The organism is Paludisphaera rhizosphaerae (assembly GCF_011065895.1).
Lineage (GTDB): Bacteria > Planctomycetota > Planctomycetia > Isosphaerales > Isosphaeraceae > Paludisphaera > Paludisphaera rhizosphaerae.
The window spans coordinates 1-57,671 of the sequence record NZ_JAALCR010000029.1 but is presented as its reverse complement, the minus strand read 5'-3'; the positions used below and the strand labels follow the sequence as shown (position 1 = coordinate 57,671).

Sequence of the window (57,671 nt, the reverse complement as noted above, 5' to 3'; positions counted from 1 at the left end):
TCCATTCTCCTGTGTCCCATCGTGCAGCCACAAGTCTCGCGTGGTCTGGCTGCGGCAGACCGATGCGGTGGGAGGGCGGACAGTCCCCGTTGAGACGGCAAGATCAACGGCGACTCAGATGCTGTCGTCATTCGTCGGCAGACTTGATTTCAACCAGGTTGTCGAAGAAGGTCGCGCCGCCTCCCATGTCGGTGAGGGCGGAGGAAGTTGTGTTGTTGGCGTTGGAGCCGCTCGGCGAGAGTTTGTTCCAGTAGATGCCAGCGGCGACGGCCACGCCGGGTCGGACGGAGCCGGTGAGAGCCGCACGGGCGCGGAAGGAGCCTCGGTCGTTGAAGACTTCCACCCAGGAGCCTTCCCGGATGTCCCGAGCCTGGGCGTCGTCGGCGGATAATTCGACGGTCGGGTCGCCAGCGTGGTCGCGGTGACGCTGCGAGTTGGCGAAGGTCGAGTTGAGGAACTGGGGGCGGGGCGGGCTCAGGAGCTGGATCGGGTACCGGGCGGCGAGATCGAGACGGGATTGCGGATCTTCGAGCGGTGGGATGTACGTCGGCAGCGGGTCGAAGCCGTCGCGGGCCATCTGCTCGGAGTAAAGCTCGCACTTGCCGGAGGGCGTCGGGAAGACGCCGTCGGCGAAGGGGGCGTAGGGTGTCGGGAGGTCCAGGCGGACGGAACCTTCCTCCTTGAGTCGTTCGAGTGTGATCCCTCGAAGCGTCGGGCCTTCGCCGAGCGCCTCGCGGATGAGCGTGTCGTCGTCGGGGAAGAGTTCGGGCTCAAAGCCCATCCGCTCGGCCAGGGCGCGGAAGACGTCGGCGTTGGACCGGCATTCGCCGAGGGGCTCGATCGATCGAGGGTTGTACATGACCTCGTGATGACCGTACGAGCCCATCAGGTCGACGTGCTCCAGTTGCGAGGTCGCCGGCAGGACGATGTCGGCGTAGTCGACCGTGTCCGTCGCGAACAATTCATGGACGACCACGAAAAGGTCGTCGCGGGCCAGGCCTTGCAGCACCTTCGCCTGGTTGGGGGCGACGGCGGCCGGGTTTGAGTTGTAGACGTAGAGAGCGCGGACCGGCGGGCCGGGAAGCTCTCCCAGGAGCGCCTCGCCGAGCTGGTTCATGTTGATGGTGCGCGTCCCGGAAGGGGAGAGATCGGGCCGGGTGAGACGCATCATGTCGAAGTCGTAGGCGCCGCTGGTGGAGAGCATCGCACCGCCGCCGGCATGCCGCCACGATCCGATCACGGCCGGCAGACAGGCGATCGTCCGCACGGCCATCCCGCCTCCGCGGTGGCGCTGCATGCCGTAGTTCAAGCGGATCAACGACGGCTGCTCCTTCGACAGCCGATGTGCGAAGGCCTCGATCGTCGCGACGTCGACGGCGGTGATCGCGGCGACTCGTTCGGGCGGATAATCGTTCAGCACACGGTCGCGGAGCAGGGGAGCGCCGACGGTCGCCCGCGCCAGGTACTCTTCATCGGCGAGGCCGTCACGCCAGATCACGTGCATCAGGCCCAATGCGAGGGCGGCGTCGGTTCCGGGACGGGGCTGAATGTGCCAGTCGGACTTCCTGGCGGTCGGGCTGAGGTAGGGATCGACGGTGACGATCGTTGCGCCGTTTTTCTTGCGGGCCTCGATCATCAGGCTCCAGAGGTGAGAGTTTGTGTTGACGGTATTTGAACCCCAGTTGACCAGGAATTTGCACCCAGGGACGGCCAGCGGATCGGCGCTCAGGCGGCCCCGGCCGACGGTGTACTCGTAGCCGACCGTCCCGGCCGAGGCGCAGATGGTTCTATCAAGCTTCGACGTCCCCAGCCGGTGGAAGAACCTCCGGTCGAGGCTGCTGGCCTGGATTTTCCCCATCGTGCCGTAATAGCTGTACGGGAGGATCGCCTGGGGGCCGTCGGCCGAGTCGGCGATCGCGCGGAAGCGCCCCGCGATGCTGTCGATCGCTTCGTCCCAGGCGATCGGCTCAAAACGCCCTTCGCCTTTTCGGCCGACTCGAATCAATGGTTGCATGAGTCGATCGTTGCTGTAGACTCGATCGAGATACCGGGCCATCTTGCGGCAGAGGAAGCCTCGCGTAAACGAATGGAGCGGGTCGCCCTTCAACTCCGTCGCGACGCCATCGCGAACGGTGACGAGCATGCTGCACGTATCCGGGCAGTCGAGAGGACAGACGTTTTTCCGGATCGTGGAGGAGGGGTCGGGCGACAAGCGTGGACTCCTGTTGGCGAATCGGATGTCGATGTTCGATCTTATACGAGACTGGAAGGTCGAGGTCGGACGATCCACGCCGCGAACTCCCGGTTCTCAGGTTTTCCGATTTTGACGGTCGGCGGAAGAATGCCGATTGGGTCGGCGAAAACGAAAAATGTGATCAACAAGAACTTTGACAGATAATCGGGGGAGGATAGGCTAAGATTACGATTGTCTAAGGTTATCCCTGCCGATTTTTCGATATCTTTATATCTCTGCGTTCTTTGGCCAGACTAAAAACCCTCCGTGGAGCGTGTCATGTCCGAGGAGGCTGTGAATTCAACCGGCGGCGATCCGTTGCACTCGGTTGCTGATGCCCTTGATGCCGCGGTTCAGGCTGCTAAAGATGGCGTTGGCGATGCAGCGGAGGCCGCGTCGAGGGCGGTCCCTGCGATCGGCGGGATGCTCTCCGGGTTGACCTACAAGGCGTGTTACGGCGTTTCCTACGGCGTCGTCTTCCCCACGATGCTGGTCGTCAATCTCGTTCCCAAGGAGAACGCCGCCGTTCATGGGCTGATCGACGGGGCCCGGGCGGCGATGGATCTCATTGAGGAGATGAAGGCCAAGAACGCGGCGGCGCCCGAAAGCGGCGCGTCGGAATCACCGTCGTCCTGACGCGGGCGACTTCGCCCTTCGATTGCAAACGCCCTTCCGAATCGTCGTCGTCGGCTCCCTCTCCCCCGACGCCGGACTACTCCGATCACCGACGCTCGAGGCCCACAATCGATGAGCAGCCTGGATCTGGCCGTCACGTTCCCAACCGGGGGCGTGGTACGGCTCTCGAGTCGGACCCTTTTCGGCGATCCCGACGGCTCTCTTTGCCGGCGGTTTCTCGATCGGGTGATGCAAGCTCCGGAAGTCACCGAGGTCGCCTTCATTCCCGGCGACTCCCCCGCCGCCGAGGTTCGCTTCTGCCCGAAGTCCTGGACCGTTCAGGCGGTCGTCGCCCGGATCTCGGCCGCCCTTCGGCGGGCTGATCCCGAGGCTCCTGCGCAGTCAGCCCCGCCTCAGCGCCTGGTTTCCCACGCGCGGGACGGCTCGATTCGCCACGTCCGGGTCGATGCTCCGGCGACGACGGCTGCTCCGGCGAGCGGCTCCTGGGAGATCCAGGTTGATCGTCCGGGTCGAATCCGCCTCCGCAACCGAGTGCTCTATCGCAAGAACGACCTCTGCCAGGCGATCGAGCGCGAGCTGATGAGCATCCTGGGGATCGAGAAGTACTCCACGGGCTCGATCCGGTGCTTCGTCCAGGTCGACTACGACCCGGCCCAGCTCACCCGCGATCAGGTGATCGAGATCGTCTCGACCGCGCTCGACAACGCCGAGCATCCCGAGAAGCTGGACAAGCTGGACCTCCACCTGCCGCTCTGCACGGCCTCGGTCCCCTTCGCGGCCGTGGCCCAGTTCGCCTTCCCGCCGCTCCTCCCGGTGGCGGCCGGGTTGTTCGCTTACACCTCGATCCCGACGTTCAAGGAGGCGAAGAGCGTCCTCTTCGAGGAGAAGCGGCTAGGGGTGGACGTCCTGGACGCGATCGTCGTGGTCGGCTGTTTGGGAACGATGTCGATCTTCCCCGGGGCGGTCCTCTGCTGGTGCCTCAGCTTCGGCAGGGTGCTGGTCAAACGGACGCAGGACGACTCGAAGAAGATGCTGCTCAACGCCTTCGGCAAGCAGCCGAGATACGCCTGGATGATCCGCGACGGCGTCGAGGTCCAGGTCTCGGTCGACAAGCTCCAGCAGGGCGATACGATCGTCGTCAACACCGGCGAGGTGGTCCCCGTCGACGGCCACGTCGTCGAGGGGATGGCGATGATCGACCAGCACGCGCTGACGGGCGAGTCGACGCCCGCCGAGAAAGGGGTCGGCGACCGGGTCTTCGCCTCGACGATCATGGTCGCGGGCAAGGTCTTCGTGTCGGTCGAGACCTCGGGGAGCGAGACGGCCTCGGCGAAGATCTCGCAGATCCTCAACGACACGGCCGGCTACAAGCTCTCCTCCCAGCACAAGGGCGAACGGCTGGCCGACAAGGCGGTGATCCCAACGCTCGCCATCGGGTCGGTGGGGATGGCCGCGATGGGCCCCGCCGGCGCGGTGGCCGTCCTCAACAGCGACTTCGGCACGGGCATCCGGATGGCGGCCCCGCTGGCGATGCTCAGCTCGCTGACCTTGTGCGCCAACAAGGGGATCCTCGTCAAGGACGGCCGGGCCCTCGAGTTGATGAACGAGGTCGACACGGTCCTCTTCGACAAGACCGGCACGCTGACCCGCGAACGCCCGGAGGTCGGCCGAGTCATTGCCTCGAAGGGCTTCGACGCCGATCAGATCCTGGGATACGCGGCCGCGGCTGAGAAGAAGTTCCACCATCCGATCGCCCTGGCCATCCTGCACAAGGCCAAGGAGGTCGGCCTCTCCCTGCCGGAGACGGACGAGACCCAGTACAAGGTGGGCTACGGGATCACGGTCCACATCGACGGTCGGACGGTCCGCGTGGGCTCGAAACGGTTCCTGGAGACCGAGGGGATCGAGCTGACCCCCGAAGTCAAGCAGGCCCTCGACGAGGCCCATCGCGAGGGTTATACCATGGTCATGGTCGGCGTCGACGACCATCTCGGCGGGGCGATCGAGTTGCAGGCTTCCGTCCGGCCCGAGGTCAAGTCGATCATCGCCGGTCTGCGAGAGCGCGGGATCAAGCACATCGCGATCATCTCCGGCGACCACGAGGCTCCGACGAAAAAACTGGCCGAGTCGCTGGGGATGGACCGCTACTTCGCTCAGGTGCTCCCCGCCGACAAGGCCGACTACGTCGAGAGGCTGCAGAAGGAAGGGAAGAAGGTCTGCTTCGTGGGCGACGGCATCAACGATTCGATCGCCCTGAAGAAGGCCAACGTGTCGATCTCGCTGCGGGGGGCTTCGTCGATCGCCACCGACACGGCCCACATCGTCTTCCTGGAGGAGGGCCTCGCGAAACTCTGCGACCTCCGCGACGTGGCCCGCGACCTGGACCGGAACGTCAAGCGGAGCTGGTCGATGATCCTGGCGCCGAACATAGCCTGCATCGCGGGCGTGTTCACGATGGGCTTCGGGATCATGGCCTCCGTCGTCACCAACAACGTCGCCGCCCTGGCCGCGCTGGCCAACGGCGTGATGCCCCTGCGGAAAGCGGCCAAGATCGAGGCCGAGCGCCGGTATCGGCTGGAGTTGACCCACAGCCATGCGATGGAAAGAAACGCTGTACACAAGGCGTCTTCAGCGGCCGCTTGACGAGGCGGCTCGCTCCGCGATCAGCGGGGAGTACGAGCGTCGTCGCGGCGAGATCCCGATGCCGACCGAGTTCCAGTGGCATCCCCACCTGCCTCAGTTCACGATCAAGGCCCCTCTCCTGGCCTTCGTCGTGAACTTCGGCCGTGAGGAGATGCAGGTCGTGGCCGAGTTGTCGCTGGCCGCCAAGGCCATGGCGACCCAGCGGCATCGGGCCAAAGCCGTAGGCTTCATCGACTCGATCGTGACGGACCTCGGGCTCTGAAGAGACGGCTCCCGGGAGACCTCGCATGCCTCGAAAAGCTGCCCATTCCAAGACGCATGAGGCCCCGGCGTCTTCGCTCAACCTCCGGACCGCGACGCCCGCCGCGGCGATCGACCCGACGATCAAGAGGTTCGATATGTTCCTCATCGACACCGGCTGGAATCGGCCGGTGTCGGAGATCGTGCGCAAGCATCTGCCGGTCCTCTACGAATTCCAGCGCCAGGACTCCCTCTACATCCTGACCCCCGACCAGTCGGTGGAGGTGCTCCGGCGCGAGCCGACCCTGATCGGTCACGACCCGACGCTGCTGGTTTACGACCTTCTGGCCGGCGGGCAGGGGGGGGCCGGACGTTTCCGAGGCTTCCGGATCCACCTGGGCAAGTTCCGCAGCGGCGAGCACGCGATGGCGCGTCTGCAGGAGTTCCTCCGGTTCGTGAACATGAATCGAACGGCCGAACGGCTCGACAAGGCTGTTCGCGGAGAGCTGCACCGCGAGGGCTTCTCCGGCGCCGTGAAGATCCTGCGCGAGGCGTCGGCCGCCTCGATCGAGCTCGTCTGATCCGACCTGAAGTGAAAGGGAGCTGCACCGTGGACGAAGAGATCCCACTGCTTCCCGCCGTCGTCGGCCTCCTGATCGCGGGGTGGCTCGGCTTCGAGCTGTCTCGCGAACGCAGCCGCCTGCGCGAGGTTTTCAACGTGTTCGACAAGGAAGAGAGCAAGATCGCGCAGGTCCTGGAAGGAATGGTCGCCAGCGGCGAGCTCAAGCCTTACTCGCCCCCTTCCTGAGCGAGGCCCGATGCCCCACGCACATCAGGCGAGCCGAGCCGGCGACGCCCCCCAGATCCTCCTGGCGGGGGACGAGGTGGAGATTCGCGCGCCGAGGACCCTGGGACCGAGGGCCGACGCCTCGGTTCGACGGCTCCTGGAGCGAGTCCTCACCCTCGCGGAAGTCGCCTCGATCCGCATCGACCGCGCTGCGGGGGTCGCATACGTTCGACCTCAACGCTCGGCGGATCGTCGAGACGTGCTGACCAGACTCTCCGGGGCGTTGCGCTCCGAGCCCTCGAACCGTCCGAGGCTGCCGAGGGCCTGGGCGTCCTCGTGTACGATCCATCGCAACGACGGCCGGGCATCCACTTGCGAGGTACTGATCGACCAGCCGGGGTTGCTCCGCCTGAGGCACCCGAGGCTCAAGGAGGACCGACTGGCGGCGCGCGAATGCCAGCGCCGGGTCGCCGCCGAGCCGGGCGTGAAGCACGTTTGCGTCGAGGGAAGGACGGGGACGCTCAACGTCCGAGGCGGCGCGAAGGTGGAGCGAATGATCGAGGTCGTCGAGGAGTCGCTGGACGCCGCCGGCTGGTGGGACCGCGAATCGCCGCCGCCGCCTCGCGCTTCGTTCGCGCTGTCGAATGCGAATCTGGCCGTCGGCGCTGCGGCGGACCTCGCCGCGCCCGGACTTGGCGTCGTCTGCGCGACGATCCTGGTCGGGGGGAACCTGAAGACGTTCCGCCAGGCGGTCGTGCAGGTCCAGGAACGCAGGGCCGGCCTCCCCGTGCTCTACACGGTCATCGTCGGGGGGACGCTCGCGACCGGTAATTTCCTGGCCTCGGCGCTCATGGCCTGGTCGTTCAAATACTGGCAGGATCGGCTGCGGGTCGATCTCTCGGCTGGGCGTCGGCGGCTGCTGGCGGAATGTCTGCCGATGCCTTCCGTCGTCCAGGTGGACCGCGGGTCGGGAACGGCGTTCGAGTCTCCGGACCGCCTCCTCCCAGGAGACCTTGTCCGACTCGGCCCCGGCGACGCAGTGCCCGCCGACGGTCGAGTGGCGAGCGGTCGCGGGCTCGTCGATCAGTGCGCCGTCCGAGGCCTGCGAGGAGCCTCGCGGGTCGACGCCGGCGACGAACTGCTGGCGGGGGGACGCGTCTTGCATGGGACGCTGGCCCTGGAGGTCTCCCGGCCGTCGGCCGATGCTCGGGCGGCGGCCGTGGGCCGAGCGCTGGTCGGGGCGACGAACTTCGCGCCGGACAGGGCCACCCCGCGCGACGCCGAGGCGTTCGCAGAGCGCGCCGTGGGGCCGACCATCGTGGCGGCCGGGGTGGGCCTGATGTCGGGCGGACTCGACGTCGCGACGGCCGTCCTCCGACCCGACTACGCGACCGGACCGGGCATGGTGGGCCCGCTGGAGTCGTTGCGCAACGCGGCGGCCTGCGCGAGGATCGGCGTGGTCGTCCGGTCGCCCGATGCTTTCGGCCGGCTGGCTGGAATCGACCGCCTGGTTCTCGACGACTTCCCGGAACTGCACCGTCCAGGCGTCCGCGTGGCCTCGGTCCAGTCGGAGCTTCCCCAGGAACTCGTCCTTCGATATGCCGCCGCCGCGTTCCGGCACATGGCCGACGACCGCTCGACGGCCCTGGAGGACGCCTGTCGGAGCAGGGGGGGCTTCCTGCTCGACCTGGCTCCGCTCGGCTTCGACGACGGCGTGACGGTTGCGCATGGCAAGCACCGGGTCGTCGTCCGCGACCAGGGCGAACCCGGCGTTGGTCGCCTGACCGTCGAAATCGACGGTCGCGACGCGGGCTCGATTGCCTTCGAGCGATCGGACGCGCCTGCGGCGGCCGGTGCGGTCGCCCGGCTGCGTCGGCGATTGAGAATTCCCGTCGCCTTCATTTCGTCCCGACCCACCGCCGAGGCAGAGCGAATGGGCCGGGCGCTCGGCGTCGACGCGACGCTGGGAGGGCTGACTTCCGCCGACAAGGCCAGGCTCATGCAGGACCTCCGGACGCGAGGTCGACCGATGTTCGTCGGCGATTGCACGGCCGAGGAAACCGCCGCGCGATCCGCCTTCGCCGCCGTTTGCATCAGCGGCGAGGTCGCATCGGACCACAGCCCCGCGTCGGCCGTTCTGATGCGGCCCGAACTCGGGCTCCTGGCCGAAGCGCTTTCGACCGCTCGGTCCCAGGAGGAAGCGGGTCGATCGGCCCGGCGTTTCGTTCTGGTTCCCGGCGTGATGTGCGTCGCCGGGGCGATGTTCTTCGGGGTGACCTCGCTGGCCGTGGTCGTGGTGAACAACCTGGGGACGCTGCAACTGTACCGCCGCGCGGCGGGATCGACCGGGGAGGTGATCGCGTGAGGACGAATCCGACCGAGAAGGCTTCCAACGCTCCAACTCCCGCAACGGGGACGACGCCCTCGCGGATCGCCGAACTGCCGAAGGAGGCGGGCGTCATGCTCGTCTCGGTCGGGGCGATCGGTTTCATCCTGCCGGCGATGGCGGGGCTCCCCGCGCTCGTCGCGGGTGGGATGGTCCTCTGGCCCAGGACGTTCGGCAGGGTCGAAACCTGGGCGGCCCGCCGTTTCCCTACCGCGTACCGCGAGGGGATGCGCCAGATCGGCCGTTACCTCGACGACCTGGAGCGGCGATTCCCCGACTCGACCCGCGCCTGACGCGGCCAACGGAAAGGCGAGCGAATGAGCACGGCCCCGCCCGCGACCGGCGTGAGTTCTGGTGACGAGGATTCCGCCGAAAACCAGGCATTCGAGGCCCAGCAGTTGCAAAGGATCGAGGGGCTTCCGAAGGAGGTCGGCGTTCTCCTGATCGTGGCTGGGATCGGCGGGATCCTGCTCCCCGGCCCGGTCGGCTCGCCTTTCCTGATCCTTGGCGGTCTGGTCCTCTGGCCCTCGGCCTTTCGCCGCGTCGAGGACGGCTTCGTGAAGCGCTTTCCCCGGTTGCATCGTCAGAGCGTGCGGCAAGTCGCCCGATTCCTGGACGACCTCGACCGCCGTTATCCCCTTGAGAAGTGACTGCGTCGAACCGAACCTTTCGTCGAAAGGAGCCCGCGCATGGAATTGATTCTCGCCTCCCCGCTCGCCGGGGTCGTGGTCGGCCTGAGCTTCGCCCTGGCCTTGATGGCTCTGGTCGCGGCGTTAGCCCTCTTCGCCGGCCTCTATTACTCGGGGCCAAGGTTCGTGGTCAAATGGCTGTCGAGAAGGGCCCTTCGAGTTCTCTGATCGGGCCGGCCTCTGGGCGGCCGGACCTCTCCCGGCCCGCCGTGCATCCCCCTCCAGGAACTGCTTCCGGAGACGAAGGATCGTCGCATGCGGCTCGACTTTCTCCTGGCGTTCGTCCCGGCGGCCCTGGCGCTGTATGCGGTCGGGGCTCATCCCATCCTGGTCTTCGGCTGCTCGGCCCTGGCGCTCATCCCGCTCTCTCGATTGAGCCAGGATTCGACCGACTCCCTCGCCTCCGACCTGGGTTCAACCTGGGGCGGCCTGCTGAGCGCCTCGCTCGGCAACGCCCCGGAGATCATCATCGGCGCCTCGGCCCTGCGGCGCGGGCTCGTCGACGTGGTGAAATCATCGTTGGTGGGGTCGATCCTGGGCAACCTGCTGCTGGCCCTGGGGCTCTCGATGTTCCTCGGCGGGCTCCGGAACGGGACGCAGCGGTTCAACCGCCGTGTGGCGGGGACTGGCTCGGCGCTCCTGACGCTGACGGCGGCCGGCCTCATCATCCCGGCCGTGTTCAACCATACTTCGACCTCCTTCAGCCGGGCGATCAGCGTCGAGGTCGCGGGCGTCCTGTTCTTGATCTACCTGGCGAGCCTGGTCTTCACGGTCGTCTCCAGCCGTCCCGCCGCCGGTAAGCAGGCGGTCGAAGCCCAGGTCGTCGAGCTGACCGACCAACCCAAGCAGGAGAGCCGCTGGAGCCGCGGCAAGGCGCTGGCGATTCTCGCTGGGTCGACGATCGTTCTCGCCGTCGTCAGCGAGATCCTCACGGACGCGATCGAGCCCGCTTCGGCGGCACTGGGACTGACGCCCGTTTTCTCCGGAGTCTTCCTTCTCGCGTTGGCGGGCAACGTTTCGGAAACCTCCTGCGCCGTGGGGTTCGCCCGGATGGGGAAGATGGATCTTTCCCTGGGGGTGACGGTCGGGTCGAGCATCCAGGTGGCCCTGCTGGTCGCGCCGGTGCTGGTGTTCTACGGGGCCTTCCTCGGCAAGCCGATGGATCTCGTCTTCGGGCGGTTCGAGGTCGTCGCCGTCTTCCTCGCCGTTCTCGTCACCCGGCCCTTGATCGACGACGGCGAGTCCAGTTGGCTCGACGGGCTCATGCTGATCGGCGTCTATGCCATGCTCGGCATCGGCTTCTTCTACCTGACGGAGACCCCGTCGCCGGGCTTCTGACGGGCTGATTTTGACGACTGTGTCAAGTTTGCCGTTTGTGGAGTCGATAACGATCTCGTGGGGCTGCGCGGACGGTCCCCCTCCGGGTTGGGAGGCGTCAGCGGGGAGACGACTTGAGCGAGCCGACGAGCGTATCCGAGGTCCGTGGCGGGCGGGGCCTCGCCGGCGTTCTTCGTCCGGCCGCCTGGGTATGGCTCGTCTGCACCCTGCTTTCCGGTCTGGACGGTTGCGCGGCTCTCGATTCCAGCGTGAGGACCGTCCGGGGTCAGGATCCGGAGCCCTCGTCGGGGGTACCGGCCGCGGACTCGTCCACCGTCACCGCGGACGACGACATCAGCCCGGCGCTTCGCAATCGCCTGATCGACACGGCGGCGCCTGGGGAGGAGCCGAAGTACGAATACCCCGACGCTCACATCGATCCGATCGACTACTACCGCGAGCGTTACGGCGTTTCACGACCCGACGCCGATCGGTTCGTCCTTCCCAGCCTGGTCAATCTGATCTTCGAGGACCGCTGGCTGCTCGACGACGAGGACCCTCACAGGGCCCTCGACAACGAGATCCGCCATCGGCTCAAGATCAACATTCGCGACCCAGACCCGGACACCGCGAACTTCCCCAATTCGCCGTACACGATCCCCAAGGGGCGAGTCTACATCGAGAACTCCCCTTTGGGCCTCTACAGCAAGAGCCGCAGCGGATTGCAGCCGGGCATTTACCAGTGGGAAGCGCTCCTTCGATACGGCCTGACCGATAATCTGGAGCTGCGGATCTTCTCCAACGGACTGTCCTATCAGTCGGCCCTGGGCGCCCACCCGGCCGCCTTCGGATACTCGCCCCTGGCCTTTGACTTCAAGGCGAACTTCTGGGAGGAGAACACCCGATATCACCTCCCCGCGATGGGGCTTGAGGTCTATCTCCAGACCGAACTCGGCTCGACTCCGTTCAACAACGGCACCCAGCCCTCGATCAACGTCCTCTTCGAGAAAAGCCTGCCGTACGAGATCGGCCTCGAGTACAACGTCGGCGTGACCGGCGTTGAGAACAACGCCAACCAGATCGCCTACCAACTCAGCTTTCAGTGGGCCTTCGAGCGCGAGGTCGTCGAGGACTTCAAGGTCTTCTTCCATGGCTTCTACAACGCCTCGGCGCTGCCCCGGCTGCTCCAGTTCCAGGGCGTTGGGACGGTCGGCAATTCCGTGCCGCAGGTGACCGTCCTGGGAGGCGGGGGCCTGTGGACCGTGAACGATCGGCTGGCCGTTTTCGGGAGCTACAATTTCGGTATCACAGTCGCCGCTCCCCAGACGATCGCGCTGATGGGCTTCGCCGTGGCGCTCTGATTCGGTGCGCGTCGACGTCGTTTCAGCATTCCGGAGGCGAGATTTCCTAACATCGTCCCCGTTGGCTGGGTAAAATGCGTAGAATCGAAGTTGGCGACCAGTTCGAGCGTTCCGTTTCGCGAGAGCGGTTCCTGGAGGCACCCATGTCCGAGCACCACGAAACCGAGCAAGCCGAGTCTCACGAAGAAGGGCCGACCGTCCTGGCCGTGGCCTCCGACGGCATCCGCCGCGGCTCGGCCGACGCCGTTGAAGCGGCGTCGAAGGCCTGGGAATCGGCCGGCCGGTTCGCCAGTCGGTTCGTCTATACCACGTGCTACACGATCTCGTACGGCGTGGTCTTCCCGGTGATGCTCGCCGCAGGCGCCGTCCCGCGCGAAAACGCCGCCGTCCGCGGCCTGATCGACGGAGCGAACGACGCACGGACCGCCGCCGAGGAGGCCGTCGGCTCGATGGGTAAGTCCCAGGACGTCGCCGCTCTCCCGGCCTGAACCGAAGGCTTCGGTTCATGGCTCGCCCTTGAGCGTCGTCGAGACCCAGGGCGAGCCTCCTCCAACGAGGAGCGCACTCGTGAGAGGGACCCGCCTTGCGATCCGGGCGATGCTGATTCTCCTTGTCGTTTCGGCAGCCTTCGAGGGAGTCTCGACCCCGCTCCGAGGGGAGCCCGGGAATGAGATCGACCCTCGGTCGGCCGAGCCGCGGCAGGAGGCGACCGCCCCCTACGTGTTCCCGAAAGCCGCGTGGGAACATCGAGAACCGGAAGCGCTCGGTCTCAGCCGGGAGCGGCTTGACGCCCTCGCCAGGAGCCTTGGAGGCCGGGGCTGCGTCGTGAAGAACGGTTACGTCGTAAAGACCTGGGGCGACCAGTCGCTCAAGGGCGACGTCTATTCCTCCGCCAAGCCGATGCTCGGCACGCTGCTGCTGTTCGCCCTGAAGGAGGGGAAGATTCGCGGTCTCGACCAGCCGCTTAGCGATTTCGGCTGGGACTTGAAGCCGAAGGACCGCGACATGACGCTGCGGCATCTGACGAACATGACCAGCGGCTACGCGCGCCCGGAGCGTCCCGGCGAAGCCTGGTCGTACAACGACTTCGCGATCCAGCTCTATCAGAAGACCCTCTTCGACCGCATCTTCCGCGACGAGCCGCGGAAGGTCGCCGCCGATCGCTCACGGCTTGGAGCGATCGGGCTGGAGGACGGCCTGGAGTTTCGCGCGACCAACCGACGCATCAAGGCTTCCGTCCGCGATTTCGCCCGCATCGCCTGGTTCTGGCTGAATCGCGGGGCCTGGGACGGCGAGCAACTGCTACCACGAGACGCTGTCGACGACGTGATGCGTCCTCAGGTCCCGCGGAACCTGCCGCTGACGCGCAAGGCCGAGACCGACGACTACCTGTCGATCGGCACCTACGGCGGCGGCTCCGACCATTTTTCCCAGGCGGGGCCGGGGATCTACGGATTCAACTGGTGGTTCAACGCGCACGGCCGAGCCACCGAGGATCGGCTCATCTGGCCCGATGCGCCCGCCGATCTGTTCCTGTCCCTCGGGCACCGAGGCAACAGTTCAGCCGTCCTCCCCAGCCTCGGCGCGGTCGTCGTGGCCGAGGAGGCGGATTGGGGATCGCCCGACGAGACGGGGCGGAACTCCAAACTGAACCAACGTCTTGCCGAGATCGCGGCCGCTGTCGGGAACCGCGTCCCTTGATCTCGACCACTTTCAACCGACTCGTCGATGCTGAGAAAGCGGGACGAGGAGAGCCGGTTTTTGAAATCGCCGCAGCGTTGCGGCCTGTGGAGCTGGGGAACTAGGATTCGAACCTAGACTAACTGATCCAGAGTCAGCCGTGCTACCGTTACACCATTCCCCAAAACGGCGGGTTGGGCCGGTTTTCGGCCCGATAGGAGCATCATAGAGATCGTCGGCCGATCGTGCAAGGCCGATCAGAACGAGACGCCGGGGGTCTCGCGTTCCTTTTCCGAGGAGAGCTCGAAAAGCTGGGCCGGGGCGAAGCCCATCGCGTTGGCGACGAAATTCGTGGGGAAGCTCTCGCGGGCGGTGTTGTACTGCTGAACGCTGTTGTTGAAGACCTGCCGAGATGAAGCGATGAGATCCTCGGTATTGGTCAACTCCTGCTGCAGGTTCAGCATCGTCTGATTCGCCTTGAGGTCGGGGTAGGCCTCGGCGACGGCGAACAGCCGGCCCAGGGCTCCGTTGAGCTGGGTCTCGGCGGCGGCGAGGCCGGCCATGGAGGACGGGTCGCCAGGATTCGCGGCGGCCGTTCGACTGGCCGCGAGCGCGGAGTTGCGGGCCTGTACGACGGATTCGAGCGTCTGACGCTCGTGATTCATGTAAGCCTTGGCCGTCTCGATCAGGTTCGGGATCAGGTCGTACCGTCGCTTGAGCTGGACGTCGATCTGGCTGAAGGCCGTCTTGTAGCGGTTTCGCAAGGCGACCAGGCTGTTGAACGCCATCGCCAGCCAGCCGAAGAGGCCCAGGATCACGAGGGCGATGACCAGCAGGATTCCCCAGATTCCCGACGGCATGGCGGCTGTCTCCCGTTCGCGCCGAGGTCGGCTCGGCGAGTTGTGGCGTAATCGGCCGATCGAGCGGCCCGAAGATACCGATCTTGCGGGCGCGCCGGACGCTGTTCAAGACGGAAGTTCGTCGGGGCGGACCGATTATGAGTGATCCCGGGGGACTTTCCCGTGCGATGCTCACGTTCCCCTCAGAGGCGGAGTCGATTAGAATCCCGCCTACGGTCGGGAAGACCGCGACTTGGTTGCCGTCGGAAGGATTCCGTTACGCATGCATCGACTGTCCCGCAGGGAGTGGGCGGCCGCGGCGCTGGCCGCCGGCGTGGCCGGGTTATCCGGTTGCGCGGCGATGCGCCGGAACGCCGTCTCGCCTGATCTCCGTCCCTGCACCGACGAGTTCGCTTATACGAAGGACGGTTGGCGGCTGGGCGTCCGGCGTTATCGTCCCGAGCGGCCCGACCCGGGGAAGCTCCCCGTGATTCTCTGTCACGGGTTGGGGCTTAACGCCACCTTCTGGACGATCACCGACGACAACCTTCCGTCCCAGCTAGCGGCTGACGGCTACGAGGTTTTCCTCTTCGACCTGCGAGCTTCCGGTGAGAACTCGCGGCTGGGGTCCTGCGACCGGTTCAATCGGTTCCTGCGTGAGACTCCGTTCCGAGAGCGCGGAGAGTCGAACTGGACGCTCGACGACGTCGTCCGCTACGACATGCCGGCGATCCTGGAGCACGTCGAACAGCAGACGGGGATGAAGCAGGTCAACTGGGTCGGCCACAGCCTGGGAGGGATGGTCATGTTCCCCTTCCAGCAGCTCAGCACCGAGCCCTGGCGCATCGCCAACTTCGTCGGGATGGGGAGCACCATCATCCAGGCGACGACTCCGCAGAACCAGATGCTCTCCGCCAACGGCGGCATCCGGACGCTGCTGTCCATCGCCAGCGCTGGAAGGCTCGGCCGTCCGCTGACGTACTTTCGCCTGCCCGGAATGGACAGGATCGACCGCTTCTATTACACGGCCGAGAACGTGGACGACCGGACGGTCTCCCGGTTCTACGGCTACACGTTGGAGGATCCCGGACCGGGGGCGCTCCGGCAGTTCGCCCCCTACCTGCGGTACGGGCATCTGCTCTCGGCCGACGATCGGATCGACTACGCCGATCACCTGACCGAGGTCGTCGTCCCGACTCTGATGATCGCGGGGGAGACCGACCTGATCTCCGACGTGCCATCGACCCAAAGGACCTTCGATCGGCTCGGGAGCCCAGATAAGACGCTGCTCGTCTTCGGCGAGAAAGCCGGAAGCCGCGGCCGGTACGGGCACTGCGACCTCGTCTGGAGCAAGCACGCCCCGGTCGAGATCTTCCCGGCCGTCCTCAAGTGGCTCGACGAGCGCCAGCCGGGTCCGTCCCCCAGCCCGCAGGCCGTGGCGAGTCCACAAACCGGATCAGGCTTCGGCCAGTAACTCGTCGATGCAGAACCGCGACCAGGTCTCAAAGCGGTCGCGATCTTCTAGCAACTCGGCGATCGGCACGAAGCCGCTGGCGGCCAGACCCTCCTCGCGAGGGGAGACCAGGGGCTCCTCCAGGTCGTAAATGTGGACGACGCCCAGGTGGACCTCGCCGACGGGCGTGGCGTCGTCGTTGATGAGGCCGGCGAGCTTGAGGACGCCCGGGCTCTGGATGTCGACCTCCTCCTCAAGCTCCCGGCGCATGGCCGTATCGTAGGCCTCGAAGCCGCAGTTGCCGCCGGCGTCGGCCTCGTCGACGTGCCCACCGACGCCCAGCGAGCGGAGCGAGTGCAGCCGCTTCTCTCCCTGCGACCCCCCCCGCGTGTAGCAGAAAACCTTTCCCGCCGACCGGAGCACGACGTAGGGAATGATCTGCTTCAGGCTAGGGTCGGTCTCGACCTCCGACCGAGGACGGAACGACGTGTTCTCCGGCTTGAGCAGGACGGAGAGGTAACGGTCGGCGTCCGCGTGGAACCCCTGGAACCGGCCCAGACGGTCAAGCTCGGCGGCAGGGACGACGAGAACACGCTCGTTGTGGGTCGAGCTCACGGCGAAGAACCTCGATCGAACAGATTCGGGACGGACTCCAATGAGGGAGTCTATCACGTCCTGTTCGATGAGGTCCGACGATCAATGCCGGAACAGGAACTCCTTGGAGTTGATCAACACCCACGCCAGGTCTTCGACGGCGGCGCGGAGGTCTTTCGAATCCTTGAGGTGCTTGACGGCCGCTTCGGTTTCGGCGGCGTTGGGGGAGCGGCTGAAGGCGATGCGGTAGAGGTCCTCGGCGATCGCCTCAGGGGGCTTGCCGCTCTTGGCGAGGCCGGCGATCCGGCCGCCGTCGGAGCGGAGCTTGTTGTTCACAGTCGAGCCGCCGATGAGCTGGAGGGCCTGCGAGAGATTCGAGTCGGTCTCGCGCTCGCATTCGCAGGCCAACTCGCGGGCAGGACGGCCGAAGGTCTTGAGGAACGGGTCGTCCATCTTGCCGTCGGGGATCTGGCAAGCGCGGGCCGCCGGGGGGAGCCCCGGGAAGGCGTTGGGCGTGCCGGTGACGTCGCAGATGGCGTCGAGCAGCACCTCAGCCGGGAGCAGCTTCGTGGCGGCGTGCGAGAAGTAGATCGAGTCGTCCTTGTTCAGCGGGTTGGCCGTCGCCGAAAGCTGGTAAGTGCGGCTTTGGACGATCGTTCGGATCAGCGGCTTGAGCTGGAATCCGCCGGCGACGAACTCCTTGACCAGGCCGTCGAGCAACTCGTCGTTTGAGGGCGGATTGGAGTCGCGGAAGTCGTCGACGGGTTCGACGATCCCCCGGCCCATCAGGTGATACCAGATCCGGTTGACCAGGATCTTGCCGAAGAACGGGTTCTCCTTGGAGGTCAGCCACGTCGCCAGGCGGGCGCGACGGTCGGTCGCGGCGTCTTCCAGAACGGGGCCGCCCAGGGCCTTGGGGGGCATGACCTTGCCCGTCCGGGGCTGCTTCACGTCGCCGGCTCCGGTGCCGTAGACGACCTCCTCGCCGGGGATGGCCCCCGGTTTCCGGCCGATCTGCGAGAAGAAGGCGGCGAAGCCGTAGTAATCGTCCTGCGTCCAGCGCTCGAAGGGGTGGTTGTGGCACTTGGCGCACTGGATCCGGACGCCCAGGAAGAGCTGAGCCGTGGTCTCGACGGCCGCCTCGGGCTCCCGGCTGATCCGGTAGTAGTTGGTGGCCGGGTTGGAGAAGGTCGAGCCGTCCGAAGAGAGCAGGGCCTGGACGAACCGGTCCATCGGCATCCCCGACTCCAGCGCCGAGCGGATCCAGCGGTGGAAGACGTAGGCTCCCTTGGGATCGATCAGTCGGCCGTTGGATCGGAGGACGTCGGCCAGCTTCAACGCCCAGAAGTCGTAGAACTCCGGCCGTTCGAGGAGGGCGTCGATCACCTTGCCGCGACGGTCGGCCGGGCTGTCCTTCAGGTACGCCTCAACCTCCTCGGGGCGGGGGAGGACGCCGATGACGTCCAGGTAGACTCGGCGGATGAACTCAGCGTCGGAGCAGTTCTCGGACGGGGCGATCCGCATCCGGTTGAGCTTGGCGACGACCGTATGGTCGACCACGTTGTCTTCGGGGACGTCGACGGCCGCGAAGCCGGGGACCTCGACGAGATGCGTCAGCCGGACGCTGGCGACCAGGCTGAGATAGTGGGCGATGATCGCCGCCTCGCCCCGGTTCTTGAAGTTCACGTAGCCCGTGGAATCGACCTCGGCGACGTCCGGGTTTGACGAGTCGTAATAGCAGATCGAGGTGACGTCCTTCCGCGAGCCGTCGGCCAGGGTCAGCATCACGACGAGCTGCTGGTTCTTCGCCGGGGCGTTGAGGACGCGGGCGCCGGGGAGCATCTCCAGTTTGACCGGCTCGGAGGAGCTCGGGTCGTCGTGGGCGCCCTCGGCGATCCAGTCGTGGAGATATTCGAAGGCCTTGGAATCGCGCTTCAGGCGGATGCCGCCCTCGTGGGGGGCTTCGCCGAGCGGCTTGCGGAGGATGACGCTGGCGTCGGCGTCCATCATGTTGATGCGCCGGCCGCCCGATTCGCGGCTCAACGTGATGAAGTCCTGGTCAGGCAGGTAGCCGCGAAGGCTCAGCTTGAGCCCACCCTTGCCGGTCGGGGTGCCGTGACAGGCCCCCATATTGCAGCTCGCCTGACTGAGCGCGGGGACCACGTCGCGACGGAAGCTGACGGGGGAAGGTTTGTCCATCCCCTCGACCCGGACGGTCGTTGAAACCTCGACGCTCCCCTTGCGGGCGGTGATCACGGACTTGCCGTTCGCCTTCGGGGTCGCCAGGCCGGTCTTGGAAACCGTCGCGACGTTCTGGTCTTCGCTCGACCACTCGAGGGCGCGGGTCAGGTCGCGGACGGAGCCGTCGGCGTAGGTCGCCGTGACGATCAGGCGGGCGTTGGCTCGCTGGCCGACCATCAGGGCGTCCGGGGGTTCGATCTTCACCGAGGTCGGCGATCCGATCAGAGCGTCGACGGGATCATCGGCCCAGACGGTCGTCGCGGCCGAGGCCGCCAGGAACGTCGTCAGCAGGATTCGCCCGCAAAGGTCTCGGCGTCGGGGTCCGGTCATGGCGGCGTCCCTCGGGCAGGGGCGGGAATTCGGGAACCATCGGCGAGCCCGCCGGCGTCAAAGGCGGGTGTGGTCGTGGGTTCGCCGCAACCACCTCTTCGGAAGCTACGGCAATTGTTTAACAACTTACCGCGAGTCGACCTCTTTTGCAAGCGCCTGCGTGGAGGATCGAAGGACCTGCCGGTTGGGAGGACTCTGAGGGTGGTCTTGCCGGCTGAGTCCGAAATCTTACAATAAAAAATCAAGAAGTCGGCGAAGGGCCTCTCCGCCCCATTTCCAGCCGACCTCGACGACCTCGATCCGGGGTCGGAAGCAACGAATTTCCCGTAAAGCGTGTGATAGACTGAAGTCGAACGTCCTTTGCCGTGCGCGGGAGTTTCTCCCCGCGGCGAGGGGTCGGCGTCTGGGATGGACGTCGGCGAAGGGTGCTCAGGGAGGGGGACGAGATGAAGGTACGCGACTGGAACGGGGTGGCGCGATTCGGTCTTCCCGGCTTGATCGTGGGCGTCGCCGTCTCCTGGCTGGCAGGGGCGCGAGGTCCGGAGCTGGCGGCCCAGACGGCGGCGGACGCCGGCGCCTTGCGGGGCGATTCGTCCCGGGGCTTCCCGGTCCGGCCGACGGCCGGCGGCGAAGCCGGCGGGACGATGGCCTTCGTCACGACCCCCCCGGGGAACCAGCAGGGCCAGTGGCTGTTTCTGGTCGACACGAAAGCGCAGGCGATGGCCGTGTACCGGGTCGACCCGAGCAACCCCAAGGGGATGCTGAAGCTGGAAGCCGCCCGGCGGTACGAATGGGACCTCAAGCTGGATCAGTACAACAACCAGGCGCCGGAACCCGGCGCCATCGAGGCGACGGTGAAAGCATCGTCTCCTGCCGGACGACCCACCAAGGACCGCTAGTCGGGAGAGCCTCGGCCACGGTCCTCGGCCCACTTTGGAATCGACCCCCCACGGCCCTCGGGCCGATATGATCGCGAGGACCCTATCCATGGCTCAGTTCTACACGCTTGAAGAAGCCGCCCGCGTCCTGGGGATGAGTCCTGAGGAACTGAAGGCGAAGGCTCAGTCCCGAGAAGTCCGCGCGTTTCTGGACGGCGGCACCTGGCGGTTCCGCGTCGCCGACGTGGATGAGCTCGCCCGCCGCCACGGCCTGGGAAGCGACGCCGAGCTGCGGCTCTCCGACCTGGAAGCCCCGGCCGCCAGCGCCGCCGACCTCGACGAGCTGGATCTCTCCGAGTTCCAGCTCGGCGCGGCCAAGCCGGACCTCGGCGCCGAGACGATGCACTTCGGCGTGACCGGCGACAGCGGATCCGGCGAGCACGACCTGATGATCGACGACCTGTCGGTCCCGCCCAACCCGGTGACCGGCTCCAGCTCGGTCATCATCGGCATGTCCACGAGCGGCAAGCGTCCCAGCGACTCCGACGTCCGCCTGGTCCCCGAATACAAGGGCGCCAGCGACTCTGACGTCCGGCTCGCCTCTCCCGGCCGCGTCCCGAGCGACTCCGACGTCACCCTCATCAAGGACGACACCTCGGAGCACATGCTGATCCCGGCCTCCGGCGCGTCCGACAGCGGCATCAGTCCCGGCCGCGTCGGCTCGTCGTCCGAGATGTCGGCCGCCTCGGCCGACAGCGACTTCGAGCTGAAGCCCTCCAGCGAGCAACTCGTCGACGCTCTCCAGCCCGAATCGGGCAGCGACTTCGAGCTGAGCGCTCTGGACGCCAGCGACGAATTCGAGGCGACCCCGCTGAAGCCGAGCGATTCGGACGTCACCGCGGCCGACCCGAACCTCTCCGGCATCAACCTGTCCCGGCCCAGCGACTCCGGCATCAACCTGCTGGGCGCTTTCAGCGGCGGCGAGTCGATCGAGCTGGCCCCGCTCAGCGACGAGGAACTCCCCACCAGCAAGGCCAGGCCGGCCGCCCCGTCCAAGCCCAAGCCCGGCCTGTCCGCCACGCCCCCGCCGGCCGTCGCCAAGGCCGAGAAGGATATCTTCGACGACACCGACTTCGAGGTCGACGCCGCCCTCGACGACGAGTCGGACGACAAGACCGTCCAGCTCAACGCCGGCAGCGACTTCGACCTGGAAGACAGCGACAGCGCCTCGGAAGTCTTCGCGATCGACGAGGAAGACGTCGACATCAACGCCGCCACGGCGATGGCCCCCTCGGGCATCACCGAGGACGACGACGAGGAAGACGACGGCTTCGACGACGCCGTCTCCAGCGAAATGGCGACCGCCTGGGCGTCGGACGACACCCCCTCGACCTCCTCGGCCTCGCCGGGCATGGTCATCTCGCGTGAGCCGGCCGCCGATTGGGACGGCCTCTCCGTGGGTCTGCTGGCCGCCGCCAGCTTCTTCGTCCTGCTCTCCTCGTTCCTGGCCTACGACCTGGTCCGGAACCTCTACGACTTCCACGAGGGAGGCGTCGCCTCCGGACTCGTCAAGTCGATCTCCGGCCTCGTCTTCCAATGATCGTCTCCGGTGGATTCCGGCCGCATCGGCCTTGCCCGATCGGCCGGAATCCGCTAAGACGACCCCGCTGAGCCCCGCGAGACGCCTTGACCCGTCACCTCCATTCGGACGCAGACGGGTCGCGTTGCGCATCCGCGCGACGATCGCGGACGGCCCCGGAGGGAATCGGGACGCATGACCCCCGCGCCGAGACGACGAGCCTGGTCGATCCTCGCGCTGGCCTGCGCCCTGACCGCGCCTGGATGCAACCAGTTCGGCTCTCGCCAGCGGCTGGAAGAGAGCCATCGCTACATTCAGGCTCTCCGTTCTGAGAACGATCAGCTCAAGGATCAGCTTCTCACCTACCGCAACCAGTACGACGACCTCTCCGAACGGTCGGTCGACGACAACCGCCGAGCCGTCGCTCAGGTCGAGACGATCGAGGGCCTGCGCCGGAGCGTCCACGCCTATCAGACGCAGCAAGACGAGCTGAAAACCGCCTTCCGCGAGCTTCGCGACAGCCTCCCCACCGCCGTCCGTTCCGTCCTGGCCGAAAAGGGCTCCCGAGTCGCCCTCGATGCTGATCGGGATCCGATCGACGAGGAAACCCCGCCTCCGGCCGAGCCCCCCACGCGCACCGAGCGTCGCAAGCCGCTGCCGACCGAGATGGAAGCCACTCGCCGACGTACCGACGGCTGGGCGCCAGCCTCGAGCAAACGACTCTCCGACGAGCCGGGTCTCGACCCCTCCCCTTGACGGCGGGCGGAAATCGTTCGGATAATTCGGCCGGCGAGATCTTCGTCCGGACGGTCGCCGTCCGCCCCTCTCAAGCCGTGACGCCCGCACCAGGATTCCATGATCCCCATCCCGTTTCTGATCGCCCTTTTTCTCGCTTTCGGCCTCGATGCGCCGGGGTCGCCGCCGGACGACGTCATCGCCACGACGATTCGAACGGTCGCCGCAAGCCTGGCCGTGGCCTCGGCCGCCTTCACCCTGGGACTCTGGACGGCCTGGCGCGTCCGAGGCAAGGGGTACGCGACCTCCCGCGTGCGGCGAGTCTTCTTCTATGGCTCGCGATTGGTCGCCGTTCTCACCCTGGCGGCCTTCGGCTGGATGATCCACGGCTGGGGGTGGGCCGGGGTCGTGAACGATTCCTGGGGATGGCGGGGCTCGGTCCTCGTCGACGACGTGCTGACGATCGCGCCGTTTCTGTTCATGCAGATCCTGACGTGGTGGGGCCTCTTTTACGGCGAACGGGCCATCCACGGGCTGCCGGTCTCGCACGCCTCCGCGCGGGTCGCAAGGCATCTCTACCTCAAGACGCGTCAGGCGCTGGCTTTGGCGATGCCGATCATCCTGATCTTCGTGCTTCGCAACGACGTCTTCGGACGGTTCTGGCCGGAAACGCGGGACGATCCGGCGGCCGAGACGGCCGAGCTGGCCCTGCTCGGGTTTCTGATCCTGGTCCTCTCGCCTCTGTTCATTCGGATGGCCTGGCCGACCCGTCCGCTCCCCGACGGGCCGCTCCGGAACCGGCTGGAGGCGATCTCGCGGCGGTCGGGCTTCCGTTGCAGCGACGTGCTGGTCTGGGACACCGACCACGCGATGGTCAACGCCTGCGTGACGGGCGTCCTGCCGAGGTTCCGCTACGTCTTGCTTTCCGACGCCCTCATCGACTCACTGACGCCGACGGAGATCGCCGCCGTTTTCGGCCATGAGATCGGCCACGTCGCGCACCGACACCTGCCGTTCTTTCTGTTCTTCTTCGTCGGCTGTCTGACGGTCCTGACGATGGCCTCCGACGTCTTCACCGGCCTCGAGGCCTGGATCTCGCACCTGACCACCGTCGATCCCTCGGGCCCGTCGACGGTTCGCGACGTCGTCGAGGGCCTGACGGTCGCCGTGGGGATCGGCGGAGTCTTCTGGCTCCTTTTCGGCCAGCTGTCACGCCGATTCGAGCGTCAGGCCGACGTCTACGGCTGCAAGGCGGTCTCCTGCGATTCGGAGGACTGCCCGCCCCACGTCGACCTGGAAGCCCTCGTCGACGACGGCCGTCCCATCGACCGCGTCTGTCCGACCGGCGTCCGGATCTTCGCCGACGCCCTGGCGACCGTGGCCCGCCAGAACGGCATCGATCCCGAGACCAAATCCTGGCGTCACGGCAGCATCGCGAGCCGCATCGCCTTCCTCCAGAAGCTCGCCGCCGCCCCCGAACGCGAGGCCGCCTTCCAGCGCCACGTCCGCCGCGTCCGCTACGGCCTCGCCGCCGGCCTGCTGGCCGTCATCGGAGTTGCTGGGGCTGCCCACTGGCTGGGGATGATCCGTTGAAGGACATGAACTGCCCCAGGTTAGTCGTTGGGTGAGCCGAGCCGCGCCCGCAGTCGAGCCGCTCCGTACTCTCCGCGAGTACAGAACTTGCAAGTGCAAAAGGGTGGTTTGCCCTTGGCGTCCGGAGAATATCGCCAGCCCACAACTTGCGGCAGCGAACGGACGCGATGGATCTCCTTTCCCGCGATCCGCCGAGGGATGATAACCTCCCATCCCTGCCGATCGTGCGATTCGGAGAAGGTCGCTGCGGCTACAGCGGCGGTAACCTCCTCGTGTGGACCGCCGTAATGCCCGATCCAAACCGATTCGAGGTCAGGGATACGGAAGTAGATTCCGACGATGGGACCCTGACCGCGGCGTTTCAACTCACGCAGCCACTGATGCGAAACGTAGAAATTTCGGGTTACTGGTACCGCGAAGACTCCGCCTGGGTGTGACGTGTTTGACCGACGGAGTCGGCTGATCCCATTGCCACGGATCTGGGCTGCAAGCGACTCAGCAGTCAAGTGAACGAACATCGGCATAGGCCGGTCCTCTTCAGAGATTGAAGTCGACCAGATGGACTTCCACTGAGGTAGCCCGGTTCAGCCTGGTGCGCCCGATTCGAGTTCGTAGATCATTCAGCAGAATTCGGCCGGTCTCCCCTTGCTCGATCATCTCGATGGCCCGAATCACCGAGAACGCCGGGTTTGGAGTTGAGAGCCAGATCTCACAAGGTATTCCGGCCGAATCACCTTGGCGAGTGCTCGATGCACCTCATCAACGTGGGAATCGCTGGGCTTGAGCTGATTCGTTACCTGTTTCATGACTTCATTTTAGCGTGTTTCGGCGCGCCTGTCCGTCAGTTTCTCGGAACGCTGAATTCGATCATCCCCGACTTCGCTCGACTGATTCTTGAGTCGGATTTGAGCGATTTCGGGAGTTCTGGTATAAGGTCTCGGCTCGACCCCGGTAGGACGAGGGGGAAAGCATCGGGAAGCTCGTGCGCGCCTGGGCGACAAGGAGGTCGTGATGGTCCGTTGGCCGATTCGCCTCAAGCTGATGGTCGGCCTTTGCGTGGTCGTCGGGATGATGCTCATCCTGATGGGGGGCTCGATCTTCGGGCTGCACGCGTTCCACGTCAGCAACCTCTCGCTCACCGACCAGCTTCGCGAGCTGGGGGCCTCCAAGGACCTCATCGAGGCCGTCTTCCGGCTCCACGCCCCTCGCGAGCGTACGGAAGAGGAGCGGGCCGCCCTCATTGACGTCGCGTCGACGGCCCGCGAAGCCCTCACGGGCTACTTTCAGGAACTCAAGCAGAACACAATGCGCGGCAACCGCGCCAACAGCGGACTGGATGAGCTAGGGCTCTCATTCCTGCTGGACGACGGTCTGGCGACGCTCCTCAACGAACTTCGACCGGAAGGTCCCGCCGTCGCACCAATGCTCCTCGGGACGACCTATTTCATCGCCCAGCACCCGGAGATGCTCCCCCAACTCGAACCGGCCGTCGACCTGCCGTCGCGGATCGAGCGGCTCAAGCACATCGTCATGCTGCTGCCCAAGGAACTGCACGAGGACTTCTTCGAGATCCTCTCGATGTCCAAGATGCAATACCAGGCGAGCCGGGTCATCGTCTGGACGGCGTCGCTGATCGTGCTGGCCATGCTCTGCGGTCTGATGGCCCTCTTCCAGCGCTGGGTGCTCAACCCGGTCCGGCTCCTCCAGCGAGGCGTACGGCGGGTCGCTCGGGGGTCGTTCGATTACAAGATCGACCTGAATTCGGGCGACGAGATGGAAGACCTGGCCGCCGCCTTCAACGAGATGACCGCCCGGATCAGCATGACCTACGCCGATCTCGAGCAGCAGGTCCACGAGCGCAGTCGACAACTCGTCCGTTCCGAGCGGTTGGCGGGCGTGGGTTTCCTCGCCGCGGGGGTGGCCCACGAAATCAACAACCCGCTGGCCTCGATCGCCTTCTGCTCCGAGGCCCTGGAGAATCGCGTGGGGGCGCTCGCGGGTTCGGCCGACGATCCCGACCATCGGGTGATCTCCAACTATCTGAAGATGATCCAGGAAGAGGCCTTCCGGTGTAAGAACATCACCGAAAAGCTCCTCGACTTCGCCCGCTGCGGCGACATCAAGCGCGAGCGGTCAGACCTCCCCAGCCTGATCCAGGGGGTGGTCGACATGATCCGGCACATCGGCAAGTACCGGGGGAAGACGATCCTCTTCCAGCCCAAGGAGGCCGTGCTGGCCCACGTCGACAGCCAGGAGATCAAGCAGGTCGTCCTGAACCTCGCGGTGAACGCGCTGGAGTCGATGGACGCCGGCGGGACGCTGCGGATCGACGTCCGCTACGACCACGGCATGGCGGAGATCAGCTTCGTCGACAACGGCTGCGGGATGCCCCCCGACGTCCTGGAGAACATCTTCGAGCCCTTCTTCACCCGCCGCCGCGACGGCAAGGGGACGGGTTTGGGGCTCTCGATCACGCATCGGATCGTCAATCAGCACCACGGCGAAATCACCGCGACCAGCCAGGGCGTCGGCAAGGGATCGACCTTCCGCGTTCGGCTGCCCATACACCCGTCCGAGAAGGCCGAAGCCCTGGGCGACAGCGAGACTCGAGGCTCGCACGTCCACGCCGCATGACGCCCCGCGACGACACGAAACAAACGGAATTGCCAGGCTCGGGAAGAGGTCAGGGAGGAAGCCATGATCGACAAGTCGCATCGGGGAGGTTTGCGGATCCTGTTCGCCGACGACGAGGCGCACCTCCGCGACTTGATGCAGATGGAACTGCCCCGACTGGGCCACGAGGTCACCGTCTGCCCCGACGGCACCGCCGCGTTGAAAGCTCTGGAACGTAGCAGCTTCGACGTCGCCCTGCTCGACATCCGTATGCCCGGGATCACGGGGATCGACGTTCTCACCCAGATTAAGCAGCTTAGCCCTGAGACCCAGGTCATCCTTCTGACCGGCCACGCCACGGTCGACACGGCCGTCCAGGCGCTGCGGCTCGGCGCCTTCGACTATCTGACCAAGCCCTGCAAGTGGGCCGAGCTGGAGGTGATCCTCAACCGGGTCGCCGAGCGCCGGGACCTCGCGAACAAGACCGTCGCGCTGGAGAGCCGGCTCAAGGCGGCCGAGGGCGCCCCGCTGATCATCGGCGATACGCCGGCCATGCAGCAGGTTAAGCGACTCATCGACACGATCGCCCCCACCGACGCCACGGTGATGATCCTGGGCGAGACCGGCACCGGCAAGGAGCTGGTCGCACGCAACGTCCACGATCGCAGCGAGCGTTCCCAGCGCGTCTTCATCCCGGTCAATTGCGGGGCCCTTCCGGAGAACCTCGTCGAGAGCGAGCTGTTCGGGCATCGCAAGGGAGCCTTCACCGGGGCCGAGACCAACCGCAAGGGGCTGTTCGAGGTCGCCAACGGCGGCACGCTGTTCCTCGACGAAGTGGGTGAGTTGGACAAATCCGTCCAGGTGAAGCTGCTCCGCTTCCTGGAGTGCGGCGAGATCCGCCGCGTCGGCGAGAACGAGCCGTTTCGCGTCGACGTCCGGGTCGTCTGCGCCACCAACCGCGACCTCCGGGAAATGGTCGCCAACGACCAGTTCCGCGAGGACCTCTTCTTCCGGCTCAACACCTTCGAGATCATCCTGCCGCCGCTTCGGGACCGTCGTTACGACATCCCGGAGCTGGCCCGACACATGATCTCGCGCTACGCGGCCCGCCGTGGGCTGACCGAGACCTCCATCTCGCCCGAGGCCGTCGAGGTCCTCACGGCGCACAACTGGCCGGGCAACATCCGTGAGCTGGCCAACGCCGTCGAACGCGCCCTGATCCTCGCCGGCAACGGGCCGATCCGTCCCGAACACCTGCCGACCCAGCTTCCGGCCAAGAACCGTCCCCAGGCCGGGGCGTCGCAGGCTGTCGGCGGTCCGCATTTCGCGATTCCGGAAGGCTCGCCCACTCTCCGAGACATCGAAATGAGCTACATCCAGGTCGTTCTGGAGAAGCACAACGGCAACAAGCCGGCCGCTTCCAAGGAGCTGGGAATCAGCCTCAAGACGCTCTACAACAAGATCAACCAGCTTCAGCAGATGTGAAATCGGCGGGGGCGACCCTCCCATGGTGCTCGATTCCCTTCGCCACGCCGCCCGTCTACGATGACAGTCGAGGCGTTTCAGAGGCGTCGTGCGGAAGGGAGGCAATCATGGATCGGGGATTCCCTCGTCGCGATTTCTTGCGCTCGGCTTCGGTCGCGGGCGCCGCGCTGGGCGGCTGGGAGCGGCTCGGGCTGGCCGCTGGTGCGGAAGAGGCCAGGGTCCGGCCTGATCTCGTGCGGCTCCGGCCTGAGATCGAGCCGGTCGTCCGCTGGATCGAGGAAACTCCGCGCGACGGGGTTTTCGAGAAGGCCGTCGCCGAGTTGAAGGGGGGGCTTTCGTACCGACTTTTGCTGGGCGGGCTGTTCCTGGCCGGCGTCCGGAACATCCAGCCTCGACCGGTGGGGTTCAAGTTCCACGCCGTGATGGTCATCAACTCGGCCCACTACCTGGGCCAGTCCGCGCCGGTGTCGGACCGGCTTCTCCCCCTCTTCTGGGCTCTCGACAACTTCAAGAACTCCCAGGCCAAAGACGTGGCCGAAGGGGACTGGTCGCTAGGACCCGTCGACGAGGCCCGGGTGCCGAAGCCCCACCAGGCGAAGGAGGCCTTCGTCCGCGCGATGGAGGCCTGGGACGTGGACGGAGCCGACGTCTCGGTCGCCGGCCTTTGCCGGGCCGCCGGCGCGGCCGAGGCGATGGAGCCGCTCTGGCGGATGGCCGTTCGCGACCAGCGCGACATCGGTCATAAGGCGATTTTCGCCGCCCAGAGCTGGCGGACCCTCCAGGCGATCGGCTGGGAGCACGCCGAACCGGTCCTGCGATGCCTGGCCTACGCGATGCTCGACCACGGCAACGACAAGCCCGTTCCCGTCGGCCCCTATGAGGAAAACCTTCGCAACGCCTCGAAGATCGGTCCCGACTGGCAGGCCGGCAAGCCCGACCCCGCGGCCACGATCGCTCTGCTGGAGGCGCTTCGCGAGGCCTCGCCCGAGGAGGCGTCCGCGAAGGTCGTGGAGATGCTGGGGCAGGGGATCGCTCCCGGCTCGATCTGGGATGCTGCGCTCCTCTTCGCGGGCGAGTTGATGATGCGGAATTCCGGCATCATCGCCGTCCACGCGACCACCGCCGCGAACGCGCTCCACTTCATCTACGGCGCCAGCGGCGACGAGACTACCCGCAAGCTGGCCCTCCTTCAGGCCGTCGGCTGGCAGCCGCTTTATCGTGAGCGGGTCAAGAGCCCGACCCCCGTGAAGATCGACGCCATCACGGAAGAGACGGCCGCCTCGACCGGTCCCGAAGCCGTCGAACGGATCTTCGACGCCGTCGGCCGCGACCGGGCCCGCGCCGCGGCCGAGACGATCGCGTACCTCACACGCGGAGGCTCGCCGCTCGCCGTCTTCGACACGGCCTCGAAGATGATCTTCCGCAAGGCGACGGACAGCCACGACTACAAATACGGCGCGGCGATCTGGGAAGAATCCCTGAACGTCAGCGACCCGAGATGGCATCCCCGACTCGCCGCCGCCGCGATGTACTACTTACCCGGGGCGAGGAAGCCGGACAGCCCCCTCATGATCCGCGCTCGCGAGGCCGTTTCCGGCGTCCTCGGCTGACGGCGTAATCTCGCGTCAGTAATCGGATTCTGGTCGTATCCTCCTACTTGGAAGAGTCGCCCTGGCACCGCCCCATCCGGGGTGAGACCAGGGCGGCTTTGACGGCACGAGGATCGACGCGGAATGACCAAACAAACCCAATCGCCGCAAGACCGGGATTCACGCAGGCCGATTCCTTGCTGTGGTTTGCGTCACGTGGGGTCGGCCTGCGCGGTCAGCGGTCGAACCCAATCGAACCCGAACCCGCCGCGAGACTCGGCCAGCCGTCTCATGACGCCGCGGCCCGACACTCCCCGGATCAAGGGGTTGGCTCGACGCGTGGCGGAATCGAGAACGGCATCGGCGAAAATGGACGATCGAAGCCGATCGCGGGTTTACCGAGGATCATGCAAGGCGTTTCTGGGTAAGATTTTGCGATGCGCGGGGGCGTGCGGTCCACTCCGCAATCAAAGCCAATCGAAGCCGCCGTCAAACCGGTCGGCCGTTGCGTTTGAGTTCCTTGTAAGCTTCGACAGCCATGCGATCGCAGGCTTCGTTCTCGACGTGGCCTCGGTGGCCGAGAACGTGGGTGACGCGGACGTCATGGGCGGCGAGCAGTTCGTCGAGCCGCTTCCAGAGGTCCACGTTCATTACGGGCTTGAGGGCGTTCCCCTCTTTCCGCTGCCAGCCCCGGCGCTTCCAGTTGGGCATCCACTCCTTGATCCCCTTGGCGACGTACTGGCTGTCCGTCACCAGCTCGACGGTGCATCGCCGCTTCAGCGAGGCGAGCCCCTCGATCGGGCCGGTCAACTCCATCCGGTTGTTCGTGGTCTCCCACTCGGCGCCGGCCTCACTGCGCTCCTGGCCGCTGGCGGGATGCTGGAGGATGTAGGCCCAGCCGCCAGGGCCGGGGTTGCCGCTGCAGGCGCCGTCGGTGAAGAGCTTGACAAGGTCGGCGGGGGCGGAGGCGTCCGGTTCCATGGGCTTGATGCGATCCTTCCAGGTCCGCCCGCAAAGGGGCGGTTCGACGGGCCGAGCTGGGGGACGTCCCCCAACCGGCCCTCGATGATCCGGACGCCGCCGGACGCCGTCAAGCCGGACGGGCGGTCAGTACTTGCGGACGACGCCGACCAGCACGCCGAGGATGTCGACGTGATCGCGGAAGATCGGCTTCATGGTGCGGTTGGCCGGTTCGAGGCGGACGCGTCCCCGGTCTCGAAAGATCTTCTTGAGGGTCGCCTCGCCGTCCTCGTCGCGGACCGCCACGATCTGACCGTCGCGAGCCTGGTCCTGTTGCTTGATCACGACGTAGTCGCCGTCGGCGATGTGCTCTTCGATCATCGACTCGCCGGTCACCCGGAGGGCGAATTTGCCGCCGTCCTCGACCCAGTCGGAAAAGGTCAACTCGTCGTCCTGCTCGATCGCCTCGATCGGCTGGCCGGCGGCGATCCGACCCACCAGCTTCAACCCGCCCGCCGGCTGAGCCGTGGTGGGGTCGTCCAGAAGCTGGATCGCGCGCGACATGTTGGGCTCGCGGTGGATCAAGCCCTTCTTCTGCAGTGCCTTCAGGTGGCACATCACGCCGTTAGGGCTCTTGATCTGAAAATGAAGACCGATTTCCCGCACCGTGGGACCGTAGCCTCGTCCTTGAATCTTGCTCCTGATGAAGCTGTAGATCTCGCGTTGCCGCGATGTGAGCGAGTCGAGGTCGGCCATGGTGGGCTCCGTTCGGGTGGGGTCGCAAGACGGCCGGGCAGCCCGTCGGGGCATGGAAATAAGCGCAGCGGACGGGCGATCACTACCTGGCCCTTTGTGGGTAATGTACAGCGGTCGTCTAGCGCACGCCAATACATTTTTCGGCTACAACCCATCCATCCCTTGCACGGACTTCTGAATTGGAGCGCAACATCATCCCGATTCTTGCTTTAGGCGTACTCCCTGGGGTACCCTGAGCCGGTTCTTTTTTCCACCGCCGACGGATTCGGACCCATCACCGATGCACACACAAAAGCGCATTTTGGCCATCCACGCCCATCCCGACGACGTCGAATTTCAGTGTGCGGGGGCTCTGGCTCTGCTCCTAAAGAGTGGCCACGCTGTGACGATCGCCACGATGACTCCGGGCGATTGCGGCAGCGCCGAGCACGATTGCGAGGCGATCGCCGCCATCCGCCGCGCCGAGGCCAAGGCGGCGGCCGACCTGATCGGGGCCGAGTATCTCTGCCTGGAATTCCGGGACCTGGCCATCTTTAACGACGACGAGTCGCGACGGCGCGTGACGGAGGCCGTTCGGCGGATTCGGCCCGACGTGATCCTGACTGCTCCGCCGGTCGACTACCTCTGCGACCACGAGATGACCAGCCTGCTGGTTCGCGACGCCTGCTTCGCGGCCGGTTGTCCGAACTACGCGACCCGGCAGTGGGAGCCGGCGAAGGCGATCGACTACATCCCCCACCTGTATTTCGTCGACTCACTGGAAGGGATCGACCGCGACGGTCGCCCCTTGCCGGTGGCCTTCCACGTCGACGTGACCGACGTCTTCGAGACCAAGCGTGAAATGCTCGCCTGCCACGCCAGCCAGCGGGAGTGGCTGCTGCGGCAGCACGGGATCGACGAGTACCTGGAGAGCCAGAAGCGCTGGGGCGAGGTCCGCGGGAAGGAGATCGGCGTCGATAAGGCCGAGGGCTTCCGCCAGTACCTCGGCCATCCTTACCCGCACGACAACCTGTTGCTCGACCTGCTCGGACAGGACGGCAAGGGGGGGAAGACTGTCAGGCTGTCGTGAAGTCGATGAGCTGGGCGATCAGGCTCTTGAGGTCTCGGCGATGAACGATCCGATCGACGAAGCCGTGCTGGAGGTGGAACTCGCTGGTCTGGAAGCCCTCGGGGAGTCGCTCGCGCACGGTCTGCTCGATGACCCGGGGGCCGGCGAAGCCGATGAGGGCTTTCGGTTCGGCGATGATGATATCGCCCAGCGAGGCGAAGCTGGCGGCGACCCCTCCCATTGTGGGATGGGTCAGGACGCTGATGAACAGGCCCCCCGCAGAGCGATAGCGTCCCAGAGCCGTGGAGACCTTGGCCATCTGCATCAAGGAGTAGATCCCCTCGTGCATCCGGGCCCCGCCGCCGGAGCCGGAGACGATCACCAGCGGCAGCTTCTGGCGAGTGGCCTCCTCAACGGCGCGGGTCAGCTTCTCGCCGACGACCGAGCCCATGCTCCCCATGATGAAGCCGCTGTCGGTGATGCCGAAGACGATGCGGCGGCCCTTGATGAAGCCCTGGCCGACAAGTGCGGCCTCGTTGAGCCCGGTCCGCGCTTGCTCGGCCTTGACCCGTTCGGGGTAAGGCCGGCGGTCGTCGAACTCCAGAGGGTCGGCCGGCTTGAGGTCGGAGAACCAGTCCTCGAAGGTGTCGGTGTCGAGGAGTTGGCGGATGCGGTCCTGAGCCGTCAGGGGCATGTGGTGGTTGCATTCCGGGCAGACGCTGAGGTTCTGCTCGACCTGCTTGCGGAAGAGGGTCGCGCCGCAGCCGTCGCAGCGCATCCAGACGCCTTCGGGGACGCGCTTGGCTTCGAAATGCCCATGCCAGGCGTGCAGGGGTCCTCCTTTGGCGGCCATGGGCGATCTTACTCCTGTAGGAACGGTGCAGGGGAGCCCCCAGGTCACACCGGCGGGGCGATCTTGTCAAGAGGAGCCGTTGCCGCCGAGGACGTCGGCGTGGACCTCGATCCGCTCGAAGCCGCAACAGGGGAGGAATTCGTCGAGCTGGAGTCGGGGGACGCGTTTCAGGTAAGCGGCGATCAGGCGGCCCAGCGGCTCGCCGGCGACCAGCCCGAACGCCTCGGACTGGTGGCGGCGGAAAAGAGGGCGGAAGGCCGCCCGGACGCGTTCCATCGCCTCCTCGATCGTCTCGCCCTGGGGTGGTCGAATGGTCCGAGGATCGTCGATCCACTGCCGGAAGAGGCGAGTGTTTCGACGGCGGATCTCCTCGATCTGGAGGCCCTGCCAGAGCCCCTGGTCGAGGTTGCGGAACTCATCGATCCGCTTGGGACGCAGCCCCAACGCCTTACCGACGATCTCGGCCGTGCGAACCACGCTCTCCCCCGGCCCGCAGTAAAGGGCCGCCAGGCGAGGAGCGTCTCCACGGGCGGCGAGGCGCTCGGCCAGCCGGTCGACCTCGGAGCGGCCCTGTTCGCTGAGGGGGATGTCGAGAACGCCCTGGACGCGGTTCTGCTCGTCGTAGAGCGTCGCGCCGGGGCGGATGAGCAAAACCTGCGATGACATCAACGCGGCCATCGTTACTCGTCGTGAATCGGCCCGGGGCGACGGAAGCGACGTCGGGTCCTCCCGTCAATCGGAGGCCCTTCGCGCGGCCGGCGGGAGGGTGGAGGGCTGGTGTCTTCTGGACGGCGAGCCCGCAAGTAGGTCGCCGTGTTCGCAGGCTGAGCCTTCAATTTGACGGGGCTTCGCACCTCATCGTATCGTCTCGTTCTACCATCCAGGATCAATTCTGACAAGGTTCTCAGCCGGCCCGCTCGGGTCGAGGAAAGGGAGCTGCCATGTTACGCCCGCTCGTGTCGTCCGCGGTGATCATCATGGCGTGTGCGGGGGTCAGGGCTGGCGAGGTCTCGGAGGACGCCCGTCTTCAGTCGCTCTTCGCCGCCTTCCTCCAGGAGACGTTCCGTCGCGAGCCCACGACGGCGACCCAGCTTGGAGAGCACGCCTACGACGACCGCCTCGACGACGTCTCCCCCGAGTCGCGCCGGTCCAATCTCGAATTCCTGAAAACGACCCTCGAACGGATCAAGAAGGAGATCAATCCCGCGGAGCTTTCGGCCGCGGGGAAGGTCGATCTCGACGTCTTCCGCCGCCACCTGGAGTCGTCGATCTGGCTTCGCGAGACGTTCGACCCGTTCCGTGACGATCCCCGCGTCTACGGCGAATACGTCAACGGCAGCGTCTACCTGCTGCTGACGCAGTCCACGCTCCCTCGCGAAGTGAACAAGCGGAACGCCCAGAAGCGGATCGAGCAGGCGCCGGCGATTCTGGAGACCGCCCGGAAGACGATCGGCAAACCTCCCCGCGTGAAGGTCGAGACGGCCATCCGTCAGGCTGAGGGGGCCGTCTCCTTCTACCAGGGCGAGTTGTTCGTCCTGGCCGGCGACAAGCCCGGCGAGGGCGACCTGGCCGCCCCCGCCGCCAAGCTGGCTGAGGCTCTGAAGAGCTATGTCGCCTTCCTCAAGGCCGACGTTCTCCCCCGGAGCGGCGAGGAGTGGCGGATCGGCCGGGAGAAGTTCGTCAAGAAGCTCGACTACGAGCTGGACGCCGGGCTTTCCGCCGACGAGGTCCTCGCCGAGGCCGAGAGCGAGGCGACGCGCGTTGAGAACGAGATGGCCGTCTTCGCCCGGCATCTCTGGGCCGAGTATTTCCCCGGCGTGGTCGTCCCTCCCGATGACGAGGCCGGGCGCCGCGAGATGACGCGGCGAGTGCTTGCCAAGATCGGCGACGACCATGGGACGGCCGAGACGCTGGTGTCGGACGCGAAGGGGACCGTCGCCGCCATCAAGGAATTCATCCGGGCCCGCAAGATCCTGGCTCTCCCCGAACCCGATCAGTGCCGGATCATCGAGATGCCCGAGTTCATGCGGGGCAATTCAGTCGCCTACCTCAACCCCGCGCCGCCGCTCGATCCGAAGGGGTCCAGCGAGTACGCCATCAGCCCGCCCCCGAGCGACTGGAGCCCCGAGCGTGCTGAGAGCTTCCTGCACGAGTACAACAAGGCGATGCTTCAGGTCCTCACGATCCACGAGGCGTATCCGGGCCACTACGTCCAGCTCGAATACTCGAACCGGTGCCCGAGCTTCATCCGCCGGGTGCTGTCGTCGGGGACGTTCGCCGAAGGCTGGGCCGTCTACACTGAGCAGATGATGCTCGATCAGGGATTCGGGGGCGGCAGCCTCCCCCTGCGGCTTCAGCAGTTGAAGTTCTATCTTCGGGCTGTGGTCAATGCGATCCTCGACAACAAGATGCACTGCGCGGGGATGACCGACGACGAGGCTCGCGAACTCCTCGTCGGCCGCGCCTTCCAGACCGACGGCGAGGCGACGGGAAAGATCATCCGGTCGAAGCAGTCGTCCTGTCAGCTTTCGACCTACTTCGTGGGGCGGACGGCGTTCTACCGGCTGCGAAAGTCGATCCAGCGGGAGATGGGCGACAGGTTCGACCTGGCGAAGTATCACGAGGCCGTCCTGTCCGAGGGGACGATTCCGGTGAAGCATCTGCCAAGTCTGACGCGGACCAGGCTTGGGCTGGAGGTGCGTTGAATTCGCTGACTCCACCGCGCATGAGAAGGCCCCGCCGGGAACCGAGAGGCTCGCGGCGGGGCTGGTGGTTTACGCTCGACCAAGCCGGATCAGGGCTGGGGCGCCGGCGGGGCGGGGGTGTTGGGCCGGGGCTTGCCCTCGACCGAGTCGCCGCTCATCGCCGAGAAGAAGTCGTGGGGGTGAGCCTTGTAGCTCGGGGTCCCCTCCGGGAGCTTCAACTGAGCCAGGAGCTTGTCGCGGGCGGAGTCCATGGCCGGGAAGAGCTCGGAGTAGGCGGTGCGCTGCTCGGGCGTCTCGGCGGGACCGAACCGCAGGTTGAAGGTGTGCATAAAGCCGAGCAGATCGCTGAGGCTCGTCTTGTCGATCTTCTTGAGTTCGTCGAGGACCTGTTCGACCTTGGGCTTCTCCAGCATCCGGGTCATGGCGACGATGGTCTTGGCGAAGTTCATCGCCTGGATGTCGTCGGGGTTGTTGCCCCGGGGCATCTCCGTGACCTTGTCCTTGATCCGCTTGGCGACGCCGCGGAGCTGAGACAGGGTATCGGGAGAGAGGTCGCCTTCCTCGTCTTCCTTGCGGGCCTGGGCGACGAGCTTCTCGAAGTCCTTCTGCTCGGGCTCGAAGCGAGCCTCGCGAAGCCGGTTGGGCCAGGTCGCGGCCTGACGGATGCCGTCCAGGCTGAGGGTGATCGCCTCCGAAGCGTTGACGAAGGGGATCTGGCGGATGAGCTTCGCGTCGATCGGTGCATCAACGCTCCGAATCGCCGAGGGCGGGATCCGCGGGTCGGCCAGCTGGTCGAGGACCGCGTTCAGGGCGTCGCCCTGCTGGACGTCTCGGGCGGTGGGGTTGTTGATGACGCGGTCCATGTTCTGGTTGTACGCATCACGGTTCTTCGCGAGATTGTTGTCGCGACGGCCGTAATACTGACGGGTCGCCTCTTTCTGCGACTCGTAAACGTACTGGTTCCACCGCATCACGGTGTCAGTGTTGATCGAGTTGGCGACGGCCGTCTGCTCGTTGTAGATGCCGGCGCCCATGGCCAACGTGCCGAGGCCCTGGGCGACGCTCCCCGCGTAAGTGGAGCCGGCGCCCATGCCCATTCCCCACCCGCCCCAGCCCCAGCCGCCGTAGCCGCCGTAGCCGCCGTAGCCCCATTGCGCGCGGCACTCAGGGGCAGAGAAGGACAGGGCGATCGCCAGCCCCAGGGCGGGGATCGTTCGTTTCATCATGATCTCTTCCTCTCGGATGACGTCAGCGACGGCGAGGCGAAATCGACGGTGCGAATCGGATTCCGACGCGGCCCCATCCTGAAAGGACTGGGGGATCGCCACAACGTTGCAGTCCAAACGTCGCGAACGGGCGCACGGCCCATTGATCCTATCGTAAACCGTTTCTCGAACTATAACACCGCGGCCGTTGAAATCCACACAGCGGCACTGTTGGCGGGGATGATCCCGGCGAGCGGGCGTGCATCATCCGCAGATCAGACGTCGTCGAGGGGGACGAGGTCGATCTCAGGCAGTTGGTCGGCGGCAGGGCGGGCAGGACTTGGAGGCGTCTTCGTCGGGGCGTCCGCGTCTTGCTCGACGCGGAAGATCAGGGGACCGATCGCGACTTCGTCGCCGCGGAAGAGCTGCGTCTCAACGACCTCGCGACCGTTCACGCGCAGGCCGTTGCGGCTCCCCAGGTCGCGCACGATGAGCCGATCGTAGGCCAGGGCGATGCAGCAGTGGCGTCTCGACACCTTGGGAAGGTCCAGCCGGAGGTCGCATTCAGGATGCCGGCCGACCAGGTAGATCGGCCGCTGCAGCACGACCGTCGGCCCACTCCCCTTGACGATCGGCGTCAACCTAAAAGTCATTCCGACGCCCCCTGGCCTTGGGAACTCGACATCCCGACGGGAGTCGGGTGCGGCGGCTCGTCGTCGTCGTCCATCCGGACGATCACCTGGATTCGGCAGCGGCTCGCAACTGAGGGAGGCAAAATCTTGCGCACGGCAGCAGCCAGGGCGTTCTCATCAGGTCGATAAGTCGGTCGACCGCCGTTCCGGACCATGACCTCAGCCGGCTCACGCACGTCACGGATGGGGTCGGACGACGAATCCGCAAGCGTCTTATCGTGCCCCGAACCATCGTCGAGTCGATAGCGAATGTGGGCGATCGACAACTCGTCGCCGGGTTTCAGGCGGCCGATTTCCACGCGTTGGCCGTTGATCCGGATTCCGTTGGTGCTTCCCAGATCTCGAATCAGCAGTTCGCCGTTCGTGTGGGTCATACAGCAGTGATGGCGCGAGACGCGGAGGGAATCCAGACGCGCGTCGCACGCAGGATGGCGCCCGACCACGACCATGGCCTGATTCAGGTCAATGTCTGGACCGTCGTCAAGGGCCACGAGACGGGCGTTCATGAGACAGCATCCTGGAACGACTCCAACCGGAGGGGTATTGTTCGACCCCTGCGGTGGATTGACCGAAGAAATCATTCTAAACCCGGCGGGACTCTCTCATCCATCAGAAAAAAACACCCGTCAGTGCGGGGATGACGCGATCTCGCCGCGTTCGATGCGAGTTTGGCGGCCCAATTCCTTCAACGCGAGGCACGAGCAAATCCGTGAGCTGACTTCCGCAAAAAGACTCGAATTTCATCGTCAAACTGATTTAGAATTGCTTTTTAACAGCGACGTGCACGTTTGAGCAAACAAAATAGTTGAAGCATGAACGTCTTGGTGTTTGATGTTGATCAACCGCATCAGAATTCAGACATCGTATTAGCTCTTATCGGTTGTTCCTCTCTTGAAGCTGCAACCAGGCGACCGAGTCCGCCAGCGACCGAGCGATCGGTCGCGGGGTGAGCTCCAACTCGCGAAGGCTGCGTGACACGTCAAAGTGCATGATTCGACGCGCCAGTTTGACTCCCGTCACGGAGGCTTTGGGGGGCTTTCCCGTTACATGGTCCGCCCAGAACTCGCTGAGATAGGCAAATCCTAGGCCGAAAGCATATGGAACTCGACGGCGAGGTGCGGGAATTCCCGTGATCTGAGAGAGGATGGCCATTAATTCGGCAAGTGAGAGATTTGCCGCCCCCAAAAGATAGCGTCTTCCGGGGCGGCCGACTTCCAGGACCCGCAATAGACCGAGGGCGACGTCGCGGACGTCGATGAGGTTCAATGTGCAGTCGATGAAGGCGGGGAGAGCGCCGCGACAGAAGTCCATGATCAATCGGGTCGGCGGCGATGGGCCTCGGTCGCCCGGTCCAACGGGCATGGTCGGGTTGGCGACGACCACCGGCCGACCTTCGCGGGCCAGTTTCATCGCGTGATTCTCAGCGCGGAGTTTCGAGAGGCAGTAGGGACCGACGGCGTCAGACTCGACGATCTCGACGTCCTCGTCGATCAGTCCTGAAGCATTCTCTTTGGTCAGGATGCTTTCCGTACTTGTGTGCAGAATACGCTCGGCGCCGACTTCGAGTGCCGCGTCGAGAACGTTGACCGCTCCGACGTTGTTCACCGCGTCGAACTCGCGGCGGTCCCGCAGCCAGAGGTTGGGGTTGGCGGCCAGATGATAGACGAACCGGCTGCCACGAAGGGCGTCCGCAAGGCCCTCGCGACGACGGACGTCGGCGAAGAGCACCTCGACCCCTGACGGAAGGTGGCTGACGTCCGCTCCAGGTCTTTCGACGACGCGAACGGCGCGGCCGAGGCTCGTCAGCAACTCCACGAGGTGGCTGCCAATGAACCCTGCGCCTCCGGTGATTGTCGAAAGCCCGCTCATGAGCCCTCGATTCCTTTCACGCCACCTCGCTTGTAGCATGGGCGCGACCGCACCCATCTGACGAGCGTTGATGTACCACTCTTCCGAGGCGACAAGATGTCTAACAAACCCTGCTTTATCAAGGCCGTTTCGCGCGTCGTCGCGCTGTTCGTCGGGTCTGCGATCCTCCTCGCGATGTCGGCGAGGACGGCCCAGGCAGAGATCCTAGCAGGAGCCAGTGTCCGCGTCATCACCCCTGATCCGCTTTTGCCGGTTTCCGGTGGTATGGGTCCGACTCGACCCGTACGTGAGAAACGAGGCGATCTTACAGCGCGGGCCATCGTTCTTCGGAAGGGGACGACGACTGTCGGCATGGTCTCGCTCGACCTCCTCGGTTTTCCTTCCGTTCTCGGTGATCGGGTCCGGGCCAAGGTTCCTCGCATCGACGCCGATAAAATTCTGATCGGATCGACACACACTCACAGCGCGCCGGATTGTTACGCTTTTCCAGACGGCAAGGGAGGGCACACCGGAGATCTCGCCTACATGAATCTCGTCTGCGAACGGGCGGCCGAGGCTCTGAACGAGGCGCTGGATCGCCTGGAGCCGGTCCGAATTCAGGTGGCCACAGGCGAGGCCGTGGGCAAGATTGCCTACAACTACTATGCGCCCGACCTCTACGATCGCCGAATGAGCGTGATTCGGGCCGCAAGCCCGACCGGTAAGACGGTCGCCACCCTCGTCAATTACGCGATCCACCCTGAGGTCCTCGGCAACGACGTGGGCCTGCTCAGCCCCGATCTCGTCGGTCCACTCCGTGAAGAGATCGAGGCGAAGTCGGGGGGCCTCGCGGTGTTCATGAACGGTGCCCAGGGAGGCATGGTCACGGCCGACAATCGGCTCCTCGATAAGGCCGCTGACGCCGCTCGAGGTTACTGGCACGACGAGAGAAGCTGGGACGAGTGCCTGCGAATCGGTCGGCTCATGGCCTCTGAGGCCCTCAGGATCGTGGCCGACGCCCCCGCGCAGGACGATCCGGCCCTGTCCTGCTCCTCAAGGGTCGTGCGGTTTCCGGTCGAGTCCGACCTGATCTGGGCGGTGATCGCCGGTTCGCCGCTCGACTACCCCCGCAACGCCGACCGAACGGTTTCGGCGCGTCTGAACCTGGTCACTCTGGGCGACGCCCGCATTCTGACGATTCCGGGCGAGGCTCTCCCCAACATCGGCTTCTATCTCAAGCGGAAGATGGGAGGGAAGCACAACCTCCTCTTCGGTCTGACGAACGACGCCTTCGGTTACATGCTCACTCGCGTCGACTTTCACAGCTTCTCGAGATATGACTACGTCTCTCGTACGTCGCTGGGGGAGGAGACGGGCGAGATCCTTATTGAGAACGCCCTCAAACTGGTCGAGGAGGCGACGAAGCCCTGAGAGCCTCGAGTTCGATCATCGGACCTCGTAGAGATCCTGCTCCATGCCGACGGAGATCGGGCCAGAAAGAACACCCGCCGAGACCCAGGCCGCGAACCGATCGGGAGTGACGAAGTCGGTGAAGCCGTAGCCCGCGGGATGGCGATGGCGATTGATCTCCTTCCAGTCGACGTAGACGTGCGAGACCCGTCGATCGTGGAGCGCCTGGCGAAACTCCTCCGCAGTCCGCCCCGAGGCCATCGTCTCGATGGTCTCGGGATTGAAGACGGTGTTGTAGAGAATCGAGTGTCTGAGGTGGTAGACGGCCGCCTGGCCGACAAGGAGGATCTTTGCGTCGGATGGAAGTTCGGCGTCAAGCTTCGCCAGGGGGGCATTGAGCCGATGGGGAATGTCGGCTCGGAGCGCCTCCAGATCGCCCGTCCACTCGTTAAGGCCTGAGAGGGCCGTCGAGCTGTAAACGAGGTTCGTCGCGACGCCCAACGTGAGAACCCCAGCCCGGACGACCCGCCACGCCAGCGATTTCGACCAGTCCGCCCCCAGGCCGGCCAGGACCGCCGCGGCGGGGAGCATCGGCAGCCAGAAGCGGTCAAGCCGATGCGTCAACATCCACCAGGATAGAAACATCCACGCCAGGTAAAGGCCGAGCCATCCGGCAATGCGGCGAGCCCTCGGATTCAACAGGACCAGCGGAATGAACGCGGTGTAGAGCGGCGACTGCCAATCCGACCTCCCAGCCACATCCACCACGGAAGCCCGCAGCAGCTCGAAGGAGGCCGGCCGTGGGCCGTGGGCTCGGGTCCATTGCGCCTCTCGGGCCTCGGTCCAGTCCCGACCGCCGAACACTCGATAGGCTAGCGGATAAACCGGATTCCCCGTGTCGATCACGTTCTTGATCATCCAGGGGCCCATCACCACCGACCAGCCGAGGACGAACGCAACGACCGGCCGCAACGACCGCCCTCGCCAGGCGTCGACGAGACTGAGTACGCCGAACGGAATCACCGAGGGCAGGACGGCCGTGTACTTGCAAGCCGTCGCGCCGCCGGCCAGGAATCCGAGGAACGCCCACAATCGCGACGGCGAGTGCTCTGGCTCCGTCCGACCACGAACGAAGGCCCACAGGAGAGCGGCCTGGAAGCCGCAAAGCGGCCCTTCGACGTAGGCGATCACGCCCAGGCGGTAAATCCATGGGGTCGTCAGGTAGATCAGTCCTGCCAGGCAACCGGCCCGCCAGCCTCCGAGGCGATTGGCCGTCGACGCGATCAGGATCGCCGCACAGAGGCCGAAGAACGCGACGAGAAGCTGTCCCGTCAGGCCGCCCCACCACCAGTCGCCCATGACCTCCATACCCAGGAGATGGAGCATCTCCACGCCGAAAGGCATGTTGGTGTAGACGTTATGCGGCAGGAAGGCGATTCGCCCAGCCTCGTAATACTCCTTCGGTCCTTGCAGGTGGTATTCGAGGACGTCGAAATCAATCGCTGGCAGCATGGAGCCCAGGATCATCATCAGCGCAAACGGCGCGACCACCGCGAGCGCTGTCCACGCTCCGGCGTCCAGGCGAACTCGCGTCCACGACCAGAATTTCGAGGCGTAAGCCCCCGCGACTCCCACCGTCAGGAGGGCTAGCCGCACGACCCACGCTCCGGGTATCCCGATGCGGCCGACGATCAAGGTCGTCAGGCCGAGGACGACCGTTCCCAGCATGTAATCGATCGCCAGCCTGGCAGCGACTCCGCAACGATCGTCCATCCGACAACGCCGCAGGATCAGGTCGCCCAGGCCGACGGCCGCCAGGACGATCAGGCCGGCCGCCGCGACTATAGGGAGCCGCTGCGGGAGGTTGGCCGCATCGCTGAACTCTCCCAGGGCCTTCCCTAGGAGGGAGTCACGGAAGGTCACTCCCGGAACGACCCCCGGAAGCAGGTGCAGCGCCAGCAAGCCGCGACGGATCGTTCCATTGCTCGTGGGGGCGTTCGGCAAGGGCTCGACCAGGAACCAGCCCAGCCAGAGCACCTCAAGGACAGCCAGGATCACCAGCGGCCACCCGCTGCGCTGGAAGAGGCCGAGATCGGGGGCAGGGGGGTCGATAGAGCCTGTGGGCGGTCGAAATGGGCGGGCGCGATGGCTCATGTCGGCGGCAGTCCGTCGTCTGGGTTACGAGGGGACTACCTTGGTGAGACGGAGCCCCATCCTCTCAGCTTACGGTGATGATCCGCGACCGGATAGGTTTTCGCGTGCCTCGCTCTTTCGACGCATCGATCTTGCGGAAGGATTGAGATCATCATATCGTGCCCATTAAGCGTCAACGATTAGTTTCGGATAAAGTCGGAGTGTGCCACGTCGTCGAAATCGACGCCTCGCACGCACTGAATGAGGTCACGATGGGTCTATTGGCTTGGTTGTTCGGCCGGAAGCCGGCTTCAAAGGGCAACGATCTTCTAGCCGCTGCGTTGCATGGGGACGTCGCACTCGCCAAGGCCGCCTTGGAGAATGGGGCCGATATCAATGGGTCGCAGAGTGACGGGCCGCCGCCGCTTGTGCTCGCACTCGTCAAAGGTCGAGACGATGTCGCCGAATTCCTGATCAAGAATGGTGCGGACGTTGATCGTCCGGATCCTCGGGGTGGCATGAGGCCGCTCCATGCCGCGGCGCTCCATGGAAATGAAGCCCTGGTGCGGCTTCTGATCGAACATGGCGCAACGGTCGACGCGAGGTGTGGCCAACCTCCTCTCACCGCCATGGCTTTTGCGTTCCGTCACAGCCACGTCGCGCTCGGCAGGCTCTTGCTCGAGGCTGGAGCCGATCCGAATTCGCCTATCGCTCTGCCGTCCGATCCACCAGATCAACAGCAGCTCACCTTGCTCATCTATGCAGCGTCGACCGGAGACGTTGCGCTGATCCGGATGCTCACCCGACATGGAGCCGACCTCAACCTGCCCAAGGCGGATGGGCTGACTCCCTTGATGGCGGCCGCTTTCCAGGGGCAGGAGAACGCGGTGAAGGCCCTCGTCGAATCGGGGGCGAGCGTGGACGTGGTTCACGCCGGCGACTCATCACGGCCCTTCTCTGCTTTGGATTTGGCCATCGCGCGCAACAACGTCGTGATCGTGGAGTACCTTCGGGCCAAGGGGGCTTCGTCGGCGGTTGGGGCCTGAGGCACGAACCCGGCTGCGAATTAGAGGGTCGGCCCAATGGTCCAGGGGGCGAACTCTTCCTCGCCGATCCCCGCGCGCTCGCTACGGGTCGGTTCGCCGCTGGCGACGGCGAGGATGCTGTCGAAGACCCGGCGGCCCACGGCCTCGACGGACTCGCCGTCCAGAATCGTACCGGCGTCCAGGTCCATATCGTCGCGAAGCTTCTCGAACATCGGGGTGTTGGTCGCCACCTTGATGCAAGGGGTTGGTCGAAGTCCCAGGACGCTCCCGCGGCCCGTCGTGAAGACGAGGATGTTCGCGCCGCCGGCGACGAGACCCGTCGTGCAGACCGGATCGTAACCCGGCGTATCCATGAAGACCAGTCCCGGCGTTCGGACCTGCTCAGCGTAATCGACCACGGCGACCAGCGGCGTCGAGCCAGCCTTCGCCAGGGCGCCGAGCGACTTCTCGTAGATCGTCGACAGCCCGCCGGCTTTGTTCCCCGGTGACGGATTGTTGTTGATCGCAGCGCCAAAGACCTTCGTGTACCACTCCCACCATTTGATCCGATCCAGGAGCTTTCGGCCGACCTCTTCGGAGACGGCGCGGCGGGTTAGAAGGTGTTCGGCACCGTAGATCTCGGTCGTCTCGCCAAGAACGGCCGAGCCCCCCTGAGCGACCACGAGGTCGGCTGCGACGCCGAGGGCCGGATTGGCCGTCACCCCCGAATTGCCGTCGGAGCCGCCGCATTCCAGCGCGACGCAGAGCTTCGACGCCGGTTGCTCGGTGCGTCGGCAAGCGTCGGCCGTGGGCAGAAGCCCCTCGACGGCCCTGACCGCAGCCTCGACGGTCCGCGACACTCCTCCCTCGTCCTGGATCGTGAATACGCGTGGCTTTTGGGAGACGGTGCGATCCGAGCCGGCGGCCAGCCGGAGATGATGGCTCTCGATGAGGTGTTCCGCGTAAGCGCCTTCGCATCCCAGCCCAACCAGGACGTAGGCCGCGACGTTGGGGTGGTGGACGAAACCGGCCAGCACACGCTCCAGGATCTGGTGGTCCTTCCCCTCGAAAGGAAGTCCGCAGCCTCCCTTGTGAGTGATCGCGAAGACGCCGTCGACGTTTGGGTGCGATCGACGGAAATCCCTGTCCTGAAATCGGTTCGAGATGTAACGCGAGGTGCTGGCCGAGCAATTCACCGTGCTGACGACCGCGATATAGTTTCGAGTTCCAACGCGACCGTCGGGCCTGAGGTAGCCTCGAAACGTGCGAGCCGGATCGAGAGGGTGCTCCGTGCTCCTCTCCTGAGCGAAGGCGTAATCACGTTCAAACAACTCGGCTCGGAGGTTGTGGACGTGGACGCACGACCCCGCCGCGATCCGTTCCGAGGCGAAACCGATCACCTGGCCATACTTGCGGACTGGCGAGCCCTTCTGCAGGTCGTGAACTGCGATCTTATGACCCAGTCCGATCGGATCGAGGGCCGTCAGGGCCACGCCCTCCACCTTGATCTCCGCCCCTGCTGGGATCGGGGCGGAGGCGACCGCCACGTCGTCGTCCCGTCGGAGGAGGACGGCCCGGGGCATGGTCGTTGCGGTCGCCATGGGACGCGCTTCCTCTCGGGCGTTGGGGGGAAGGAGAGCGCGGGCCGCCCGCCGGCGACCCGCGCCGCCGTCGTTACTTCGAGGCCGGCGTCAGCTCGTGGATCCGTCCGTCGAAGGCCAGGATCAGCAGTTCGCCGTCGGGCGTTTCGTCGAACGAGGTGATATTGAGCTTGGAACCAGGCACAATCTTGAGAATCTCTGTGTTTACGACGCTCTTGCCGTTTTCGGACTTCAAAGCCCAGATCCGGCCCGAGTCGTAGTCGCCGTAAACATACCACCCCTTCAACTCGGGGATGGCCGACCCGCGGTAGACGTATCCGCCCGTGATGCTGAGCCCGCTGTCGGGACGATCCGCCGTCGGCTTGTGGGGGTACTCAGCCAGAGGAGGCTTGATCTCGGAAGCCGGGTCGGCCTTCTGCCGGCGATGCGGTTCAAACGGGTGGAACGCCTCGCGGATGCTCCAGCCGTAGTTGCCGCCGTTGTCGATCTTGTGGATCATCTCATAGAGGTTCTGGCCGACGTCCCCGGCCCAGAGGTCGCCCGTCTGGCGGTCGAAGCTGAACTTCCAGACGTTTCGCAGGCCGATCGCGTAGACTTCCGGAGCCCAGTGGCCATGGGTCTTGGAACGAACGGCCGGATTGTCAGAAGGGATCCCGTAAGCTTTGCCCTCTCCCGGATGATCGACGTCGATCCGCAGGATCGAACCGAACCAGTCCTTTGGGTTCTGGCCGGTCGAGAGCGGATCCCCGCCCGCGCCGCCGTCGCCGAGCGTGATATACAGATAGCCGTCAGGGCCGAAGAGGATCGTCCCGCCGTTGTGGTTCTCCCACCGGTCGACGTCGGACACCCAGATCCGCTTCTCGCTCGTCGGATCCGCCTTCGTGGGGTCGTCCGAGGAAACGGTGAATCGCGAGACCACCGAGCGACGGTCGGCGTCCTTCGCTGAATAGTAAACGAAGAACTGGCCGTTTTCCTTAAACTTGGGGTGGAAGGTCAGGCCGAGGAGCCCTTCTTCGTTGCCGCGATTAATCGGGGCGGAGAGTTGGAGGAACAACTTCTTCTCAGAGGTGTCCCGCGGACTCGCAGGGAACGACCAGATCTTCGCCTGGTGCTGCTCCGCGATGTAGTATCGGCTGGGATCCTCTTTCGGATAGGCGAGGGCGACCGGGCGGTCGAAGCGGAGGTTGGGGTAGGCGACCGGCGTCGCAACCTGAACCGGCGCGACGGCCTGGCCGAGGACGACCGCCGGCGCGAAGGCGAGGCAGGCCGTCAGAAGGGTCCTCCGGATGCGCTGCCGGCGCCCGGAGGCTTCGGTGAGTCGATGCAAGGGTGGGTCTCCGGTAGGGAGTCGTTCCTCGACGCGGCGTGTTGGCGAATTCCACCGAGTCGACGTCTTCGAGAACTAGAGTCGTAGTCCAGCACCCCGAAGTCAAGCCGCAGGACCGATCGGAATCAACCGGGGGACCGTTACCTAAGTCCTTTGAATTCCATCGGAATCGCTTGATGGAGGGAATTCGGTCTGTTAGCTTCGAAGGCAGGGAAACGCCTCGGCCTCATTCCCTTCGCATCTTCGCAGGACGGGGCGACCAGAACGGTTCGCGGCCGTCGCCTCACAGTCATTGTATTCGCACCTCGTTCAACGCCATATTACTGCGGCGACGACGCCAGGCCCGCGGTGATCGCTCACCGGTCGCCGTCGCGACTCGCGCCTTCCGCGCCGGCCGCTGGCTGCGGACCGGCCCCCCCTGGCATCTCTCTTGGGAGTTACGACGTCATGGCCAAGAGTCGGGACTGGACGGAGATCCTCATTCGACGCGGCGTGATCGGCCCCGACCAGCTCAAGGAGGCGCAACGCTCCGGCGGCGAAGTCGAGGACGCCCTGGTCAAGCTGGGCTACGCCGACGCCACCGACGTTACCAAGGCCAAGGCCGAACAACACGGACTCCCCTACGTCGAACTGCGCGAGGTCGAGATCCCCGCGTCCGTGATCGGCAAGGTCCCCGAGTCGCTCGCCCGCGAAAACATCGTGATGCCGATGGAGGAGGGCAATGGCTCCATCCGCGTCATCATGCACGATCCGATGGGTTTCGAGACGATCGAGAAGCTGCGGTTCGTGCTGAACCGTGAGATCGAGGTGGCCCTCGCGCCCCGCGAGGCGATCATCGAGGCCATCAATAAATACTATGGTGCTGCAACCGGCGAGACCGAGTCCGTCGACTCGATGCTCACCGAGTTCACAGACACCCAGATGGATTACATGGATGATACCGGCGGCGGCGGCGGTACATCCCGGACGAACACGCTGGAGGACGGCGACGCCCCGGTCATTCGCCTGGTTCACCTCATTATTGAAGAGGCCGTCCGCAACCGAGCCTCGGACATCCATATCGAACCGTTCGCCGAACGGGTTCGGATCCGATATCGGATCGACGGCGTCCTGATGGAGCGGGATTCCGCCCCCCGGCGTCTGCTCGGTGCGATGGTGAGCCGCCTCAAAATCATGGGGCAGATCGACATCGCCGAGAAACGTCGACCTCAGGACGGCCGAATCAAGATCCTCGTCGCCGGTAAAGACATCGACCTTCGCGTCAGCATTCTGCCAACCACGCATGGCCAGTCCGTGGTCATGCGTATCCTCGACCGCGACAACATCAAGGTCAGCTTGCAAGACCTGGGTTTCTCGGATGACGACTACGCCAAGTTCAAGCAGCTGATTCGTCGCCCCAACGGCATCCTTCTGGTCACTGGTCCCACCGGGTCCGGCAAGACGACGACCCTCTACGCGGCTCTTAACGAGCTCAATCGCCCGGACGTGAAGATCATCACGGCCGAGGACCCCGTGGAATACTACCTCCCTGGTGTGAACCAATGTGAGGTCAAGGCGAAGATCGGAATGACCTTTGCACGCATCATTCGAGCCATGCTCCGGCAGAACCCGAACATCCTCCTGGTGGGCGAAATTCGGGATTTGGAGACCGCTGAGACGGCTATCCAGGCCTCTCTGACCGGACACTTGGTTTTCAGTACATTGCATACGAACGATGCGCCCAGCGCCATTACACGTCTGGTCGACGTGGGCATCCAGCCCTTCCTTGTGGCCAGCTCCGTGCTTGCAGTCTTGGCTCAACGCTTGGTGCGAAAGGTCTGCCCCAAGTGCAAGGTGCGCTACGAACCCCCAGCCCACGTTTTGGCAAGTCTCGGCTTGCGTCCGGAGCTTGCGAAGAAGGCGAATTTCGTGAAGGGGAAGGGATGCTCCAACTGCAATAAGAAGGGCTACCGGGGTCGTCTGGGCATCTACGAGTTGATGCTCATGTCCAACACCGTCCGCGAGATGGCGTTCAAGGGCGAGTCGACGATGGCGATTCGTAAGGTGGCCCGTAAGCAGGGGATGCGCACACTGTTCGAAGACGGCGTCATCAAGGCGATCAAGGGGATCACCACGCTCGACGAGGTTCTCCGGATCACCCAGCACGACGTCTCGGCGGCCACGACGCCCACGCCTGAGAAGAAGCCGTCGACCCCTGCGTGATTCCAGCCGATAGACGTTGGACGACCTGAGACGCCCCCGAGTCGTCAGCTGGATTGGCTGCTCAAGTCCAGCCCGGCGCGGGAGGCGTCTGCATTTCCAGGCGCTCGCGCGCTTGATCCAGGACTGCCCCACCGAAATAATGAAGTACGCCGAGAGGATTAGGCCACAACCGCCTAACTCCAAACCGGACCTCAGGAATTCGATGGACAGCTGGTCTTCAGGACAAAGTCAAGCCCGACACGATTCCAGTCGACATTCCAGAGGCAACCAGGGGAGGTGAGCGACGGCATGGGCACGATCCTGATCGACAAGCTCCTTCAGACGGTCTGCACTCAGAAGGCCAGCGATCTGCACTTGACGGTGGGCAGCCAGCCCATGCTTCGGTTGGGGGGGCACATGCGGCCCCTGGCGACCAAGGTGCTTGAGCCGCCGGACACCGTGGCGCTGATGAAGAGCATCACGCCCGAACGCTGTCAGCAGGAGCTTCAGGAGGTCGGCGGGACCGACTTCGGTTTCGCCTTCGGCGAGATGGCCCGGTTCCGCGTCGCCATCTTCAAGCAGCGTGGCAATATCGGTTTGGTCCTGCGGCGGATCCCCAACGAGTTCCTCACCTTCGCGCAGCTCGGCCTGCCGGCGGTGATGGAACAGTTGATCCAGCGGCCTCGCGGTCTGATTCTGGTGACCGGTCCGACGGGTTCGGGGAAGACCACGAGCCTGGCGTCGATGATCAACTGGATCAACGACAACATGGACCGGCACATCATCACGATCGAAGACCCGATCGAGTACTTCCACAAGCACAAGAAGTCCCTGGTCAACCAGCGCGAGATTGGCATCGACGTTCCGGACTTCCCCGAGGCCATCCGCCGGGCCCTTCGAATGGACCCGGACATCATCCTCGTGGGTGAAATGCGAGACCTGGCGACGATCCAGGCGGCGATCACGGCCGCCGAGACCGGTCACATCGTCTTCGGCACGTTGCACACGAACTCGGCCGAAGGGACGGTCAACCGAATCATCGACGTCTTCCCGAAGGAGCAGCAGGACCAGATCCGCACCCAGCTTTCGGTGGCGATCCTGGGGGTGCTCGCTCAGTCGTTGCTGCCGCGCAAGCCCAAGGGGCTGGTGGCGGCCTACGAGATGCTCGTGGTGACGCCGGCCATCTCGAACCTGATCCGAGAAAACAAGACGTATCGTATCGACTCGTCGATCCAGACCGGTCGCAAACACGGCATGATCCTGCTGGACGACAGCCTCTTCAATCTCTGGAAGCAGGGGATCTGCGAGGAGGAAGAAGTCCTCTACAAGGCGCGCAAGGTCAACGATCTCCGGGATCGGATCGAGAACGCCAAGAAGGGCATCTTCGAGGACGAGGAAGAGGAAGAGGGCGAGGAAGGGAAGTGAACGCGGCACGGGAGTTTCGTCACAGGGCGTCCCGGCCGGCGTACAAGAGACGTACACGTTGAAATAGGTAGACGATCTGATCGATGCCCCGCGGGCGCGAGGTTCGGAGTCGGCTTTCCCGGCCAACCCCCTCGGCGCCCAGCGGGCGGCCGGTTCGATTTCAGCGATCCAGTTTGCTAGCGACGCACGGCCCCTGGGGGCCGCGACGATCTTCTCTCTGAACGTATCCACCAGACCAGCACGAGACGAACGGACCGGCGACGAGGCGCGGGCGGGGGCCCTTCCGGGGCTTGCCCGACGTCCGCGCGTGGCGCGATCGGGGGCGAGGCATGGCGCGACGGCTCGGCACCATCATGGTCGACATGGGCTACCTCGACGAGGAAGGGCTGATGCGCGCCCTCGAGGAGCAGAAGCGTGGGGCCGGCGAGCTCCTGGGCAAGGTGGTCGTCCGCCTGGGGATGGTGAAAGAGGATCAGGTCCTCAAGGCGCTCGGCGAACAGCTTGGCATGAAGGTGGTCAAGCTGGCCGACACGACGATCCCCGCCGAAATGACCGAGCTGGTGAACGAGAGCATGGCGACGACGTTCAAGGTCGTGCCGCTCTCGCAGAGCAAGAAGGATAAGAGCGTCACCGTGGCGATGGCCGAGCCCCAGAACCCCGCGACCCTGACCGACCTGGGGTTGTTCCTGGGGGTCCCCGTCAAGGGGGCGATCTCGACCGAGGCCGACGTGACGGCGACGATCGAGCGGATCTACGCCGGCCACCACGAGTCGATCCAGGACGTGGTGAAGCAGATCGAGCAGGACAAGGGCCTGCAGAAGATGGCCGGCCGCAACGAGAACACGATCGACCTCGAGGCGATCGAGGAGATGGCCGAGGCGGCGCCGGTCCGCAAGCTCCTGAACATGGTGCTGCTGCTGGCGATCAAGGACAAGGCCTCGGACATCCACTTTGAGCCGTTCGAGGAAGAGTACAAGATGCGGTACCGTGTGGACGGCATCCTGTACGAACTGGTGCCCCCCCCGCGCCACCTCGCGCCGGCGATCTCCAGCCGCATCAAGGTCATGTCGAATCTCGACATCGCCGAGCGCCGGCTGCCGCAGGACGGCAAGATTCAGCTCGCCCTGGGCGGTAACAGCGTCGACATCCGCGTCTCGACGTTGCCGACCATGTTCGGCGAGAGCGTGGTGTTGCGAATCCTCGACCGCTCGGTCGTCCAGCTCGACCTCAAGCGTCTCGGGCTTCCGAACGACACCCTGGCTCGCTGGATGGAGGTCATCCACAAGCCCAACGGCATCATCCTGGTGACCGGGCCGACGTCGTCGGGCAAGACGACGACGCTTTACGCCACGCTCAACGAGTTGAACAAGATCGAGGACAAGATCATCACGACCGAGGAACCGGTCGAGTACGAGATCGAAGGGCTGATCCAGGTGCCGATCAACCCTGAGATCGGCGTGACCTTCGCCGCCTGTCTGCGGGCCATTCTGCGGCAGGACCCGGACAAGATCCTGGTGGGGGAGACGCGCGACCTGGAGACGGCGGAGATCTCGATCCAGGCTTCGCTGACCGGCCACGTCGTGTTCACCACGCTGCACACCAACGACGCCCCCTCGGCCGTCACCCGGCTCCGCGATATGGGCCTGCCGACGTTCCTCATCACGGCCACCGTTGAGGCCGTGCTGGCTCAGCGGCTGGTTCGCAAACTCTGCCAGAACTGCAAGGCCGAGTTCATGCCCAGCGCCGAGGTCCTCATGGAGCTGGGCATGACGCAGGAGCAGGCGGCAGGCCAGAAGTGGTTCTACGGCAAGGGCTGCGACCGCTGCAACAACACCGGCTACAAGGGCCGTCAGGGCATCTACGAGCTGATCGTCATGAACGACATCCTCCGCGAGATGATCGTCGCCGAGGTCTCGCTCGACGACTTCCGCGACGCCTGCCGCAAACACGGCATGAAGACCCTCCGCGAAGCCGGTCTTGAAGCGATCAGCGAGGGCCGGACGAGCATCGAAGAGGTATTACGCGAAACGATGACCGAGGTCTGATCAGGGCCGGAGAAGGTCCCCGAAACGACGTACCGCACGCGAACGACCAACGACCCACGCACCTTCGCCCGCCCGAGGCGGGAGGATCCCGATGCCGACCTTTCAATACGAGGCGATGGACCACACCGGGCGCGAGGTGAAGGACGCCATCGACGCCGCCACCCAGGAAGAAGCCCAGCAGCTGATCCGCCAGAAGGGCTTCTTCGTCACCAAGATCTCCGAGAAGGCGAAGAAGACCCGCAAGGCGGCCACGGCCAAGAAGGGGGGACGGCGCAAGAAGAAGTCGTTCACCATCGGCCGGATCTCCACCAAGCAGCTTTGCACGTTCACCCGCCAGCTCTCCACGCTGCAGGACGCCGGCCTGCCGGTCCTCCGCAGCCTGAAGATCCTGGAAGGTCAGTGCAAGCCGGGCGTGCTCAAGAACGCGCTGGGGGACGTCGTCGAGGACATCGAGAGCGGCCAGACCCTCTCCGAGGCTTTCGCCAAGCATCCCAAGGCGTTCGACCGCCTCTACTGCAACATGATCAAGGCCGGCGAGGCGGGCGGCGCCCTGGAAGCGATCCTTCAGCGTCTGGCCGACTTCAAGGAGAAGGCCCAGTCGCTCAAGCGGAAGATCAAAGGCGCGATGGTCTACCCGATCGTCGTCATCTTCGTCGCCTGCGTAATCGTCGGGTTCATCCTCTACTTCATCATTCCGAAGTTCGAGGCCATCTTCAACGACTTCGGCGTGCCGTTGCCGAACATGACCAAGATGCTCATCACGGCGAGCCACTTCCTGATCAAGTACTTCTACATCGTCTTCTTAACTCCGCTGTTCATCTGGCTCTTCATTAAGCTGATGTACCGCAATAAGACGGGTGCTTATATCTGCGACCGCATCCTGTTGATGATTCCCGTCATGGGGACCATCGCGGAGAAGTCGACCGTGGCGCGGACGATGCGGACGCTCGGCACCCTCGTGCAGTCGGGCGTGCCGATTCTGGAATCGCTCTCGATCGTCCGCGAGACGGCCGGCAACGCCGTCTTTGAGCGGGCCTTCACCCGGATTTACGAGAGCATCCGCGAGGGCGAGACGATCGCCCAGCCGCTCCGCGAGGCCCGGATCGTCGACGACATCGTCGTGAACATGATCGACGTCGGCGAGGAGACCGGCGACCTCGACAGCATGCTCAACAAGATCGCCGACAACTACGACGAAGAGGTCGAGGTGGCCGTCGAGTCGCTCGTCAGCCTGCTGGAGCCGATCATGATCGTCGTCCTCGGCGGCATCGTCGGCTTCATCGTCATCGCCCTCTTCCTGCCTCTGATCACCCTGATCACGAAGCTCTCGGGCTGAGGCCTCGGCTGGCGGGGCGGCCGGCTCAGGCCGCCCGCCCCCCTGGCGGCCGGACGGTCCGCGCCGTCGCTTGAAAACTTCGAGAAACGTCGTACTTCGATATGTGAGAACGGATTCGGCGCGACGGCCCAGACGGCCGTCGGCCGAGCCCCCGGAGGCCCGGACCGATGACCCGCCACTCGAACCGCCGACGCACCCCGGCCGGCCCCTCCCGCGGGGGCTTCACCCTGGTGGAGCTGTTGATCGTCTTCGTCATCCTGGCGATCCTCATCGCCCTGCTGCTCCCTGCGATCAACGGCGCCGTGAAGACGGCCAAGAATTCGGCCGTCACCGCGAACCTCAAGCAGCTGGACGCGGCCCTGGCCGCCTTCAAATCGAAGTACGGCGACTTCCCCCCCAGCCGCGTGATCCTTTACGAGAACGGCTACTTTCAGACCCAGGATCAGACCCTCCTGGCGGGGAATACGTCGCCCTGGTCTGACATGACGGCCGGTCAGCTCGCCCAGCGCTCGTTGGCGGCCTTGCGGAAGCTCTTCCCCAAGGTCGTGTTCAGCACGTCCGCCCCCGTTTGGACGACGGCCGACAAGCAGTGGTACGACTTCAACGGCAACGGCGTCTTCGATACGGCCCCCTACGTCCTCCAGGGGCATCAGTGTCTGACCTTCTTCCTCGGCGGGTTGCCTCAGCAAACGTCCGAGGGATTCGCGATGACCGGCTTCGCCAAGAACCCGGCCAATCCGTTCACGCCGGCGGTCAACACGACCGTATCAACCTTCTACAGCCAGAACCGTGAGGCCCCGCTCTTCGAGTTCGACAGCTCCCGGTTGGTCGCCGACACGATCAACGACCCGAGCAACGTGATCGGAATCCCCGGTTACATCGATACTCTGGGCTCGACCACGCTCGGCAACGGTCAGATCAACTTCATCGCCTACTTCAGCGCCTACGGCAACAACGCCTACGATCCCAACGACGTCAACTTCGCCAGCGAGGCCGACGAGGCGTTTCCGCCGTTGTCGCCGATCCTGACCAGTTTCAATGTGCGTTTCCCGGTGAAGACGTCCAATGGGACCGTCGCCCAGTTCGCCGCCTCTCCGGCTCCGAATCCCTATTGCAGCACGACCACGACGGCGGCCGTCGTCAACTTCGTCAACCCACAGACGTATCAGCTCATCTCCTCGGGGGTGGACGGACTCTACGGGCCTGGGGGTCAGTTCAACCCCAACGCGGCGGCCGGCGTTCTCCCCTATAGCTCGACGACGACCAACTCGACGGACGCCAGGGTCCGCCAGCGGGAACAGGACAATCTGACCAACTTCCGCGGCGGCCGACTCGACTGACCGTGACCGCGCCAGGGCTCCTCAGGCGGCCCGGGATCGTCCCGGGCCCGTTGCGACGCTCGAAGAGACGGATGCGAATATGACCCCCACCCCTCCCATCCCGACTCCCGACGTAGGACGTCTCGCGGCGCGTCGACGCGGGTTCACGCTCATCGAGCTGCTGGTCGTGATGACGATCATCGGGATTCTGATTTCGCTCATCCTGGTCGCTCAGGCCGATGCGGTCCGTCAGGCGGAGATGCGGGCCACCCAGGCGCTCATCCTCAAGCTTGAGGGGGGGCTCAACGACCGTCTCGACGCGCTCATGCAGATGAAGCCGCTCCCCAACTACACCCACGCCTATCTCGGAGGTTACTATCCGGGCGGGAGCGACGTCGACGGCTACCCGCTGATGGCCCCGCCGGCCGTCAACCAGGCGAACGGTCAACCTGACCCGCTGTGCAAGACGCTGGCGCGGTCCCAGGCGTTCGCTCTCGCGGACTATCTCAAAAGCGAGATGCCCGACGTTTTCTTCGTCCAGGCGGGGCTCTCGTCGACGCCGAACGCCACGGATTACCCGTTCAACTTCGCCGCGCATTACATCCTGGGGACGCCGACGGAGGCGGCCGCCGGCCTGTCGGGGCCGCTCGCGACAGTTCACGCCAACTACATCCTCCCCCTGGGTCACATGGTTCTGGGGCCGCGTGACAACGAAAACCTGGCCGGCTGGCGCACCGGCTATGGAGACAGCCACTACTACACCAACACGGTGACGGGGGCCGTGATGTTTTTCTCCTCGGCGCCGGAGTTGGGCCACGCCGGCCGGGGCATCTATGGCGCGTCTTATTCGGTTGCGGCCGGGCTGTACAAGAATCTCGGCTACCTGCCGACCGGCTATGACATGGTCGACAACAACGGCAACGGCCTGATCGACGAGTGGAGCGAGGGGGTGGACTCGACCAACTCCGCCGACGTCCTCGTTCGGCTCGGCAGTCATACACACGACACCGCCCGTTCCGAGATGCTCTATGCTCTGCTCGTCGAGGGGCAGGGGCTGCTGGGATCGATCTTCAACGCCGACGACTTCAGCGACCGCGAGGTCAAGGACACCGACGGCGACGGCCTCCCTGAGTTCGTCGACGCCTGGGGCAAGCCGCTTCAGTTCTACCGCTGGCCGACCCTCTATCACTCCGACACCCAGCGCGGCCAGCGGATCGGCCCCGACCTCACCAACACATCCGCCCCGCTCGTCTTCCTCCGGCCTTTTGATTCGACCTTCGAGACCCGCGAGCAGAACCCTCTGGACCCCAATCAGAGCCTCACGGCTCCCGCATTCTGGCTCTCGACGCAGAATCAGGGATACCCGCCGCTTCTGGCGGGATCGATCGGTGCGAAGGGAGCGCCGACGTACAGCAGCGGCGGCGTTGCGGCCTTCGAGTGGTTCTTCCATCGGCTAACCGAGCCGATGGAGTATTACGTCCCCGACCCCACCGTCTCGAAATACTGGGACCGCGCCAACTCCGCCAGTTTCGGATATCGCCGAGCGTTCTTCACCAAGCCGCTGATCCTCTCCGGAGGTCCTGACGGCACTCCGGGTGTGGTCACCGTCAACCCGTCGAGCTACTCAGACCCGGAATCCACGGCCCAGGCGTTGATATCGATCGAAAACACCGCCGCGCAGTTTCTGCCCAGCGAGACCATGAACTCGAGTTTGATCATCCCGAAGGAGCGGTTCGACATGTCGCAGAATCCGCTGTCGCTCCAACTCTGGGACAGCGGTCAGGACGACATCTCCAACCATACCGTCACGGCCGCCGCCGGATCGGGAGGCTGAGCCATGAAACCTTCCTCGGAACTCTCTCTCCGACGCTCGGCCCGCCCCGGTTTCACGTTGATGGAAC

Annotated in this window: 47 protein-coding genes and 1 tRNA gene; 32 read left to right on the top strand and 16 right to left on the bottom strand. The window is 65.1% G+C overall.

The window, feature by feature from the left end; translation table 11 throughout:
• Window positions 1-127: 127 nt before the first annotated feature.
• Window positions 128-2,212: a molybdopterin-containing oxidoreductase family protein gene (locus G5C50_RS26545; protein ID WP_255487548.1), complete on the bottom strand. Its 2,085-nt coding sequence runs from the start codon at window positions 2,210-2,212 to the stop codon at window positions 128-130.
• Window positions 2,213-2,512: 300 nt separating this feature from the next.
• On the opposite strand from G5C50_RS26545, the gene G5C50_RS26540 reads away from it, so the two are divergent.
• The 13 genes from G5C50_RS26540 (at window position 2,513) to G5C50_RS26480 (ending at window position 13,993) form a co-directional block, all read left to right on the top strand.
• A complete protein-coding gene (locus G5C50_RS26540; protein WP_165073998.1) occupies window positions 2,513-2,869 on the top strand; it encodes a hypothetical protein in 357 nt (118 codons plus the stop codon).
• Between the two features lie 111 nt (window positions 2,870-2,980).
• On the top strand, window positions 2,981-5,512 hold the full coding sequence (locus G5C50_RS26535; protein ID WP_165073997.1) for a heavy metal translocating P-type ATPase: 2,532 nt from the start codon (window positions 2,981-2,983) through the stop codon (window positions 5,510-5,512).
• Complete coding sequence (locus G5C50_RS26530) at window positions 5,463-5,774, top strand: hypothetical protein (protein ID WP_165073996.1); 312 nt, start codon at window positions 5,463-5,465, stop codon at window positions 5,772-5,774. The genes G5C50_RS26535 and G5C50_RS26530 overlap by 50 nt, the downstream gene beginning before the upstream one ends.
• 25 nt (window positions 5,775-5,799) lie before the next feature.
• A complete protein-coding gene (locus G5C50_RS26525; RefSeq protein WP_165073995.1) occupies window positions 5,800-6,333 on the top strand; it encodes a hypothetical protein in 534 nt (177 codons plus the stop codon).
• Window positions 6,334-6,362: 29 nt separating this feature from the next.
• Entirely contained in the window at window positions 6,363-6,560 is a 198-nt protein-coding gene (locus G5C50_RS26520; protein WP_165073994.1) for a hypothetical protein, read from the top strand.
• Between the two features lie 10 nt (window positions 6,561-6,570).
• The gene (locus G5C50_RS26515; RefSeq protein WP_165073993.1) at window positions 6,571-8,904 is read left to right on the top strand and encodes a P-type ATPase; all 2,334 of its coding nucleotides are present in this window, start codon (window positions 6,571-6,573) and stop codon (window positions 8,902-8,904) included.
• Window positions 8,901-9,218, top strand: coding sequence for a hypothetical protein (locus G5C50_RS26510; RefSeq protein WP_165073992.1), 318 nt, complete (start codon window positions 8,901-8,903; stop codon window positions 9,216-9,218). Before G5C50_RS26515 ends, G5C50_RS26510 begins: the two co-directional genes overlap by 4 nt.
• 24 nt (window positions 9,219-9,242) lie before the next feature.
• On the top strand, window positions 9,243-9,575 hold the full coding sequence (locus G5C50_RS26505; protein ID WP_165073991.1) for a hypothetical protein: 333 nt from the start codon (window positions 9,243-9,245) through the stop codon (window positions 9,573-9,575).
• A 39-nt stretch (window positions 9,576-9,614) separates the two neighbouring features.
• Window positions 9,615-9,782, top strand: coding sequence for a hypothetical protein (locus tag G5C50_RS26500; RefSeq protein ID WP_165073990.1), 168 nt, complete (start codon window positions 9,615-9,617; stop codon window positions 9,780-9,782).
• A gap of 87 nt (window positions 9,783-9,869) precedes the next feature.
• Window positions 9,870-10,952: a calcium/proton exchanger gene (cax, locus tag G5C50_RS26495; RefSeq protein ID WP_165073989.1), complete on the top strand. Its 1,083-nt coding sequence runs from the start codon at window positions 9,870-9,872 to the stop codon at window positions 10,950-10,952.
• Window positions 10,953-11,065: 113 nt separating this feature from the next.
• Window positions 11,066-12,292, top strand: coding sequence for a transporter (locus G5C50_RS26490; protein ID WP_165073988.1), 1,227 nt, complete (start codon window positions 11,066-11,068; stop codon window positions 12,290-12,292).
• Window positions 12,293-12,435: 143 nt separating this feature from the next.
• A complete protein-coding gene (locus G5C50_RS26485) occupies window positions 12,436-12,780 on the top strand; it encodes a hypothetical protein (protein ID WP_165073987.1) in 345 nt (114 codons plus the stop codon).
• 79 nt (window positions 12,781-12,859) lie between these two features.
• On the top strand, window positions 12,860-13,993 hold the full coding sequence (locus tag G5C50_RS26480; RefSeq protein WP_165073986.1) for a serine hydrolase domain-containing protein: 1,134 nt from the start codon (window positions 12,860-12,862) through the stop codon (window positions 13,991-13,993).
• A 92-nt stretch (window positions 13,994-14,085) separates the two neighbouring features.
• On the opposite strand, the gene G5C50_RS26475 is transcribed toward G5C50_RS26480, so the two are convergent.
• Both G5C50_RS26475 and G5C50_RS26470 read right to left on the bottom strand, forming a co-directional pair.
• Window positions 14,086-14,156: transfer RNA gene (locus G5C50_RS26475), tRNA-Gln, on the bottom strand.
• Window positions 14,157-14,229: 73 nt separating this feature from the next.
• The gene (locus tag G5C50_RS26470) at window positions 14,230-14,832 is read right to left on the bottom strand and encodes a LemA family protein (protein WP_206107868.1); all 603 of its coding nucleotides are present in this window, start codon (window positions 14,830-14,832) and stop codon (window positions 14,230-14,232) included.
• A gap of 262 nt (window positions 14,833-15,094) precedes the next feature.
• On the opposite strand from G5C50_RS26470, the gene G5C50_RS26465 reads away from it, so the two are divergent.
• Window positions 15,095-16,285 (top strand): alpha/beta fold hydrolase, encoded by a 1,191-nt coding sequence (locus tag G5C50_RS26465; RefSeq protein ID WP_165073985.1) that lies wholly within the window; start codon window positions 15,095-15,097, stop codon window positions 16,283-16,285.
• Here the strand turns inward: G5C50_RS26465 and G5C50_RS26460 are convergent.
• Complete coding sequence (locus tag G5C50_RS26460; RefSeq protein WP_165073984.1) at window positions 16,268-16,879, bottom strand: NUDIX domain-containing protein; 612 nt, start codon at window positions 16,877-16,879, stop codon at window positions 16,268-16,270. The genes G5C50_RS26465 and G5C50_RS26460 overlap by 18 nt on opposite strands.
• An 81-nt stretch (window positions 16,880-16,960) precedes the next feature.
• The gene (locus G5C50_RS26455) at window positions 16,961-19,429 is read right to left on the bottom strand and encodes a DUF1549 domain-containing protein (RefSeq protein ID WP_165073983.1); all 2,469 of its coding nucleotides are present in this window, start codon (window positions 19,427-19,429) and stop codon (window positions 16,961-16,963) included.
• 446 nt (window positions 19,430-19,875) lie between these two features.
• On the opposite strand from G5C50_RS26455, the gene G5C50_RS26450 reads away from it, so the two are divergent.
• The 7 genes from G5C50_RS26450 to G5C50_RS26420 all read left to right on the top strand — a co-directional run bounded on the left by G5C50_RS26450 (window position 19,876) and on the right by G5C50_RS26420 (window position 29,922).
• A complete protein-coding gene (locus tag G5C50_RS26450) occupies window positions 19,876-20,328 on the top strand; it encodes a hypothetical protein (RefSeq protein WP_165073982.1) in 453 nt (150 codons plus the stop codon).
• 88 nt (window positions 20,329-20,416) lie between these two features.
• Window positions 20,417-21,907, top strand: a complete 1,491-nt coding sequence (locus G5C50_RS26445; protein ID WP_165073981.1) for a helix-turn-helix domain-containing protein — start codon at window positions 20,417-20,419, stop codon at window positions 21,905-21,907.
• Between the two features lie 174 nt (window positions 21,908-22,081).
• Entirely contained in the window at window positions 22,082-22,642 is a 561-nt protein-coding gene (locus G5C50_RS26440; protein ID WP_165073980.1) for a hypothetical protein, read from the top strand.
• Window positions 22,643-22,741: 99 nt separating this feature from the next.
• Window positions 22,742-24,214, top strand: a complete 1,473-nt coding sequence (locus G5C50_RS26435) for a M48 family metallopeptidase (protein WP_165073979.1) — start codon at window positions 22,742-22,744, stop codon at window positions 24,212-24,214.
• 1,011 nt (window positions 24,215-25,225) lie between these two features.
• Complete coding sequence (locus tag G5C50_RS26430; RefSeq protein WP_165073978.1) at window positions 25,226-26,848, top strand: sensor histidine kinase; 1,623 nt, start codon at window positions 25,226-25,228, stop codon at window positions 26,846-26,848.
• A 63-nt stretch (window positions 26,849-26,911) separates the two neighbouring features.
• Window positions 26,912-28,312, top strand: coding sequence for a sigma-54-dependent transcriptional regulator (locus tag G5C50_RS26425; RefSeq protein WP_240907375.1), 1,401 nt, complete (start codon window positions 26,912-26,914; stop codon window positions 28,310-28,312).
• A gap of 107 nt (window positions 28,313-28,419) precedes the next feature.
• Window positions 28,420-29,922 (top strand): hypothetical protein, encoded by a 1,503-nt coding sequence (locus G5C50_RS26420; protein WP_165073977.1) that lies wholly within the window; start codon window positions 28,420-28,422, stop codon window positions 29,920-29,922.
• Window positions 29,923-30,390: 468 nt separating this feature from the next.
• Here the strand turns inward: G5C50_RS26420 and rnhA are convergent, their stop codons facing one another.
• Together rnhA and lexA are read right to left on the bottom strand one after the other, a co-directional pair.
• Window positions 30,391-30,882 (bottom strand): ribonuclease HI, encoded by a 492-nt coding sequence (gene rnhA, locus G5C50_RS26415; RefSeq protein ID WP_165073976.1) that lies wholly within the window; start codon window positions 30,880-30,882, stop codon window positions 30,391-30,393.
• A gap of 126 nt (window positions 30,883-31,008) precedes the next feature.
• Entirely contained in the window at window positions 31,009-31,617 is a 609-nt protein-coding gene (gene lexA, locus G5C50_RS26410; protein WP_165073975.1) for a transcriptional repressor LexA, read from the bottom strand.
• 280 nt (window positions 31,618-31,897) lie between these two features.
• Between lexA and G5C50_RS26405 the strand changes: the two genes are divergently transcribed.
• Complete coding sequence (locus tag G5C50_RS26405; protein WP_165073974.1) at window positions 31,898-32,686, top strand: PIG-L deacetylase family protein; 789 nt, start codon at window positions 31,898-31,900, stop codon at window positions 32,684-32,686.
• Here the strand turns inward: G5C50_RS26405 and accD are convergent.
• On the bottom strand, window positions 32,673-33,518 hold the full coding sequence (gene accD / locus G5C50_RS26400; protein WP_165073973.1) for an acetyl-CoA carboxylase, carboxyltransferase subunit beta: 846 nt from the start codon (window positions 33,516-33,518) through the stop codon (window positions 32,673-32,675). The two genes, G5C50_RS26405 and accD, sit on opposite strands and share 14 nt — an antisense overlap.
• Before the next feature lie 66 nt (window positions 33,519-33,584).
• Window positions 33,585-34,196 carry a histidine phosphatase family protein gene (locus G5C50_RS26395; protein ID WP_240907374.1) on the bottom strand — a complete coding sequence of 204 codons (612 nt, stop codon included), beginning with the start codon at window positions 34,194-34,196 and terminating at the stop codon, window positions 33,585-33,587.
• 263 nt (window positions 34,197-34,459) lie between these two features.
• On the opposite strand from G5C50_RS26395, the gene G5C50_RS26390 reads away from it, so the two are divergent.
• Complete coding sequence (locus G5C50_RS26390; protein WP_165073972.1) at window positions 34,460-36,223, top strand: DUF885 domain-containing protein; 1,764 nt, start codon at window positions 34,460-34,462, stop codon at window positions 36,221-36,223.
• 89 nt (window positions 36,224-36,312) lie between these two features.
• On the opposite strand, the gene G5C50_RS26385 is transcribed toward G5C50_RS26390, so the two are convergent.
• The 3 genes from G5C50_RS26385 to G5C50_RS26375 all read right to left on the bottom strand — a co-directional run bounded on the left by G5C50_RS26385 (window position 36,313) and on the right by G5C50_RS26375 (window position 38,626).
• Window positions 36,313-37,446, bottom strand: coding sequence for a hypothetical protein (locus G5C50_RS26385; RefSeq protein WP_206107867.1), 1,134 nt, complete (start codon window positions 37,444-37,446; stop codon window positions 36,313-36,315).
• A 257-nt stretch (window positions 37,447-37,703) separates the two neighbouring features.
• A complete protein-coding gene (locus tag G5C50_RS26380) occupies window positions 37,704-38,081 on the bottom strand; it encodes an FHA domain-containing protein (RefSeq protein ID WP_165073970.1) in 378 nt (125 codons plus the stop codon).
• A complete protein-coding gene (locus tag G5C50_RS26375) occupies window positions 38,078-38,626 on the bottom strand; it encodes an FHA domain-containing protein (RefSeq protein WP_165073969.1) in 549 nt (182 codons plus the stop codon). Before G5C50_RS26375 ends, G5C50_RS26380 begins: the two co-directional genes overlap by 4 nt.
• Here G5C50_RS26375 and G5C50_RS32435 point away from each other — a divergent pair.
• On the top strand, window positions 38,625-38,912 hold the full coding sequence (locus G5C50_RS32435) for a hypothetical protein (RefSeq protein ID WP_206107866.1): 288 nt from the start codon (window positions 38,625-38,627) through the stop codon (window positions 38,910-38,912). The two genes, G5C50_RS26375 and G5C50_RS32435, sit on opposite strands and share 2 nt — an antisense overlap.
• A gap of 81 nt (window positions 38,913-38,993) precedes the next feature.
• Here G5C50_RS32435 and G5C50_RS26370 read toward each other — a convergent pair whose 3' ends face one another.
• A complete protein-coding gene (locus tag G5C50_RS26370) occupies window positions 38,994-39,989 on the bottom strand; it encodes an NAD-dependent epimerase/dehydratase family protein (protein WP_165073968.1) in 996 nt (331 codons plus the stop codon).
• A 525-nt stretch (window positions 39,990-40,514) separates the two neighbouring features.
• On the opposite strand from G5C50_RS26370, the gene G5C50_RS26365 reads away from it, so the two are divergent.
• Complete coding sequence (locus G5C50_RS26365; RefSeq protein ID WP_240907373.1) at window positions 40,515-41,399, top strand: hypothetical protein; 885 nt, start codon at window positions 40,515-40,517, stop codon at window positions 41,397-41,399.
• Window positions 41,400-41,414: 15 nt separating this feature from the next.
• Here the strand turns inward: G5C50_RS26365 and G5C50_RS26360 are convergent, their stop codons facing one another.
• Window positions 41,415-43,532, bottom strand: coding sequence for an ArnT family glycosyltransferase (locus G5C50_RS26360; RefSeq protein ID WP_165073967.1), 2,118 nt, complete (start codon window positions 43,530-43,532; stop codon window positions 41,415-41,417).
• A 200-nt stretch (window positions 43,533-43,732) separates the two neighbouring features.
• Between G5C50_RS26360 and G5C50_RS26355 the strand changes: the two genes are divergently transcribed.
• A complete protein-coding gene (locus G5C50_RS26355; protein ID WP_165073966.1) occupies window positions 43,733-44,557 on the top strand; it encodes an ankyrin repeat domain-containing protein in 825 nt (274 codons plus the stop codon).
• A gap of 20 nt (window positions 44,558-44,577) precedes the next feature.
• Here G5C50_RS26355 and G5C50_RS26350 read toward each other — a convergent pair whose 3' ends face one another.
• Together G5C50_RS26350 and G5C50_RS26345 are read right to left on the bottom strand one after the other, a co-directional pair.
• Complete coding sequence (locus tag G5C50_RS26350; RefSeq protein WP_165073965.1) at window positions 44,578-46,137, bottom strand: UxaA family hydrolase; 1,560 nt, start codon at window positions 46,135-46,137, stop codon at window positions 44,578-44,580.
• A gap of 73 nt (window positions 46,138-46,210) precedes the next feature.
• Window positions 46,211-47,464, bottom strand: a complete 1,254-nt coding sequence (locus tag G5C50_RS26345) for a PQQ-dependent sugar dehydrogenase (protein ID WP_240907372.1) — start codon at window positions 47,462-47,464, stop codon at window positions 46,211-46,213.
• Window positions 47,465-47,911: 447 nt separating this feature from the next.
• Here G5C50_RS26345 and G5C50_RS26340 point away from each other — a divergent pair, with 447 nt between their 5' ends.
• The 6 genes from G5C50_RS26340 to G5C50_RS32430 all read left to right on the top strand — a co-directional run bounded on the left by G5C50_RS26340 (window position 47,912) and on the right by G5C50_RS32430 (window position 57,604).
• A complete protein-coding gene (locus G5C50_RS26340) occupies window positions 47,912-49,666 on the top strand; it encodes a GspE/PulE family protein (protein ID WP_165073964.1) in 1,755 nt (584 codons plus the stop codon).
• A 288-nt stretch (window positions 49,667-49,954) separates the two neighbouring features.
• Window positions 49,955-51,070 carry a type IV pilus twitching motility protein PilT gene (locus G5C50_RS26335; protein WP_165073963.1) on the top strand — a complete coding sequence of 372 codons (1,116 nt, stop codon included), beginning with the start codon at window positions 49,955-49,957 and terminating at the stop codon, window positions 51,068-51,070.
• A 329-nt stretch (window positions 51,071-51,399) separates the two neighbouring features.
• Window positions 51,400-53,115 (top strand): GspE/PulE family protein, encoded by a 1,716-nt coding sequence (locus G5C50_RS26330; RefSeq protein WP_165073962.1) that lies wholly within the window; start codon window positions 51,400-51,402, stop codon window positions 53,113-53,115.
• A gap of 91 nt (window positions 53,116-53,206) precedes the next feature.
• Complete coding sequence (locus tag G5C50_RS26325) at window positions 53,207-54,451, top strand: type II secretion system F family protein (protein ID WP_165073961.1); 1,245 nt, start codon at window positions 53,207-53,209, stop codon at window positions 54,449-54,451.
• Window positions 54,452-54,618: 167 nt separating this feature from the next.
• Entirely contained in the window at window positions 54,619-55,791 is a 1,173-nt protein-coding gene (locus G5C50_RS26320; RefSeq protein WP_165073960.1) for a type II secretion system protein, read from the top strand.
• A gap of 79 nt (window positions 55,792-55,870) precedes the next feature.
• Window positions 55,871-57,604, top strand: a complete 1,734-nt coding sequence (locus tag G5C50_RS32430) for a type II secretion system protein (protein ID WP_206107865.1) — start codon at window positions 55,871-55,873, stop codon at window positions 57,602-57,604.
• Window positions 57,605-57,671 lie beyond the last annotated feature (67 nt).

Bases quoted from the DNA above. Each gene is read 5' to 3' on its own strand.
- G5C50_RS26540 (WP_165073998.1), top strand. From the start codon at position 2,513: ATGTCCGAGGAGGCTGTGAATTCAACCGGCGGCGATCCGTTGCACTCG.
- G5C50_RS26535 (WP_165073997.1), top strand. From the start codon at position 2,981: ATGAGCAGCCTGGATCTGGCCGTCACGTTCCCAACCGGGGGCGTGGTA.
- G5C50_RS26530 (WP_165073996.1), top strand. From the start codon at position 5,463: ATGCGATGGAAAGAAACGCTGTACACAAGGCGTCTTCAGCGGCCGCTT.
- G5C50_RS26525 (WP_165073995.1), top strand. From the start codon at position 5,800: ATGCCTCGAAAAGCTGCCCATTCCAAGACGCATGAGGCCCCGGCGTCT.
- G5C50_RS26515 (WP_165073993.1), top strand. From the start codon at position 6,571: ATGCCCCACGCACATCAGGCGAGCCGAGCCGGCGACGCCCCCCAGATC.
- G5C50_RS26505 (WP_165073991.1), top strand. From the start codon at position 9,243: ATGAGCACGGCCCCGCCCGCGACCGGCGTGAGTTCTGGTGACGAGGAT.
- G5C50_RS26500 (WP_165073990.1), top strand. From the start codon at position 9,615: ATGGAATTGATTCTCGCCTCCCCGCTCGCCGGGGTCGTGGTCGGCCTG.
- cax (WP_165073989.1), top strand. From the start codon at position 9,870: ATGCGGCTCGACTTTCTCCTGGCGTTCGTCCCGGCGGCCCTGGCGCTG.
- G5C50_RS26485 (WP_165073987.1), top strand. From the start codon at position 12,436: ATGTCCGAGCACCACGAAACCGAGCAAGCCGAGTCTCACGAAGAAGGG.
- G5C50_RS26470 (WP_206107868.1), bottom strand. From the start codon at position 14,832: ATGCCGTCGGGAATCTGGGGAATCCTGCTGGTCATCGCCCTCGTGATC.
- G5C50_RS26465 (WP_165073985.1), top strand. From the start codon at position 15,095: ATGCATCGACTGTCCCGCAGGGAGTGGGCGGCCGCGGCGCTGGCCGCC.
- G5C50_RS26455 (WP_165073983.1), bottom strand. From the start codon at position 19,429: ATGACCGGACCCCGACGCCGAGACCTTTGCGGGCGAATCCTGCTGACG.
- G5C50_RS26450 (WP_165073982.1), top strand. From the start codon at position 19,876: ATGAAGGTACGCGACTGGAACGGGGTGGCGCGATTCGGTCTTCCCGGC.
- G5C50_RS26445 (WP_165073981.1), top strand. From the start codon at position 20,417: ATGGCTCAGTTCTACACGCTTGAAGAAGCCGCCCGCGTCCTGGGGATG.
- G5C50_RS26440 (WP_165073980.1), top strand. From the start codon at position 22,082: ATGACCCCCGCGCCGAGACGACGAGCCTGGTCGATCCTCGCGCTGGCC.
- G5C50_RS26435 (WP_165073979.1), top strand. From the start codon at position 22,742: ATGATCCCCATCCCGTTTCTGATCGCCCTTTTTCTCGCTTTCGGCCTC.
- G5C50_RS26430 (WP_165073978.1), top strand. From the start codon at position 25,226: ATGGTCCGTTGGCCGATTCGCCTCAAGCTGATGGTCGGCCTTTGCGTG.
- G5C50_RS26425 (WP_240907375.1), top strand. From the start codon at position 26,912: ATGATCGACAAGTCGCATCGGGGAGGTTTGCGGATCCTGTTCGCCGAC.
- G5C50_RS26420 (WP_165073977.1), top strand. From the start codon at position 28,420: ATGGATCGGGGATTCCCTCGTCGCGATTTCTTGCGCTCGGCTTCGGTC.
- rnhA (WP_165073976.1), bottom strand. From the start codon at position 30,882: ATGGAACCGGACGCCTCCGCCCCCGCCGACCTTGTCAAGCTCTTCACC.
- lexA (WP_165073975.1), bottom strand. From the start codon at position 31,617: ATGGCCGACCTCGACTCGCTCACATCGCGGCAACGCGAGATCTACAGC.
- G5C50_RS26405 (WP_165073974.1), top strand. From the start codon at position 31,898: ATGCACACACAAAAGCGCATTTTGGCCATCCACGCCCATCCCGACGAC.
- accD (WP_165073973.1), bottom strand. From the start codon at position 33,518: ATGGCCGCCAAAGGAGGACCCCTGCACGCCTGGCATGGGCATTTCGAA.
- G5C50_RS26395 (WP_240907374.1), bottom strand. From the start codon at position 34,196: ATGGCCGCGTTGATGTCATCGCAGGTTTTGCTCATCCGCCCCGGCGCG.
- G5C50_RS26390 (WP_165073972.1), top strand. From the start codon at position 34,460: ATGTTACGCCCGCTCGTGTCGTCCGCGGTGATCATCATGGCGTGTGCG.
- G5C50_RS26385 (WP_206107867.1), bottom strand. From the start codon at position 37,446: ATGAAACGAACGATCCCCGCCCTGGGGCTGGCGATCGCCCTGTCCTTC.
- G5C50_RS26380 (WP_165073970.1), bottom strand. From the start codon at position 38,081: ATGACTTTTAGGTTGACGCCGATCGTCAAGGGGAGTGGGCCGACGGTC.
- G5C50_RS32435 (WP_206107866.1), top strand. From the start codon at position 38,625: ATGAGACAGCATCCTGGAACGACTCCAACCGGAGGGGTATTGTTCGAC.
- G5C50_RS26375 (WP_165073969.1), bottom strand. From the start codon at position 38,626: ATGAACGCCCGTCTCGTGGCCCTTGACGACGGTCCAGACATTGACCTG.
- G5C50_RS26370 (WP_165073968.1), bottom strand. From the start codon at position 39,989: ATGAGCGGGCTTTCGACAATCACCGGAGGCGCAGGGTTCATTGGCAGC.
- G5C50_RS26365 (WP_240907373.1), top strand. From the start codon at position 40,515: ATGAATCTCGTCTGCGAACGGGCGGCCGAGGCTCTGAACGAGGCGCTG.
- G5C50_RS26360 (WP_165073967.1), bottom strand. From the start codon at position 43,532: ATGAGCCATCGCGCCCGCCCATTTCGACCGCCCACAGGCTCTATCGAC.
- G5C50_RS26350 (WP_165073965.1), bottom strand. From the start codon at position 46,137: ATGGCGACCGCAACGACCATGCCCCGGGCCGTCCTCCTCCGACGGGAC.
- G5C50_RS26340 (WP_165073964.1), top strand. From the start codon at position 47,912: ATGGCCAAGAGTCGGGACTGGACGGAGATCCTCATTCGACGCGGCGTG.
- G5C50_RS26335 (WP_165073963.1), top strand. From the start codon at position 49,955: ATGGGCACGATCCTGATCGACAAGCTCCTTCAGACGGTCTGCACTCAG.
- G5C50_RS26330 (WP_165073962.1), top strand. From the start codon at position 51,400: ATGGCGCGACGGCTCGGCACCATCATGGTCGACATGGGCTACCTCGAC.
- G5C50_RS26325 (WP_165073961.1), top strand. From the start codon at position 53,207: ATGCCGACCTTTCAATACGAGGCGATGGACCACACCGGGCGCGAGGTG.
- G5C50_RS26320 (WP_165073960.1), top strand. From the start codon at position 54,619: ATGACCCGCCACTCGAACCGCCGACGCACCCCGGCCGGCCCCTCCCGC.
- G5C50_RS32430 (WP_206107865.1), top strand. From the start codon at position 55,871: ATGACCCCCACCCCTCCCATCCCGACTCCCGACGTAGGACGTCTCGCG.